At 40.8% G+C, this 57,671-nt stretch carries 43 protein-coding genes, 2 tRNA genes and 1 pseudogene (2 of these 46 running past the window's edge); 17 read left to right on the top strand and 29 right to left on the bottom strand.

Going from position 1 to position 57,671, the window contains the following annotated elements; all coding sequences use genetic code 11:
- The 3 genes from M1F26_RS07965 to M1F26_RS07955 form a co-directional block, all read left to right on the top strand.
- A protein-coding gene (locus M1F26_RS07965; RefSeq protein WP_036958092.1) for a DMSO/selenate family reductase complex B subunit crosses the window boundary here: on the top strand, nt 1–402 show its 3' portion. The gene continues 216 nt to the left of window position 1, outside the view; only the last 402 of its 618 coding nucleotides appear in the window; its start codon lies beyond the left edge, outside the window; its stop codon occupies nt 400–402.
- Nucleotide 403: 1 nt separating this feature from the next.
- On the top strand, nt 404–1,180 hold the full coding sequence (locus M1F26_RS07960; RefSeq protein WP_140172562.1) for a dimethyl sulfoxide reductase anchor subunit family protein: 777 nt from the start codon (nt 404–406) through the stop codon (nt 1,178–1,180).
- Between the two features lie 153 nt (nt 1,181–1,333).
- Complete coding sequence (locus M1F26_RS07955) at nt 1,334–1,927, top strand: molecular chaperone (protein ID WP_140172563.1); 594 nt, start codon at nt 1,334–1,336, stop codon at nt 1,925–1,927.
- A 57-nt stretch (nt 1,928–1,984) separates the two neighbouring features.
- On the opposite strand, the gene M1F26_RS07950 is transcribed toward M1F26_RS07955, so the two are convergent.
- Nucleotides 1,985–2,527 carry a DUF924 family protein gene (locus M1F26_RS07950; RefSeq protein ID WP_140172564.1) on the bottom strand — a complete coding sequence of 181 codons (543 nt, stop codon included), beginning with the start codon at nt 2,525–2,527 and terminating at the stop codon, nt 1,985–1,987.
- 403 nt (nt 2,528–2,930) lie between these two features.
- Here M1F26_RS07950 and M1F26_RS07945 point away from each other — a divergent pair, with 403 nt between their 5' ends.
- Nucleotides 2,931–3,200 (top strand): hypothetical protein, encoded by a 270-nt coding sequence (locus tag M1F26_RS07945; protein ID WP_004259979.1) that lies wholly within the window; start codon nt 2,931–2,933, stop codon nt 3,198–3,200.
- A gap of 41 nt (nt 3,201–3,241) precedes the next feature.
- On the opposite strand, the gene M1F26_RS07940 is transcribed toward M1F26_RS07945, so the two are convergent.
- The 5 genes from M1F26_RS07940 to M1F26_RS07920 are packed head-to-tail and all read right to left on the bottom strand — an operon-like array spanning nt 3,242 to nt 9,420.
- Nucleotides 3,242–4,981, bottom strand: a complete 1,740-nt coding sequence (locus tag M1F26_RS07940) for an acetyl/propionyl/methylcrotonyl-CoA carboxylase subunit alpha (RefSeq protein ID WP_180359539.1) — start codon at nt 4,979–4,981, stop codon at nt 3,242–3,244.
- Nucleotides 4,968–6,572, bottom strand: coding sequence for a 5-oxoprolinase/urea amidolyase family protein (locus M1F26_RS07935; RefSeq protein ID WP_140172565.1), 1,605 nt, complete (start codon nt 6,570–6,572; stop codon nt 4,968–4,970). The genes M1F26_RS07940 and M1F26_RS07935 overlap by 14 nt, the downstream gene beginning before the upstream one ends.
- A 9-nt stretch (nt 6,573–6,581) precedes the next feature.
- Nucleotides 6,582–7,388 (bottom strand): putative hydro-lyase, encoded by an 807-nt coding sequence (locus tag M1F26_RS07930; protein WP_140172566.1) that lies wholly within the window; start codon nt 7,386–7,388, stop codon nt 6,582–6,584.
- Entirely contained in the window at nt 7,385–8,164 is a 780-nt protein-coding gene (locus tag M1F26_RS07925) for a LamB/YcsF family protein (protein ID WP_140172567.1), read from the bottom strand. Before M1F26_RS07925 ends, M1F26_RS07930 begins: the two co-directional genes overlap by 4 nt.
- A 14-nt stretch (nt 8,165–8,178) precedes the next feature.
- Nucleotides 8,179–9,420 carry an NRAMP family divalent metal transporter gene (locus M1F26_RS07920; protein ID WP_140172568.1) on the bottom strand — a complete coding sequence of 414 codons (1,242 nt, stop codon included), beginning with the start codon at nt 9,418–9,420 and terminating at the stop codon, nt 8,179–8,181.
- A 404-nt stretch (nt 9,421–9,824) separates the two neighbouring features.
- On the opposite strand from M1F26_RS07920, the gene M1F26_RS07915 reads away from it, so the two are divergent.
- Both M1F26_RS07915 and gltP read left to right on the top strand, forming a co-directional pair.
- Entirely contained in the window at nt 9,825–10,487 is a 663-nt protein-coding gene (locus tag M1F26_RS07915) for a GntR family transcriptional regulator (RefSeq protein WP_004259949.1), read from the top strand.
- 562 nt (nt 10,488–11,049) lie between these two features.
- Nucleotides 11,050–12,357 carry a glutamate/aspartate:proton symporter GltP gene (gene gltP / locus M1F26_RS07910; protein WP_140172569.1) on the top strand — a complete coding sequence of 436 codons (1,308 nt, stop codon included), beginning with the start codon at nt 11,050–11,052 and terminating at the stop codon, nt 12,355–12,357.
- 482 nt (nt 12,358–12,839) lie between these two features.
- Here gltP and lpxL read toward each other — a convergent pair whose 3' ends face one another.
- The 3 genes from lpxL to M1F26_RS07895 all read right to left on the bottom strand — a co-directional run bounded on the left by lpxL (nt 12,840) and on the right by M1F26_RS07895 (nt 14,501).
- Nucleotides 12,840–13,763, bottom strand: a complete 924-nt coding sequence (gene lpxL, locus M1F26_RS07905; protein WP_004259939.1) for an LpxL/LpxP family Kdo(2)-lipid IV(A) lauroyl/palmitoleoyl acyltransferase — start codon at nt 13,761–13,763, stop codon at nt 12,840–12,842.
- Between the two features lie 569 nt (nt 13,764–14,332).
- Nucleotides 14,333–14,408: transfer RNA gene (locus M1F26_RS07900), tRNA-Thr, on the bottom strand.
- A 5-nt stretch (nt 14,409–14,413) separates the two neighbouring features.
- Nucleotides 14,414–14,501: transfer RNA gene (locus M1F26_RS07895), tRNA-Ser, on the bottom strand.
- A gap of 213 nt (nt 14,502–14,714) precedes the next feature.
- On the opposite strand from M1F26_RS07895, the gene rcsD reads away from it, so the two are divergent.
- Together rcsD and rcsB are read left to right on the top strand one after the other, a co-directional pair.
- Nucleotides 14,715–17,408 carry a phosphotransferase RcsD gene (gene rcsD, locus M1F26_RS07890; RefSeq protein WP_140172570.1) on the top strand — a complete coding sequence of 898 codons (2,694 nt, stop codon included), beginning with the start codon at nt 14,715–14,717 and terminating at the stop codon, nt 17,406–17,408.
- Nucleotide 17,409: 1 nt separating this feature from the next.
- A complete protein-coding gene (gene rcsB / locus M1F26_RS07885) occupies nt 17,410–18,060 on the top strand; it encodes a response regulator transcription factor RcsB (protein WP_004259923.1) in 651 nt (216 codons plus the stop codon).
- Between the two features lie 78 nt (nt 18,061–18,138).
- On the opposite strand, the gene rcsC is transcribed toward rcsB, so the two are convergent.
- Together rcsC and gyrA are read right to left on the bottom strand one after the other, a co-directional pair.
- A complete protein-coding gene (gene rcsC, locus M1F26_RS07880; protein WP_237451590.1) occupies nt 18,139–20,925 on the bottom strand; it encodes a two-component system sensor histidine kinase RcsC in 2,787 nt (928 codons plus the stop codon).
- Nucleotides 20,926–21,138: 213 nt separating this feature from the next.
- Nucleotides 21,139–23,754, bottom strand: coding sequence for a DNA topoisomerase (ATP-hydrolyzing) subunit A (gene gyrA, locus M1F26_RS07875; RefSeq protein WP_201276746.1), 2,616 nt, complete (start codon nt 23,752–23,754; stop codon nt 21,139–21,141).
- Between the two features lie 308 nt (nt 23,755–24,062).
- Here gyrA and ubiG point away from each other — a divergent pair, with 308 nt between their 5' ends.
- The 4 genes from ubiG to yfaE all read left to right on the top strand — a co-directional run bounded on the left by ubiG (nt 24,063) and on the right by yfaE (nt 28,849).
- Entirely contained in the window at nt 24,063–24,785 is a 723-nt protein-coding gene (gene ubiG / locus M1F26_RS07870; protein WP_140172572.1) for a bifunctional 2-polyprenyl-6-hydroxyphenol methylase/3-demethylubiquinol 3-O-methyltransferase UbiG, read from the top strand.
- Nucleotides 24,786–25,143: 358 nt separating this feature from the next.
- Nucleotides 25,144–27,435: a class 1a ribonucleoside-diphosphate reductase subunit alpha gene (gene nrdA / locus M1F26_RS07865; protein ID WP_004259904.1), complete on the top strand. Its 2,292-nt coding sequence runs from the start codon at nt 25,144–25,146 to the stop codon at nt 27,433–27,435.
- Between the two features lie 11 nt (nt 27,436–27,446).
- Nucleotides 27,447–28,583, top strand: coding sequence for a class Ia ribonucleoside-diphosphate reductase subunit beta (gene nrdB, locus M1F26_RS07860; RefSeq protein ID WP_004259897.1), 1,137 nt, complete (start codon nt 27,447–27,449; stop codon nt 28,581–28,583).
- A gap of 2 nt (nt 28,584–28,585) precedes the next feature.
- A complete protein-coding gene (yfaE, locus tag M1F26_RS07855; protein WP_004259896.1) occupies nt 28,586–28,849 on the top strand; it encodes a class I ribonucleotide reductase maintenance protein YfaE in 264 nt (87 codons plus the stop codon).
- Between the two features lie 72 nt (nt 28,850–28,921).
- On the opposite strand, the gene M1F26_RS07850 is transcribed toward yfaE, so the two are convergent.
- Complete coding sequence (locus M1F26_RS07850; protein WP_096864880.1) at nt 28,922–30,262, bottom strand: anaerobic C4-dicarboxylate transporter; 1,341 nt, start codon at nt 30,260–30,262, stop codon at nt 28,922–28,924.
- A gap of 479 nt (nt 30,263–30,741) precedes the next feature.
- On the opposite strand from M1F26_RS07850, the gene tyrP reads away from it, so the two are divergent.
- On the top strand, nt 30,742–31,890 hold the full coding sequence (tyrP, locus tag M1F26_RS07845; protein ID WP_231135994.1) for a tyrosine transporter TyrP: 1,149 nt from the start codon (nt 30,742–30,744) through the stop codon (nt 31,888–31,890).
- Between the two features lie 281 nt (nt 31,891–32,171).
- Nucleotides 32,172–33,123 (top strand): annotated as a pseudogene (locus M1F26_RS07840) (Rpn family recombination-promoting nuclease/putative transposase).
- A gap of 151 nt (nt 33,124–33,274) precedes the next feature.
- Here the strand turns inward: M1F26_RS07840 and M1F26_RS07835 are convergent.
- A complete protein-coding gene (locus M1F26_RS07835) occupies nt 33,275–33,817 on the bottom strand; it encodes a YfaZ family outer membrane protein (protein ID WP_096864878.1) in 543 nt (180 codons plus the stop codon).
- A gap of 335 nt (nt 33,818–34,152) precedes the next feature.
- On the opposite strand from M1F26_RS07835, the gene M1F26_RS07830 reads away from it, so the two are divergent.
- Nucleotides 34,153–35,592 (top strand): catalase, encoded by a 1,440-nt coding sequence (locus tag M1F26_RS07830; RefSeq protein ID WP_180359540.1) that lies wholly within the window; start codon nt 34,153–34,155, stop codon nt 35,590–35,592.
- A 44-nt stretch (nt 35,593–35,636) separates the two neighbouring features.
- Here the strand turns inward: M1F26_RS07830 and menE are convergent, their stop codons facing one another.
- From menE to M1F26_RS07800, 6 genes are all read right to left on the bottom strand, one after another.
- Complete coding sequence (gene menE, locus M1F26_RS07825; RefSeq protein WP_153673328.1) at nt 35,637–37,046, bottom strand: o-succinylbenzoate--CoA ligase; 1,410 nt, start codon at nt 37,044–37,046, stop codon at nt 35,637–35,639.
- Nucleotides 37,034–38,005, bottom strand: coding sequence for an o-succinylbenzoate synthase (menC, locus tag M1F26_RS07820; RefSeq protein ID WP_004259867.1), 972 nt, complete (start codon nt 38,003–38,005; stop codon nt 37,034–37,036). Before menC ends, menE begins: the two co-directional genes overlap by 13 nt.
- Entirely contained in the window at nt 38,005–38,862 is an 858-nt protein-coding gene (gene menB, locus M1F26_RS07815) for a 1,4-dihydroxy-2-naphthoyl-CoA synthase (protein WP_004259866.1), read from the bottom strand. Before menB ends, menC begins: the two co-directional genes overlap by 1 nt.
- A 12-nt stretch (nt 38,863–38,874) precedes the next feature.
- Nucleotides 38,875–39,639, bottom strand: a complete 765-nt coding sequence (gene menH, locus M1F26_RS07810; RefSeq protein WP_140172575.1) for a 2-succinyl-6-hydroxy-2,4-cyclohexadiene-1-carboxylate synthase — start codon at nt 39,637–39,639, stop codon at nt 38,875–38,877.
- A complete protein-coding gene (menD, locus tag M1F26_RS07805) occupies nt 39,639–41,312 on the bottom strand; it encodes a 2-succinyl-5-enolpyruvyl-6-hydroxy-3-cyclohexene-1-carboxylic-acid synthase (RefSeq protein WP_140172576.1) in 1,674 nt (557 codons plus the stop codon). Before menD ends, menH begins: the two co-directional genes overlap by 1 nt.
- A 119-nt stretch (nt 41,313–41,431) precedes the next feature.
- Nucleotides 41,432–42,766: an isochorismate synthase gene (locus tag M1F26_RS07800; protein WP_140172577.1), complete on the bottom strand. Its 1,335-nt coding sequence runs from the start codon at nt 42,764–42,766 to the stop codon at nt 41,432–41,434.
- Between the two features lie 745 nt (nt 42,767–43,511).
- Here M1F26_RS07800 and M1F26_RS07795 point away from each other — a divergent pair.
- Together M1F26_RS07795 and M1F26_RS07790 are read left to right on the top strand one after the other, a co-directional pair.
- On the top strand, nt 43,512–44,720 hold the full coding sequence (locus tag M1F26_RS07795; RefSeq protein WP_180359541.1) for an alpha-xenorhabdolysin family binary toxin subunit A: 1,209 nt from the start codon (nt 43,512–43,514) through the stop codon (nt 44,718–44,720).
- Nucleotides 44,721–44,731: 11 nt separating this feature from the next.
- Entirely contained in the window at nt 44,732–45,715 is a 984-nt protein-coding gene (locus tag M1F26_RS07790; RefSeq protein ID WP_004259854.1) for an alpha-xenorhabdolysin family binary toxin subunit B, read from the top strand.
- A 56-nt stretch (nt 45,716–45,771) separates the two neighbouring features.
- On the opposite strand, the gene nuoN is transcribed toward M1F26_RS07790, so the two are convergent.
- The 10 genes from nuoN to nuoE form a co-directional block, all read right to left on the bottom strand.
- Nucleotides 45,772–47,232, bottom strand: a complete 1,461-nt coding sequence (gene nuoN, locus M1F26_RS07785; RefSeq protein ID WP_094962296.1) for an NADH-quinone oxidoreductase subunit NuoN — start codon at nt 47,230–47,232, stop codon at nt 45,772–45,774.
- Nucleotides 47,233–47,238: 6 nt separating this feature from the next.
- Nucleotides 47,239–48,759: an NADH-quinone oxidoreductase subunit M gene (gene nuoM / locus M1F26_RS07780; protein WP_110591909.1), complete on the bottom strand. Its 1,521-nt coding sequence runs from the start codon at nt 48,757–48,759 to the stop codon at nt 47,239–47,241.
- A 19-nt stretch (nt 48,760–48,778) separates the two neighbouring features.
- Complete coding sequence (gene nuoL / locus M1F26_RS07775; RefSeq protein WP_140172579.1) at nt 48,779–50,620, bottom strand: NADH-quinone oxidoreductase subunit L; 1,842 nt, start codon at nt 50,618–50,620, stop codon at nt 48,779–48,781.
- Nucleotides 50,617–50,919 carry an NADH-quinone oxidoreductase subunit NuoK gene (nuoK, locus tag M1F26_RS07770; protein WP_004259841.1) on the bottom strand — a complete coding sequence of 101 codons (303 nt, stop codon included), beginning with the start codon at nt 50,917–50,919 and terminating at the stop codon, nt 50,617–50,619. The genes nuoL and nuoK overlap by 4 nt, the downstream gene beginning before the upstream one ends.
- Nucleotides 50,916–51,458 carry an NADH-quinone oxidoreductase subunit J gene (nuoJ, locus tag M1F26_RS07765; RefSeq protein WP_004912236.1) on the bottom strand — a complete coding sequence of 181 codons (543 nt, stop codon included), beginning with the start codon at nt 51,456–51,458 and terminating at the stop codon, nt 50,916–50,918. Before nuoJ ends, nuoK begins: the two co-directional genes overlap by 4 nt.
- 12 nt (nt 51,459–51,470) lie before the next feature.
- Entirely contained in the window at nt 51,471–52,013 is a 543-nt protein-coding gene (gene nuoI, locus M1F26_RS07760) for an NADH-quinone oxidoreductase subunit NuoI (protein WP_004259834.1), read from the bottom strand.
- 14 nt (nt 52,014–52,027) lie between these two features.
- Complete coding sequence (gene nuoH, locus M1F26_RS07755) at nt 52,028–53,005, bottom strand: NADH-quinone oxidoreductase subunit NuoH (RefSeq protein ID WP_004912244.1); 978 nt, start codon at nt 53,003–53,005, stop codon at nt 52,028–52,030.
- A complete protein-coding gene (nuoG, locus tag M1F26_RS07750; RefSeq protein ID WP_180359542.1) occupies nt 53,005–55,737 on the bottom strand; it encodes an NADH-quinone oxidoreductase subunit NuoG in 2,733 nt (910 codons plus the stop codon). Before nuoG ends, nuoH begins: the two co-directional genes overlap by 1 nt.
- An 89-nt stretch (nt 55,738–55,826) precedes the next feature.
- Nucleotides 55,827–57,185, bottom strand: a complete 1,359-nt coding sequence (gene nuoF, locus M1F26_RS07745; RefSeq protein WP_004259820.1) for an NADH-quinone oxidoreductase subunit NuoF — start codon at nt 57,183–57,185, stop codon at nt 55,827–55,829.
- A protein-coding gene (nuoE, locus tag M1F26_RS07740; RefSeq protein ID WP_036958085.1) for an NADH-quinone oxidoreductase subunit NuoE crosses the window boundary here: on the bottom strand, nt 57,182–57,671 show its 3' portion. 59 nt of this gene lie beyond the right edge of the window; the window shows 490 of its 549 coding nt (coding positions 60–549); its start codon lies off the right edge, out of view — the gene reads right to left on this strand; it ends in the stop codon at nt 57,182–57,184. The genes nuoF and nuoE overlap by 4 nt, the downstream gene beginning before the upstream one ends.

Raw genomic sequence — 57,671 nt, 5'->3', positions numbered from 1 at the left:
ACTTGTGTCGCGGGTTGCCCAACCGGTGCAATGCATAAACGAGAAGAAGATGGTTTAGTCGTGGTTGACCAATCTATTTGTGTCGGTTGCCGTTATTGTGAGTTGCGCTGCCCGTATGGCGCCCCACAATTTGATGAGAAGAAGAAACTAATGAGTAAATGCGACGGCTGCTATGAGCGCGTCGCAAAAGGGATGAAACCTGTTTGTGTTGAATCTTGCCCGCAGCGTGCTTTAGATTTTGATGATATTAATGTTCTTCGTGAGTTACACGGCACAGAGTGTGGCATTGCTCCAATGCCAGACCCAAGCCTGACGAACCCGAATATTGTCATCAAACCACATAAAGATGCGAAGCCATTTGGCGATAAAAGTGGCGAATTAAAAAACCCTGCGGAGGTGTAAGATGCATGAATTACCACTCGTTTTTTTCACCGTCTTAGGACAGTCCGCTGCTGGGCTTTACTTACTCGCTTATATTAGCCGTAGAATGGGTTCTATTGACGATAATCAGCTAAAAACTGCCAATATCGTGGCCTTTATCATTATGATAATAGGTTTAGGTATCGGTGGGTTACACGTTGGCCAGCCACTACGCTTCTTTAATATGCTACTGGGTGTAGGCCGTTCGCCAATGAGTAATGAAGCGTTCTTGAGTGGCGTATTTGTTGGATGCGCTGCTGCAACGTTATTTTTTACGCTGTTTTTCAAACATACGTTATTACGTGAACTGGCTAATATTGCCGCGGTAGTGTCAGGACTTGCATTTGTTTGGTCAATACCTCAAGTGTACAACATCGCCACTATTGCTAACTGGGACACCGGTTATACCACACTGCAAATGTGGATGACGATGTTAGTCGGTGGCGGTGCGCTCGCCATTGCAATCGGTGCTCGTGGCTTAGGTATTGCTTCGTTCTTAATTGGTACTTTTGCTATTTTTGCAAGCCGTGCGGGTTATCAAGCCTTTTTAGCAGAAACAGGTCCCGCTCTTAGCGGTGAACAAACAGGCTTCTGGGGCTTCCAAGTTGTTGTTTTAGCTATTGCTTTAGCTGCTTTCGTTGGTATGGCGTTAAAGCACCGCGCACCAAAAGCGACATTAGCAACTTGTGCCGCCGCAGTATTATTAGCTGAACTGGCTGGCCGCATTGCATTCTATAATTTGTGGCAAATAACCATGTAAGGCATTGTTATTACTATGTTATAGTGTTTCATAAAAGAACCCCCATTTGGGGTTCTTTGTTTAGATATCTTCAACACCACCTGCATTGATACAGTAGCAGGAAATTAAAAAATGATGTCATGCTTTAGCGCGAAATAAGACGGATAAAATAATATGATTGACACGACAATGATCCGCATCCTTGGTGCGTTTTTCTACTACCCTCCGCAATCGGACACTTTACGTAACGTTTACTCTGTCTTGGGTGAACTACCACAGTTATGTACATGGGATAACCCAGAGAAAATTCAGGCTATTTGTACTTCGTTGTCACAAACACAACCTGATGATATCTCTTATGATTATTCCATCTTATTCGAAGGACAAGGCAGTATGCCTGCTCCGCCTTGGGGCTCTGTGTACTTAGAGCATGATAATACTGTTATGGGTGAGTCAACTGCGGCTTATCGCGACTTTTTGCAAACGAAAGGTTTAGTCACTGATACTGGAGTCCGTGAACCTGAAGACCAATTTGGCTTAATGATGATGGCAGTTTCTGCGTTAGCAGAGCAAGAGGACGACAGCGCTGTTATTGCTCTATTTGAGCAACATTTGTTACCTTGGGCGTATCGTTATTTAGAGCTAGTGCAGCAAAGCAAAACAGAGTCCACTTTTTACCCTAGCCTTGCACAGATCACTGAAATTTATCTCAAGTCACTACAATTGAAATTAGAATTATCGCCAGTCAGGGCCGAATTATTTCGCTAAATAAAAACTAAACCAAATGAGCTAGTTAAACAAAATATGGGCTCATTTGGTTTTAGTCTAAAAAGAAGAGTTTGGCTCTTGTAAAAATGCAATTTCTTCTTGTGTTGATGGCCGACCTAAAATTTCATTACGGTGAGGATAACGGCCAAATTTATCAATGATCGCTTTATGTCTCATTTCAAAATCTAATGTACCGTCATCACCCAGCATGCGAAATAGCTCAACCGCCTGTAAATGTATAAAACTGGATTCAGAGTGCATAAATGGCATTAAAACAAACTTGCGCTGTGACGGCGTCAGAAGGTTATAATCATGTTGCTTAATCGCCTCTTGCGCTAATGCTAAAGCCATCCCATCTTGAGCAAAAGACCGTGGTGTATCACGCCATAAGTTACGTGAAAACTGGTCTAGAACAATAATTTCCGCTAAACGTCCACGAATAGATGCCCGCCAATAAGCTAATTCTCCCTTAGCTGCACGTTCACAGATATGAGCAAACCGTTGTGCTATCGTCAAATCAAACTTAGCGCTTTTTTCAAACCATTGTTTTGGTGTCGATTCCTCAAACCAAAATGAAAGCACTTCTTCCATGGCATTCATGATTTATTCCTATCTATTTTCTTATTAGAGGTTGTCATAATCCTAGTTAAAAATAGCCTTAATTGACAGGCTTGAGCTCTAATATCGGCTGTTTGTAGATAATTATTTTGTTTTTTTGCGATCTGACACCAAAAAAACATGCAATATTGATAGTGTAATTTTAACAATATACTACTTTATTTATTATCAAATCATTTATTTTCTACTTATGATAATTCCCAACTTTTTAATTTATAACGATTTGCTTTTTAGTGTGAATGAAACAATTCATCATGCCTAAATGCATACATTTGGTTAACTCAATGTTAGAATTTAACCTATAATGCGTATGTGAATTAGATAGTTACTTGCAGTCATCACTTTCAGCGGTTCATATTGGTTCTTATTAAGGAAGGCAATGTAAATGGCAGGACATATGGTACTCATTGGTTGGGCGTTATGGGTTAGCCCTTGTGGTACGGATTCATGCGATGCATTACCGGTGACTGAAACTATTTTTACACAAGAACAATGCATGAGCCGAAAAAAATACCTAGAATCAAAACGACCGAATCTCTACTTTCTCTGTGGTGAGGTTTACCGCGATAGCAATGAAATGACCGCTGAAGAAAAACATGCTATTCCTGCGCCTCATCTTCCTCTAAGAACGCTGCCAGAGCGAATTTCCCGTTAGTTTGAGCTAACTCCTTTAGCTCAAACTTAATTGGCATCAAACTAAATAATTTCAGCTATTGGGCTTTCTGCTTCAACAAAATCCCCTTTAGTAGCGCAATACTTCAACGTTCCTGCTCGGTGTGCAACAATTTGCACTTCCATTTTCATGGCTTCCATTACACCAATTACATCCCCTTCAGAAACGTTATTTCCTTGAGGGATCAGCCAGTTAAATAATATCCCGGAAATAGGTGCGTTGACCGCATCAGGATTATCAACTAATTGAGGGGCTGAATGGGATGCCGCTGAATTATTGACTGAGAAACCAGAAAAAAGTTGAGTGGGCAAACCTAGCTCACAACGCTTCCCATCAATTTCAATAAAAGTACGAGTCATCGCAGGATCCGATAATGGAATTTGCCGTTTTGCTGGTGGAATTTCCACATTAAATTCCGTCTCTATCCAACGCGTATGTACGCTAAAATTATCACAAAAATCAGCTTGTTCTATTACTGCACGATGGAATGGTAATACGGATGCAACACCTTCAATATTAAATTCTGCCAGTGCTCGACGTGCACGCAAAATAGCTTGTTCTCGTGTACTCCCCACGACAATTAATTTGGCCATTAATGAATCAAAGGTACCCGGTATTGTTGTCCCTGCCGTTACGCCACTATCAACACGGACTCCCGGCCCCGTTGGTGCATCAAAAACAGTAATAGTGCCGGGGGTCGGTAAAAAACCATTCCCAGCATCTTCGGCATTAATACGAAATTCAAACGCATGCCCTCGAGGAGTCGGCATCTCATTAATACTTAAAGGTAAACCTTCCGCAATACGTAGCTGCTCAATCACTAAGTCAATCCCTGCGGTTTCCTCTGTGACTGGGTGTTCAACCTGTAAGCGCGTATTCACTTCTAAAAATGACAGCGTTCCATCTTGGCTTAGCAAAAATTCAACGGTTCCTGCTCCCACATAGCCCGCTTTGCGGCAAATATCCGTTGAGGCTTGGACAATTTGCTGTTGTTGGTTCTCAGATAAAAAAGGGGCTGGTGACTCTTCAACCAGTTTTTGATTACGCCGTTGTAGTGAACAGTCACGTGTTCCCACCACCAGCACATTACCATGCGTATCTGCAATAACTTGGGCTTCAATGTGCCGAGGGTTATGCAAAAATTGTTCAATAAAACATTCACCTCGGCCAAATGCCGCAGTAGCTTCGCGCACAGCTGAATGATAAAGTTCTTCAACTTCATGGAGTTGCCAAGCTACTTTTAGCCCTCGGCCACCACCACCAAATGCCGCTTTAATGGCAATAGGTAAACCATGTTGATGAGCAAATTCCAGTACTTCTTGTGCACTATTCACAGGGTCTTTTGTACCAACCACTAGCGGTGCACCGACTTGCATTGCAATATGGCGAGCTTGAACCTTATCCCCTAGTATATCAATGCTGTTTGCGCTAGGCCCAATCCAGATTAACCCTACGGCTTCAACTGCACGCGCAAATTCAGCGCGTTCAGATAAAAAACCATACCCCGGATGCACCATAGTTGAACCAGACTGCTGAGCGATACTAATCAACTTTTCAATATTTAAATAACTTTCTGCTGGCGAGTTTCCCCCAAGCCCGTAGGCTTCATCAGCCATTTTGACGTGGAGAGCTTCAATGTCACTGTCCGCATAAACCGCAACAGACTGGAAACCATAATCACGACATGCACGGATAATACGAACTGCAATTTCGCCTCGATTAGCAATCAATACTTTATGTTTTTTGTTGTTATTCATTTTCATAAGCACAATGGCTCCCTTGTAATACTTTAAATTCACCAAGTGGATTAAAACGTATTTTGGCATTCACAGGGATTTGCCCTGCTAAATCCAAATGGTATTCACATACCGCGCCAATGACGGGATAACCGCCAGTTAAAGGGTGGTCATTGAGAAACAAAACGGGCTGGCCATTTGCTGGCACTTGAATAGCCCCAATGCAAGTTCCTTCACTCGGTAGCTCCTGTAGTTGTTCGCGCTCTAACGGTTTTTCACTAGATAAGCGCAGGCCTATTCGATTTGATGACGCAGTGACTTGCCATAATTGCTTTGTTAGTTGGCCAACGGTTTGTTTTGTAAACCAATCCGTTCGAGGTCCCAATATCACATCCAAAACCACAACATCATTTTCTGCTGGGTAATCAAAAGCAGGTGTCTCATTTAATGAAACGGCTAATGGAGACGAATTAGTACTAACCGTTAATGTTTGACCTACCTTGATTGGGGCTGGGCCAACTTGCGCCAGCGTATCAAACGAGCAACTCGATAAAATAGGTTCAATATTAAAACCACCCCGCACAGCGAAATAACTACGTACACCTTTGTTCGGACGGCTTAATTTAATGGTGTCGCCTTTTGCTAAATGAATCGGTTGATAAGTATTAACTTGATATTGTTGGTGTTCTTTCGTAATAACCTCAATAGAACAAGGCGCACCAGTCACTGCAACAATAAGGTCTTTGTGCACTTGTGCCTTGAACCCACCTTGCGTTATCTCTAAAACGGCGGAGTCTGATTTATTCCCCACAATACGGTTTGCACTACGCAATGCCGATTTATCCATACTGCCAGATTCTGAAATACCTAATGCTGATTGGCCAATACGCCCTAAATCTTGAAATAAAACCTGTAATCCTGTCGCTAAAACGGTTAAATCAGCACTGACATTCTCAGCATTTTTTTCAATACTTACTTTAGTTGGCAAGCTATAGCTAATCTGGCTTTTTGTTGCATCAACAAAGTTTACCCGCATGCCTGCCTGAACGAGTGCGGGTTCTGGCCGATTGATATCCCACATTAATAGCTCAGTCACACCGATTAACTGCCATCCCCCTGGGCTAGCTTGTGGATAAACACTGCTAAACTCCCCGGCTAAGGCAACAGATCCCGCAGGGATACGCACTCTTGGTGATTGACGCCTTGGAACATTCAGATTAGCGCCTTTCGACACCATGTAACCAAAACCCGGAGCAAAACCGCTAAATGCAACCTGAAATTCATTTTCTGTGTGACGACGTATCACTTCTGCAGTGGATATCCCTAAATGCGCTGCAACATCCGAAAGATCCTCTCCATTGTAATGAACAGGGATAGTGACCAATTTACTGGCCTTACCAACTCTTCTCGACACATCCCTAACCGATATTTTTTCAACCAACTCATTTACATCAATCCTGAACGGGTTGTAACGAATTAAAATAGTCCTTGCTGCTGGTGTTATTTCATCAATCCCATAAATGGGCATTTCTGTTAAAGAATCAGTCAATGCCATTGTTTGTTCAAGACTTTCCAACTCCACCATAAAAGCACTTAAATTGACGGGTAAAAATCTCAATTGGCACCTCTATATGTGATATGCGGCATCAGGTACATCCGTAATAAACATGTAACCGGGTGCATGGCTTAATGCGAATGGAACCCCAGATTTCATTACTGCCGCTTGAGGCGTTACACCGCAAGCCCAAAAAACGGGAATTTCGCCCTCTTCAATACGAACCGCATCACCGAAGTCAGGCTGCATAATGTCAGCAATACCTAATTGTTCTGGCGCACCAATATGAACAGGAGTGCCATGCACTGCGGGAAACCGACCAGTGATACTTACTGCATCAGCAACGCGGTGTGCGGGTATTGGTCGCATTGAAACCACTAATTCACCTTGTAAGCGCCCTGCTGGACGACATAAGCGATTGGTTTTATACATAGGAACATTGGATTTATCCGTGATATGCCGTACATCAATGCCCACTTCAATCATTGGCGTTTCGAATGTAAAGCTACAACCAATTAAAAAAGTTACTAAATCAGGATGTTGCTGATAAATTTCTGTCGCATCCGTAATTTCATCTACTAGCTGTCCTTTCTCCCACACACGGTAACGTGAAATATCAGTACGTAAATCAGCACATTCAGCTAAAACCGTTTGCCAGCTCCCTGCCTCACATACATCAAGAACAGGGCAGCTCTTTGGGTTACGCTGAGCGTATAATAAGAAGTCAAATGCCCAGTCACGTGGCAATGCAATCATATTGGCTTGGGTCATGCCCGGGGCAAGGCCTGCTGTTGGTTTGTCATATCCCTCACGGATGGCTTGGCGTGCATGGCGAGCGGCTTCAATGGCCTGCAGTGATGCCTTCATTAGCTGTGTCATTCGTGGTCTCCTTTGTGAGCAAAACCATAAATTTCAATACCTTGTTTTTCTAGTACGGCACGCACCTGTTTTGCCATTTCAAGAGCACCAGGGCTATCGCCATGAACACAAATTGACCCCGCATCAACAGGTGTAAATTTTCCATCAATTGACATCACACCGCCTTCCATGACCAGCTGCAACATGCGGTCTGCAACTATCTGTGGGTCATGTAATACTGAACCAGCTAATTTTCGAGATACTAATGTGCCATCACTGTTATAAGCTCTATCAGCAAAAGCTTCTGCGACCACATTTAAGCCACATTCTCTTGCCCACTCAATTAATGGTGACCCTGCTAATGCCACTAATATCAATTGCTTATCAATAGTTAATATCGCATCAATAACGGCCATTGCTTGGCGTTTATCATGAGCAATCGTGTTATACAGTGCACCATGAGGCTTAACATATAAAACTTGTGTCCCTGCTGCGGTTGCTAACCCTTGTAATGCACCAATTTGATAAATCACGTCTGCGGTTAATTCACTCGATGCAATATCCATATTACGTCGACCAAATCCCACTAAGTCGGGATAACCAACATGAGCACCAACAGCAACACCATTTTCCTTCGCCGCTTTAAGAGTTTTTAATATCCCTTCAGGTGAGCCTGCATGAAAACCGCAGGCAATGTTCGCGCTACTAACAACTGGAAGAATGGCGGTATCATTGCCCATTTCCCATTGTCCAAAACTCTCCCCAAGGTCGCTATTTAAATCAATTTGCTTTTTCATGGCTACTCCTTGAGTTATTTCAGATAATTAAAGATTGCACCGACAGACATCGCGCCCATATACCAAGTTAGCGCACATGTCACGACACCTGACCATAATAACCAACGTGGATAATGGTAACCCGACATTAAATCTGAGCGCTTCCAGCCGATATAAACAAATAAAGTTAAACCAATAGGTAAAATTAACCCATTGAAACCACCAGCAAAAACTAATAATGCAGCGGGGGCTGTTCCCATGGATAAATAAACAATCAGAGAAACTGCGATGAATATAATAGTTGCAACATTACGCTGCCTTTCTGTAATAGAGGACTTAAATGCCGTTAAGAAGCTCATTGAGGTATACGCTGCACCAATCACACTGGTGAGTGCAGCAGCCCATAGAATTAAACCAAAAATACGTAAACCAAAATTACCAGTGGCAGCCTGAAATGCTTGAGATGCAGGGTTTGCAGCATGCCCTGAAATATCAATAGTCACACCACTGGCTACCACACCTAAGATAGCCAAGAACAAAATGTAACGCATCAACCCAACAACTAAGATGCCTTTTGTGGCTGCGCTAGAAACAACTTTAATGTTTTCAATACCTACTGCGCCTTTATCCAATAAGCGATGAGCGCCTGCATAACAGATATATCCCCCAACAGTGCCCCCAACAATAGTGGTTATCATGGCAAAATCAACTGTGTCAGGTAATACGCTTTGACGTAATGCTTCTCCAACAGGTGGGTTTGATGCGATAGCGACAAATAAAGTTAAGCCAATCATTACTACACCTAACCCAATGATTAACCTATCGATAAAGGTGCTGGCCTTACGGGAGGAAAAAATATAAATTGCCAATAATGCACTAATCAAACCGCCCCATTTCGGGTCTAAGCCGACTAACGCATTAAGCCCTAAACCAGCACCAGCTATATTGCCAATATTAAATATTAGCCCGCCAAAAATAACTAATATCGCTAATAAATAACCACTCCCAGGAATTGTGGCATTCGCAATTTCGGATGAGTGCATTTTAGTCAGGGTAACAACCCGCCATATGTTTTGCTGCACAATGAAGTCAATCACAATAGACGCTAATATCCCGAAGGCAAAAGCGGCTCCTAATGTCACGGTAAAAGTCGCAGTTTGTGTGATAAATCCAGGCCCAATGGCTGAGGTTGCCATTAAAAAGATTGCGCTTATCAGTGATGAACGGCGGCTTTTCACATATTCAGCAGTACTTGGTGCACTTTCTTGAGCTGCCATATGAATACTCCTCTAATAGTTATTGTTCTAATTATTGATGTAGTTGTTGATGTCACAATCTCTAAGGCAATTATCGTGCCATTGTTCTACTTGTTAGCTATATTGTTAATTCATTTTTAATGGATTGTTGAACAATTAGTATTGAATGATGAATAAATAATCAATAAAAATCGTAATTGCTGGTTTAAAAATCAAGACGAGATCACTTTTTTAACAATTTTGGCTGACAAACCATAATGTTTATCGAGTAAATTGCACCAAATTGATGCAATAAATTTAAATTTCACTACTCTTGTGCAAATACAGGGAATGGAATAAGTAAAAGAGAAAGGAAACTTGCTGCTATAACTTGAATATGTGAATATAACGCCTTATCACCCCTGAGACTAAAATTAGCCTTTATTATGAAAAAACAACCTGTTGCACAAACTTTATCTGTCACTATTGCAGAAGTTATACGCCATAAGATAACAGTTGGGGAGATCACACCAGGTCAACGCTTATCTGAAGCAGCATTAAGTGAGGAGCTCGATATTTCTCGAAATACATTGCGAGAAGTTTTTCGCGTACTCACACAGGAAGGTTTATTAACTTATGCCCCAAATAAGGGTGTATTTGTCTCAGTGCCTGATATGGCTGCCATTATCGATATTTATCAAGTTCGCCGACTCATTGAATGTGATGCACTAACTCATGCATATGCCTTGCATCCATCAGTTCAAAAAATGAAAGATGCTGTTCAAGAAGCTCGTGAACATGAAAAGACAGAAAATTGGGTGGGTGTAGGAACTGCAAATATGAAATTTCATACTGCCATTGTTGAGCTATCTGACAGCGAACGCTTAATTAAATTATACCGTAATGTATCCGCTGAATTACGGCTGGCCTTTGGTCATCTTAATGACCCTAAAATTTTATATGCTCCCTATATTGATAAAAACCATTCTATTCTTAGATTATTAGACTCTGGCCAAAATTTAGATGCCTCTAATATGTTACGTGATTACTTAGACCTTTCTGAACGCACATTACTCGCTGCATTTAAACGGAAACAATCTGCACTTTGAGTTGCTTTAATATTAATAGTTTTCTTATTTAATTCGCTCATCCCTTACTAATTTCATTACATAAACTTTAGTAGGTGGTCATTTATAGTCATACCTTGATATTTTAATAATTCCTATTCTTCTAATAATGATTAGCTAAAATTAAATTCTTTTTTTATTAACTTATTAAATGGAATGAGTTATACAGAAAATTATATTCTGCTGACTTTTCAATAAAAAGATTATTTTTAGAGGTTGTTTTTCACTCTATCTAGTTTTATTCGCGAAAAAACAAGTAACAAAAAAGCAATATCATTAACAATTTAAAACAATTACTTACATTTAATTAAAATGACAACTTCACCTTAAAACCCACTGATCATTAACAAAAACCCATAACATCTAACATGTATCGCTATTTTACCACTTAAATTTAAACAATAAACATATTGATATAAATTACACATTGAAATTACTCAAATTTATCGAGTTAATAGTTGTAGTTTTCTCGAACATTCGATATAAAATTTATGATAATAACAACACATACATAAAAATTATTAATATAAAATGAGATTTCATTATGACATTAAACCAAGTGACTAAAAAGAAACTGTTTAAATTTGGCCTAGGATGGCAAATACTGGTTGCTCTTATTTTAGGTGTTATTGCTGGTGCACTTTTACATGATAATACAGAGTACAAAGATTGGTTGATTCTAAATATTCTTTCCCCGGCAGGTAAAATATTTATTCAGTTAATCAAAATGATTGTTGTTCCTATTGTTATATCGACTCTAATTGTTGGAATAGCCGGGGTTGGTAATACTAAGCAATTAGGTTCTCTCGGCTTTAAAACTATCCTTTATTTCGAAATTATCACTACAATTGCCATTATCGTCGGTATCTCTTTTGCCAATATATTCCAGCCTGGTGTTGGTATCGATATGTCGCAATTAACGCAAGTCGATATTTCTCAATATGAAAAAACCACTCAAGAAGTCGAAAGCCATCCTTCGGGGATCATTAATACGATCTTAACTTTAGTTCCGAGTAATATTTTCGCTGCGATGGCAAGTGGTGATATGCTACCAGTCATCTTTTTTGCTGTATTATTTGGCTTGGGGCTCTCTTCTTTACCATCAGAGAAGAAACAACCGTTACTCAATGTATTACAGACTTTCTCTGAAACAATGTTCCGTGTAACAAATATGATTATGATGTATGCCCCAATCGGGGTTTTCGCATTAATATCCGTTACCGTCGCTAACTTCGGCTTTTCATCATTAGTTCCTTTATTAAAACTTGTTATCCTCGTCCATTGTGCAATTATATTTTTTGCTGTAGTTGTACTAGGATTAGTCGCTCGTTATTGTCGAATAAATATTTTCACTTTAATGAAAATATTAAAAGATGAGTTATTGCTCGCTTACTCAACAGCCAGTTCTGAAACCGTACTTCCTCGTATTATGGATAAAATGGAAAAATATGGCGCTCCTAAATCTGTAACAAGCTTTGTTATTCCAATTGGCTATTCATTTAACTTAGATGGCTCTACATTATACCAAAGTATTGCTGCTATTTTTATTGCCCAACTCTATGGTATTGAACTCTCCATTGGGCAAGAACTAATCTTAGTATTTACCCTTATGATCACATCTAAAGGTATTGCGGGTGTCCCTGGAGTTTCATTTGTTGTTCTGCTTGCCACATTAGGAAGTGTCGGTATCCCACTAGAAGGATTGGCATTCATTGCGGGTGTTGACAGAATTCTTGATATGGCACGTACTGCACTTAACGTTGTAGGCAACGCCCTAGCCGCACTTGTTATTGCCAAATGGGAACATAACTATGACGATAAAAAAGCTCGTGAATATGAAGAAATTTTTTAGTTTATTCTAAAGTAACTCTATATTAGAATAGCCTTCGATTAACATCGTTATTGAAGGCTATTCGATTTTTACATATTTTACGTGATAAATGACCAGATATTTTATTATTTATTAATTACTCATTAACTTAGTTATTTTTACTTATTAAGTGTAATTTATTTCACATTTTTTAATTTTTTTAATGGAAATTGGTATTTTATTATTAGTGGAACTACACTAAAAAAGAGTTTTAATTAGCCGTTTATTATATTCGTCAAAACAGGAAACAATGAATCAAGTAAGAAGATTTCTTTTGTTTTTAAAGGTGCTCCAACACCTAATGGTAATTTTTATATTTTCATTATCATACTTTATGCTACACAGCTGGTTATAACGATAACCTTGTGCTAAACAAGGCTATAAATTATTAATAGACGAGATAAAACATGTGTTTATCTCGTTTTTTATTATAAACTTTAAAGTGCCATAAGATAAATATAAAACTAGCTATAAAGCGACACTTCCCCTTCAGGCCGGGTTTTAAACCGTCGATGAGCCCAAAGGTACTGCTCGGGCGCTTTCATTATTTCAACCTCTAAGATAGAGTTAATTATTGTTGCATCCTGTAATGCATCAGAGCTTGGGTATTCTAGTATTTCTTTTCCCAGTACCAAATCATAATTAGCACCGCTCTTATTTCTCAATAATGTTACCGTGAGTGTTGGAGATTTAGATAATTGAGCAAGTATTGAGGTTCCTTTTGACGTGGAACTATTTTTGACAGAAAAAAACGGCGCAAATATCGTGCCTTTTCTTCCAAAATCTTGGTCCGGTGCAAACCATATGGATTTACCACTTTTTAACTCTTGAACCATAAATTTTAAATTTTTACGATCAATCATTCCTTTACCAGAACGACACCGTCCTTTTGTCTGAATATATTCCATCGCTTTATTGTTATGAGGACGATACATTGCATTAACAGGAAAACAAAGCCCCATAATCCGGCCACCGAGTTCAAGTGACATAAAATGGACCCCAACAATAATCACACCTTTATTTTTAGCAATAGCATCTAAGTAATTGGACATTCCTTTTACTTGAAATAATTTTTTAACTTTTTTATCACTCCAAAACCAGGCTATCCCAGTTTCAAATAATGCGATACCTAAAGATTTTAAGTTATCATTCACCAAAGTATCTATTTCATTTTTGTTTTTATTTGGGAAACACAATTCTAAATTTCGCTTAATGATTGATACTCTTCTTTTAATAAAATACCGTGAATTACTGCCTAAAAAAGCACCAAGCCACATTTGCCATTTATACGGCAATTGAACTAATAAAAATAAGATAAAAACTCCCACCCAAGTTACTACATACTTCGGGTGGACCAATTTCAGTGAAAATGGGTTTTTGGCGTACATTATATCTCCCAATACTTCGCCTTTGCAGAATGCACGCTATTTTAGACAATATTTAGTCTTTTAAATTCAACATGATTACTACAACAAGATGGGTTTTCACCCATAACTATCTGAATACCTTGCAGTTCATCTCCCTTTCGAGTAGATAACAGCCGAATAATCTTTCCAAGCCATTAAGCAATATTTGATTTTTAATATGGCTAATTAATAAATAGCTCTGTGAAGTTCGTTTTCTATTCATCAAAACTATGCATCGGTTAGGCCAATAACATAATCACTTAAACTGCAAGGAACAGATAAAATTATCACATATATGGCTTAATTAATCTCACTATTAATATGCACTTTTGTCATTTTGCGAATTTTTTTGCTGATTTTTGTCAATTTAATCGTTACTTTTTATTAGTGCTTTCAAGAAGCCACCACAATCAGCGATGGAAAGAAAAATTGATGTTCTTTTGGTGATGGAGCCAGAAGTTTGTCACATCAGCGACTTAAGGTAGTTAAATAATATGGATTACAAGCAAGAAAAAACCCGTTACATCTATGAAATGTAACGGGTTCTTATTTGGTGCCGGCTACCGGAGTCGAACTGGTGACCTACTGATTACAAGTCAGTTGCTCTACCAACTGAGCTAAGCCGGCGAATATGGCGGAGAGATAGAGATTCGAACTCTAGGATGGTTTCCCATCGGCGGTTTTCAAGACCGCTGCCTTCGACCGCTCGGCCATCTCTCCATGGGGCGCGATTATGGAGGAATCCCAGCAACTTGTCTACCCCTGAAAGTAAAAAAATTGATTTTTTTACTTCGTTTGGCTAATCTTCACTCAATCGCTCTCTCTTTTCCAAGAAAAATGGTAATATCTGTGCAAAATCGGTGTCTATCCTTTCTCTAGGCGTATGATTTTTAACCTAATAATACTTTTGCCGATGGGACGACTTGCTACAGTATGTACAAACAATCATTATTAAAGCCAAACACTCTTTTTCGTATTTTCGCAGCATTTATTTTACTGCTGATAGTGATGCTTTGTTTATCACTATTTAACTACTATCAAGCATTGGTTCAAAGCCGTCAGGCTAGTTTGAACAGTATGGCTAGTCGGTTAGCGTATCAAATCGAAGATTATCGTTATCAAGCAAGCCATATCTACAAAATTGCCAATAATAAATCCTCTACCCCATCCGCTGATCAGCTTGCCGTGACAGGAATACGCCATGATATTTTTTGGCTAAGTAGTGCCAACCAATCCATCGATGCTATTGTATTTGGCAATAATAAGCAAAGTAGTAATGTTTTAGCATCTAAACTTGCAAATTATATGGAGATTGTCTGGGGAGCCCGTAATGAATATAACTCAATGTATTATCTCAATGGCTTAGACAATACCCTAGTCTTAGTGACCACTCATTCAATTCTTAAACCTGAGCTACGCTTTAAAGAAAGTTATCTCACATTAACTGCTGAAGAAAAACGTGCTGATATGTTGACTCAATCAACATTATTAGACCGACGGGAAATAATTTCAAATATTCAAAAGTACTCCCCCGATAACCTTTTTTACTATACTTACCGGCTAATGTTTAATTCTCCAGGGCAGCTAACGAGTGTCATATCCTTTGATATTTCTATCAATTCACTGATCCCTCCAAATTTAAATGGGGATTTTTTTACGATTAATACACGCCCTGCAAGCACAGGAAGCAATGAACCTCATACAACTTGGGTCGGAACTAACCTCATTTTCTCCCACCCTATTGATGGCACCAGCTATCAACTTTATTACCATGTCTCATTAAAAAGCATTATCTTTAATGTTATTGGCTATAACTTATGGCTAATGACAGGCATGCTTATTATGATCTTCTTCGCTTTACTGATCATGCTATTCATTCGTAAGCGCCTTATTTCGCCCAATACAAATATGTTGCAAGAGCTGAGTTTTAATGAATCATTGACAAGCGATATTATCAGCCATATTTCATACGGTATTTTGGTTTATGACTTTAATACTAACAAAAAGATTCTGAGTAATGATATTGCTAACCAGTTATTACCTTCTATGGATCTTATTCACATTAAAGAAATGGCGATAGAAAACCATGATGTTATCCAAGTTTCTATCGAGAATATTATCTATGAAGTTATTCTTGTCAATAGCATGACAAAACCCAATACCGTTCTCTTTATTATTATCGACAAAGACAAAGAAGCCTTGACCCAAAAACGTCAAGAATTAGCGAATCGTGAGTACAAAAAAAATATTCACATGCGTAAGATTGTATTTGAGAATATGTGTACTGAGATATTACCCTCACTAATTAAGGTGGATGAACAATTAACTAAATTATCCGGAATAGTCAGCGTAAATAACCGCGCATTTATTTTAGAAATTGAAAGTCAGCTTTTTTATATCAATCGCTGGTTTAAAAACATTAACTTATTAAATCAGCTTGAGTCTCAAGCTAGCTCAGTAAAAACTGAAAACGTTTCTATCAGTAATCTTGTTAGCGAGTTTTTGAAACAAAATTTATCCCAATGCAATAACAAGGGGTTAGCACTTTATTTTCATAATAATCTCAATCCAGATTCACTGATCATGGCAAACCCTGATTATTTAAAACAGTTAATACAACTAATTTGGGATTATTCTATTGCGACAACCTCTTTTGGAAAAATTTCATTCGCGTTATCTTATGATGCCAATAAAAATGTAATTTTATTGAGTATTAAAGACAGTGGAACTGGGGTCAGTAATCTTGAGCTTAGTAATTTACACAGTCCTTTTACTGGGCAAATTTTGAATGCTTCTAACTTTACGCGTTCAGGCATAACATTTTATTTATGTAAGTTACTGGTTAAAAAAATGAATGGTACTTTTTCTATTCGTTCTAGTGATGCAATAGGCACTCATTATGAAATTACGCTTCCTGCAGTTAAAAAAATGCTCGTCAAAGACTTCCCAGCTTTATTGGAAGATGTTTGTATACGCTTAAATATACATAATGCAGATATCTCACGGATTGTTAGGAACATATTAACAAATTATGGAGCAGAATATTTGGACTTAAGTGAAAGCTCCCCTCACACCGACTGGGATCTTTTGATAACTGATAATAATGAGGAATGTTTTGAAAATATTGTTAAAGTAAATGGTACTCTTTTAGGGATTAATCAATTACAACCTCATTATATCGAAACTAACTACAATTTTGCTGATGAATTAATTGATGCTATCTCATTATTGATCGAAAACGCAGAGCATGAACATGCTGATATTTTGCCTCCAGACCATGTTAGTACTCAAGCGCTTTCACAGAACTCGAATGAATCAATTGAAAATGCAATTACAAGTTATCAATTAGCACTGGCAAATAGCGGATATCGAGATTTGTTTATCACAACAGTACCGATAGATATTAATAAACTGTATAATAGTGAAAGTGTTGAGGATTTGACCGAATTGAAAAACACTGCACATCGTTTAAAAGGAGTTTTTGCTATGCTCGAATTTACTTATCTTCATGAACTTTGTGAAGATTTGGAGCGTTACATAGCAGATGAAAACGGATTGGAAATAAAAAATTGCATTAGCGTGCTGGATAATTCAGTCAAAAAACTAATGCCAGAAGGTAACCAATAATATGAATAACCTAAATGTCATTGTTGCCGATGATCACCCTATCGTTCTTTTCGGCATCAGAAAATCACTTGAACAAATTGAATGGGTGAATATCGTAGGGGAATTTGAGGACTCAACCTCTTTGATTAATAACTTAGCACGTTTAAACGCAGACGTACTAGTTACTGATTTATCTATGCCAGGTGACAAATATGGCGATGGTATTACTTTAATCAAATACATCAAGCGGCATTATCCTGACCTGTCAATTATTGTTCTCACTATGAACAATAACCCTGCCATTCTTAGCGCTATTTTAGAGCTGGATATTGAAGGAATTGTGTTAAAACAAGGTGCGCCAGCTGATTTACCTAAAGCTTTAGCGGCTTTACAGAAAGGCAAAAAATTCACACCAGAAAGCGTGAGCAAACTGTTAGAAAAAGTCAATGCAAGCGGCTATGGCGATAAACGTTTATCACCAAAAGAAAGTGAAGTGCTACGTTTGTTTGCTGAAGGTTTTTTGGTCACTGAAATTGCAAAGAAACTTAACCGCAGTATAAAAACAATCAGTAGCCAGAAAAAATCAGCTATGCTGAAATTAGGTGTTGAAAATGATATAGCGCTACTGAATTACCTTTCTTCTGTCAGTATTGATAACTCGCCTTCAGAGTAAATTTCATTTTAACTATAAGACTACGCCAATAAAAACCCAGTTATGGGTTTTTATTTTTGCGTCCTTTTTTACTCACATTCAACAATAGCGCGTCAAAGTCTCACGTAAAATTGCAATTGTTGTCGGTTTTGATAAACAATCATTCATTCCTGCGTTAATACAGCGTTGCTTTTCTTCTGCCATTGCATTCGCAGTTAATGCGATAACGGGTAAATTGAACTCTAAACGACGCAGTTCCTTTGCTAACTGGTAGCCATCCATATTTGGCATATTTACATCCGTTAAAACAATATCAACATGATGATTATCTAAATATTTTAATGCATCTAGCCCATCTATCGCTGTGCCTGTAGTAAAACCGATAGTCGCTAATTGTTCACTCAATAATGCTCTATTAATTGGATGGTCATCGACAATTAATACATGATGTTCACTTAACGAATGGTCAGCAACCAATGATGGATTTACTGTACTATTTTTCAGCGATTGTTCGGCCGTTTTCATGATGGCTTTATCAATTAAGATAGGTAATTTATCTAATTGATATGTATTATAAATCCACTGGTTTTGTTTTATTTGATGGAGTTCACCGGCATAAATACTTGATAATTGGATATGATGTTCACAAATGTCCCTTTCAGCCTGCTCATAATCAGTTATTAAGAGATCATAATGTTGTGTCTTATCCGTTGTATTATGGCGGACAACAGAAAATTGTTCTTGACCTAATAAACGCAAAAGAAAGTTCATTAAAAATTCATTTCGACACGAAACAGCAATCCGATAATGAGCCCGGTATTCTGGAATATTTTTCTTAAGATATTCTTGACCATATAAAGGAATTCGAATAGTAAATGAACTACCAAGTCCAATTTGGGAACTGACCTCAATGTCACCATCCATGAGGTTAACCAGTTTTTCGCAAATAGCTAGACCTAAACCAGTTCCTTTATGGCCCATATTATTTTGGTCATAAACTTGAAAGAATGGATCAAACAACTTCATGACCACCGCATGTGTCATTCCAATCCCTGAATCACGTATTTCAATCTTTAAATAATTCTCATCTTTCCATACATAAAGCAATACAAAACCTGATTCTGTAAACTTAATACTATTATTAACAATGTTAGAAATCACTTGTTGTAAACGAACAGGGTCATTCAAAATGAGATCAGGTATATTAGGCTCAATAAAGGAATATAAAGATATTTTTTTCTTCGTGACTAATGGCAGGTAGTTTGCTAATACAAACGCAAAAACCTCTCGACAATTAAACAATTTGCTTTCTATTTTCAATTGCTTAGATTCAATTTTCGAAAAGTCTAAAATATCACTAATAATCTGCAATAAAAGTGAAGATGAATTATCCATAGTTGAGACTAAGCGTGTTGCTTTCTCCGGTAATTCATAACGTTGTAGTAATTCTATATTACCAATAATTCCATATAACGGCGTTCTTAATTCATGACTAACTGTCGCTAAAAACATTGACTTAGCATGGTTTGCTTGTTCCGCCGCATCGGCTACATCTTGTAGCGATTTTTCCATTTGAACACGAATGCTAATGTCGACTAATACACAAATAGCGACATCTTCATTTTGGTATCGAGAGTTTACAAAGCTAATTTGTAAGTGTGTGCCGTTGGTTGTCACCACATCTATATAATTGCTCGATTTTTGGCGAATAATTGTCAATATTCGCTGTTTATCATCATCATTTAACAGCCGAAAATAGTCATGGGCTAATTCATTACTGAGAATATTACCACCATCTGTTAACCTTAAAATGATGATACCGACCGGTGCTGATGCTACAATTTTGTGGTTGAATTGTTCATGTTCCTCAAGCCGTATCGCAGTGTTCTCTGCGGGTTCTAGCATTTTCCTTTCAAGTAACCAAATTAAAAAGAAAATCAGCCCACCCGTAAAAATATTTAGGAGGATACCGTAAAAAATGGTGTTTTCTAAACTCGCTAATATTTCCGACGTCGCAATTGAGAAAATGACCGTAATTTGAGAAGGTGCTAACCTTTTTTTGAAGATTAATTTTGAGTAATCTGAGTTAAAACCGAAAAATGAAGGCTCAGAAATATTGAGCAATGCAGAGCTCTTAGGATTGATATCTTTAGGTGAATATAAAACAGGCTGGTTATAGTCGTTAATTATCAATATTTCGATAGCCTTATTTCGCCGTATATTAAACTGATTTAAATTAATTGAACGTTCTAACCCAATAAATGCGGGGAGCAGATTATCGTGCTTGATTGCTTGAATTAAGTAAACCTGCCCATAATCCGGCTGAGCACCATGCGTAATGGTAAATAGCTTACGCTCTTTACCTTGTAGCCTTAAACCTTGATAAGTTCGCACACTTTCGTAGCTAACTTTTTTTAGTATTTCTATATCCGATATTGTAGAACGAATAGGATAATCCACCAGACAATAACTTTTCGAACCCACTAAAAAGACATGGTTTAAAGCTTGAGGCGCTGCAATACTCTCTTTCCAAAAATAATTCAGTTGTTCAAAAGCCTGCAAATAGTTTTCAGCTTTATCCCTAAAATGATCACAATCCGTATTCGGAGTTAATTTATAGAACGAGTAATTAGAGGCATTTGGCAATTCCATAAATTTACTCGTAAAAGTATTTTCCTCTGTCGATTCTTGCAGCTTTATTTGGTACAGATCAGTCATCGACTGAATAGAATTCAGTGTCGCCGCCGTTTGCTGTATATAGACTTGTAGGTTTTCATACCCAGAATAGAACTGCTGGCGAAGATCAGATTTGTATTCATTAAATTGCGAATAAAGGAAAAATAAAGTGATAAAAGCACCCATGCCCCACAACATCAAGCCGAGGATACGAAATAAATCCCGAGAAAGTCTAAGTGATGTTTTAAACGAGGGTAAGTATCTCAAGCGTTTTCCTGTATATTCGATACGATGATCGCTAATTATACTCGATTACATAATAAAAAAGCGACAGACATGAAAAGTAATAAAACTAAGAAATTTAGACTAGAAACTAAAACGGGCAGCTAATATGCTACCCGTTCATTAAATTAAACGCGATAATTACTCTTGATCGTCGATATTTGCATCATCAACACCGTTTTCTTCAGTGTTTTCAATCGCATTCTCATCATCATTATTTTCATCATCATCTGTTTCAGCAACTCGTTGTAAACCAACCACTTTTTCATCTTCAGCTGTTCTAATCAAGGTCACACCTTGCGTATTACGGCCAACGACGCTCACTTCAGATACACGGGTACGAACTAATGTGCCGGCATCCGTAATCATCATGATTTGGTCAGTTTCATCAACTTGAATAGCTCCAACAACATTACCGTTACGCTCACTCACTTTGATAGAGATAACCCCTTGAGTTGCACGCGATTTAGTTGGGTATTCTGCTTCTTCAGTACGTTTACCATAACCATTTTCTGTGACAGTTAAGATATGGCCTTCACCACGTGGAATGATCAAGGATACGACTTTATCGTTATCCATTAATTTAATTCCACGAACACCCGTTGCAGTACGTCCCATTGGGCGAACAGCATCTTCAGCGAAGCGCACAACTTTACCTTGTGCAGAGAACAGCATGACTTCATTTGAACCATCGGTTAAATCAACCCCAATCAGTTCATCACCTTCATTCAAGTTCACTGCAATAATACCGGCACTTCTTGGGCGGCTAAACTCTTGTAAAGGTGTTTTCTTCACAGTACCACTCGCCGTTGCCATGAAGACGTTATAACCCTCTTCATATTCACGTACAGGTAAGATAGCAGTAATGCGTTCATCTTGCTCAAGTGGCAATAAGTTAACAATTGGACGACCACGAGCACCACGACTCGCTTCTGGCAACTGATAAACTTTCATCCAATACAAACGCCCACGACTTGAGAAACACAAGATGGTGTCGTGCGTATTGGCGACCAATAAGCGTTCAATGAAGTCTTCGTCTTTTGTTCGTGCAGCAGATTTACCTTTACCACCACGGCGCTGTGCTTCGTAATCAGACAGAGGCTGATATTTCACATAACCTTGGTGAGATAATGTCACTACCACATCTTCTTGATTGATCAAATCTTCAATATTGATGTCTGCGGTATTTTCTGTAATTTCTGTACGACGAGGATCATTATAAGTATCACGAATAATTTCTAACTCTTCGCGAATCACTTCCATCAAACGTTCAGGACTACGTAAAATAAACAGTAAAGCTTCAATTTGTACTAGAAGATCACGGTACTCTTCCAGTAGTTTTTCGTGCTCAAGACCGGTTAATTTTTGGAGACGTAAATCCAAAATAGCTTGGGCTTGTTGCTCAGTCAGGAAATATTGCCCCTCATGAACACCGAACTGTGGTTCTAACCACTCAGGACGAGCTGCGTCATCACCTGCACGCTCTAGCATTGCCGCTACATTACCCAGATCCCAAGAACGTGCAATCAACCCTGCTTTAGCTTCAGCCGGTGTTGGTGCTTTACGGATCAATTCAATAATTGGGTCAATATTAGCAAGTGCGATTGCCAGTGCTTCAAGGATATGAGCACGGTCACGCGCTTTACGCAATTCGAAAATCGTACGACGAGTGACAACTTCACGACGGTGACGCACAAAAGCAGCAATGATATCTTTTAAATTCAGTATTTTCGGTTGCCCTTGATGTAGAGCCACCATATTGATACCAAAAGAAACTTGCAATTGAGTCAAGGAATATAAGTTGTTCAGGACAACTTCACCCACAGCATCGCGTTTAACTTCAATAACAATGCGCATACCGTCTTTATCCGACTCGTCACGCAGTGCACTGATTCCTTCAACACGTTTGTCTTTAACTAACTCTGCAATTTTTTCAATCAAGCGAGCTTTATTCACTTGATAAGGGATTTCGCTGACAATAATGGTTTCGCGACCATTTTTCTCATCGACTTCCACTTCAGCGCTTGCACGGATATAGACCTTGCCACGTCCTGTACGATATGCATCAATAATCCCACGACGGCCGTTGATAATAGCCGCTGTTGGGAAATCAGGCCCTGGAATGTGTTCCATTAAACCTTCAATACTGATGTCTTCATCTTCTATATAAGCAAGACAACCATTAATCACTTCCCCTAAATTGTGAGGAGGAATATTGGTTGCCATCCCAACCGCAATACCAGACGACCCATTAACCAAAAGGTTTGGAATTTTCGTTGGCATGACTTCAGGAATTTGCTCTGTTCCGTCATAGTTTGGAACGAAATCAACGGTTTCTTTTTCAAGGTCAGCAAGTAGCTCATGGGCAATTTTCGCCATACGGATTTCCGTATAACGCATTGCCGCAGCGGAGTCTCCGTCAACTGAACCGAAGTTTCCCTGACCATCAACCAGCATGTAACGCATTGAGAAAGGCTGTGCAAGACGAACAATTGTCTCGTAAACAGCGATATCACCATGTGGATGGTATTTACCGATGACGTCCCCAACAATACGGGCAGATTTTTTATAGGGTTTATTCCAATCATTTCCCAATACATTCATCGCATACAGTACTCTGCGGTGTACTGGCTTCAGTCCATCTCGAACATCTGGAAGCGCACGGCCGACAATAACGGACATTGCATAATCCAAATACGAACTTTTAAGCTCTTCTTCGATATTAACTGGTGTGATTTCTCTGGCAATCTCGCTCATGGAACCACTGTCCCTCATAACTTCGGATTCAAAGAGTAGAACTATACCACAATTCGCCAATTTAATAAAAATAAGAGACGGGTATTTGTCTTCCAAGCTATGTATAATAGCGGAAAATTAAGTTTATGTGTCCGAAACTTGAAGGTTTATCAATTAATAACTGCAATAATTACATTGTTGTTTACATTTTAGCCATCAATGCTTGTCGGGCTACTATTCCCCCTATTAAACATAGTTTAAATACAGTTTAAATATAACTATCGTTAATAGGCTTTCGGGTAATAGGTTAAAAATAGGAGCTTCTTTGTATGAATGACACCCAAACCCCAATCTACCTTAACGTCGATAAGCAAGAAATCGAAAAATTCGAGTCCATTGCCTCACGTTGGTGGGACTTAGAAGGGGAATTCGCCCCACTACATCGCATCAACCCATTACGCTTAGGTTATATTATGCAGCGTGTAGACGGTATTTTCGGTAAAAAAATTCTTGATGTTGGCTGCGGCGGTGGCATTTTATCGGAAAGTATGGCGCGTGAAGGTGCAGAAGTCACCGGTCTTGATATGGGTGCCGAGCCTTTAATGGTTGCTCGTTTACATTCTCTTGAGTCCGGCATTCCAGTTGAATATGTACAAGAAACCGTTGAACAACATGCAGACAAGCACCCTCAAGCCTATGATGTTGTCACGTGTATGGAGATGCTTGAACATGTTCCGGACCCTCAGTCTGTCGTTAGGGCTTGCGCAAAATTAGTCAAACCGGGTGGACACGTAATTTTTTCAACCATCAACCGTAATAAAAAAGCATGGCTAATGGCTGTGGTTGCTGCTGAATATATAATGAAAATCGTCCCAAAAGGCACTCATGACGCAAACAAGTTTATTCGCCCTTCTGAGTTAATTAATTGGATTGACGGCACACAATTAAAAGATAAACATATCATAGGGTTGCATTATAATCCATTAACAGACAAGTTCTGGCTTGGGCCAAATGTTGATGTAAACTATATGCTGCATACGGTAAACGAATAGTCATTTAGTCGTGAAAAGAATAAATCACAAGCACTACGTTTAAGAAAGCAGCAAACGATCGCATTTTACAAAATTTATTTTAGTCCTCATGTCGGAAGCATTTTTTTTATTAATGCCTTTTACCATGCAGCTTACCGACATGATCACTTTTCTTATCCAACCAGTTATCCACAAGATCCCTCTAATTTGTTCACTTGATAAAATCACATATTAACATTATCTTGTTATGGTATTCTAAACAAACTACTACATATAGTGGTACAACAAAACATAATACAACTAGTCTCATGGCATTACACCATGAGCTTTTTTATGTTTATTTTAAACTATTTGTAGTTCAACCAAGGTGTACTTGCTCATGAACCAGAGTCTGTTAGTCACAAAGCGTGATGGACATAAAGAACGCATTGATCTTGATAAAATCCACAAGGTAATCACCTGGGCTGCTGAAGGCCTAAGTAACGTATCCGTTTCTCAAGTGGAGTTACGTTCACAGATTCAGTTTTATGATGGGATCAGAACTTCTGATATTCACGAAACGATGATCAAAGCAGCAGCAGATTTAATTACGGGTGATACCCCTGATTACCAATACCTAGCTGCCCGTCTTGCTATTTTTAACTTACGCAAGAAAGCCTATGGCCAGTTTGAACCGCCTGCATTATATAAGCATGTTAAACACCTCGTTGAAATGGGGAAATATGACAAGCATTTGCTGGAAGACTACTCTGAAGCAGAGTTCGAGCAAATGGATAGCTTTATTGATCATTGGCGTGATATGAATTTTTCCTATGCTGCGGTAAAACAGCTTGAAGGGAAATATTTAGTTCAAAACCGTGTAACGGGTGAAATCTATGAAAGCGCACAGTTTTTATATATTTTAGTTGCAGCTTGCCTATTTTCACATTATCCAAAAGAAACACGCCTCGATTATATCCGTCGTTTCTATGATGCCGTTTCAACATTCAAAATTTCATTACCTACGCCGATTATGGCGGGGGTACGTACGCCTACACGTCAATTCAGCTCTTGCGTACTGATTGAGTGTGGTGACAGCTTAGATTCTATCAATGCAACCTCAAGCGCAATTGTGAAATATGTCTCACAACGTGCAGGGATTGGGGTGAATGCAGGCCGTATCCGTGCATTAGGCAGCCCAATTCGTGGTGGAGAAGCTTTCCATACGGGTTGTATTCCATTCTATAAACACTTCCAAACTGCGGTTAAATCATGTTCGCAAGGTGGTGTTCGCGGTGGCGCTGCAACCTTGTTCTACCCTATTTGGCACCTTGAAGTAGAAAGCTTACTGGTTCTAAAGAATAACCGTGGGGTTGAAGGTAACCGTGTTCGCCATATGGATTACGGTGTGCAATTAAACAAGTTAATGTATGAGCGTCTGATTAAAAACCAAGACATTACATTATTCAGCCCATCGGACGTTCCGGGTCTTTATGACGCCTTTTTCGCAGATCAAGACGAATTTGAACGTCTATATGTGAAATATGAGCAAGATGAAAATATTCGTAAATCGAGCGTTAAAGCGGTTGAGCTATTTTCATTAATGATGCAAGAGCGTGCGTCTACTGGCCGTATTTATATTCAAAACGTTGACCACTGTAATACACATAGCCCATTTGACCCGCAGATTGCGCCTGTCCGTCAATCGAACTTATGTTTAGAAATTGCGCTGCCAACTAAGCCATTAAATAATATAAATGACGAAAATGGTGAAATTGCGCTGTGTACATTATCGGCATTTAACTTAGGGGCGATTGATAGTCTAGATGAATTAGAAGAGCTAGCAATATTAGCTGTTCGTGCACTCGATGCGCTACTTGATTACCAAGATTACCCAATCATTGCGGCTAAACAAGGCTCAATGGGCCGTCGTACATTAGGTATTGGCGTGATTAACTACGCTTATTATCTCGCGAAGCACGGTGTTCGTTATTCTGATGGCAGTGCAAACAACTTAACGCATAAAACATTCGAAGCCATTCAGTATTATCTATTAAAAGCCTCGAATGAGTTAGCAAAAGAGCAAGGTGCTTGCCCATGGTTCAACGAAACAACCTATGCACAAGGCGTTTTGCCTATCGATACCTATAAAAAAGAGCTCGATAAGTTAACTAATGAACCTTTACATTACGATTGGGAAGCGTTACGCCAAGAAATTAAACAACATGGTCTGCGTAACTCGACACTGTCTGCATTGATGCCTTCAGAGACATCATCACAGATTTCTAACGCAACTAATGGTATTGAACCACCGCGTGGTTATATCAGTATTAAAGCCTCTAAAGATGGTATCTTGCGCCAAGTGGTGCCTGATTACGAAAATCTGAAAGGTGCTTATGAGCTACTGTGGCAAATGCCTTCAAATAGTGGCTACTTACAACTCGTTGGTATCATGCAGAAATTTATCGACCAGTCGATTTCTGCTAACACAAACTATGACCCAACTCGTTTTGAGAGCGGTAAAGTGCCAATGAACCAATTGCTAAAAGATTTATTGCTCGCCTATAAGTTTGGTGTGAAAACACTTTACTACCATAACACTCGCGATGGGGCGGAAGATGTTCAGGGCGATCTGGAAGAAGTTGTTGAGTCAGCGGATTCCGATTGCGAAGGCGGCGCGTGTAAAATTTAATAGGAATTGTTATGTCACACACATATACAACGTTTTCACAGAAAAAAAATGACCAAATGCTGGAGCCGATGTTTTTCGGCCAACCCGTTAACGTGGCGCGTTATGATCAGCAAAAGTACCCTATTTTTGAAAAGCTGATTGAAAAACAACTGTCGTTTTTCTGGCGCCCTGAAGAGGTTGATGTCTCTCGCGACCGTATTGACTATAATGCGCTGCCAGATCACGAAAAGCATATCTTTATCAGTAATCTGAAATACCAAACGCTGCTGGACTCTATTCAGGGCCGCAGCCCTAATGTGGCATTATTGCCACTGATTTCGATTCCTGAACTGGAAACTTGGGTTGAAACGTGGGCGTTTTCTGAAACTATCCACTCACGTTCGTATACACATATTATTCGTAATATTGTGAATGACCCTGCCATTATTTTTGACGATATCGTTGAAAATGAAGAAATTTTAAAACGTGCTAAAGATATTTCTGGTTTTTACGATGACCTGATCGAAATGACCAATTACTATCATATGTTTGGTGAAGGCACGCATACTTGCAACGGTAAGCAAGTTACTGTTTCTCTGCGTCAGTTGAAGAAGCAGCTGTACCTGTGCCTAATGAGCGTTAATGCGCTCGAAGCAATTCGTTTCTATGTTAGCTTCGCCTGTTCATTTGCGTTTGCTGAACGCGAGCTAATGGAAGGAAATGCTAAAATCATCAAACTGATCGCACGTGATGAAGCACTGCACTTAACTGGTACACAACACATGTTGAACCTGTTACGTTCGGGGCAAGATGACCCAGAAATGGCAGAAATCGCGGCAGAGTGCGAGCAAGAATGTTATGACTTATTCGTTCAAGCGGCAGAGCAAGAGAAAGAGTGGGCTGACTACCTATTCAGCGAAGGCTCTATGATTGGTTTAAATAAAGATATTTTATGCCAATATGTTGAATATATTACTAATATTCGCATGCAAGCTGTCGGTCTGAAATTGCCATTTGAAACGCGTTCAAACCCAATTCCATGGATCAACGCATGGTTGGTGTCTGACAACGTACAAGTTGCGCCTCAAGAGGTTGAAGTCAGTTCTTATTTAGTCGGCCAAATTGACTCTCAAGTCGATACCGACGATTTGAGCGACTTCGAACTATAAGCATGGCAAGCCATAAAATCACCCTGCGGTTAACGCAGGGTGTTCAAGTCCCCTTCCATACTGAAGTCCATTCGTGTTTGTTGGAAGCCTTAGAAGACAGCCGTATTCCTGTAGAATATCAATGTCGTGAAGGCTACTGCGGTTCATGCCGAGTGACGTTATTACATGGGAAAGTGGGCTATAAGCAAAAACCTATTGCATTTGTGCAAGATGGAGAAATTCTGCCTTGTTGCTGTCATCCACTTTCAGATATTGAAATTGGTTAATCTAAAATAGGTGATTGCACAGCTGTCTATCAGTTACCTGTGCAATCACTTTTTATTCACTTGCTTTATTGATTATAAATAACCATATAATCCCGCAAATATCCAACCAAATACACAAGAAACACCCACCCCAATTAACCCCGGTAGAATGAAGCTGTGGTTGATAACAAATTTACCAATACGCGTTGTTCCAGAACGGTCAAATTGAATTGCCGCAAGGTCACTAGGGTAAGTTGGTAAAATGTAATACCCATAACACGCAGGTGCAGAAGCGATAATATAAGCCGGGTCAACACCAATCCCTAGTGCAATTGGTACTACAGCGGCCAGAGCAGCTGCTTGTGAGTTAACAAACTTAGAGACTAATAATAAGATAACTGCATAAGCCCAAGGGAAATCTTTCACTAAAGAACCTAAAGTTCCTTTAATTTCATCCATATGAGCACCGAACATGGTTTCTGCCATCCATGCGATACCATATACTGCAACAATCGCAATCATCCCTGAACGGAATACTTCATTCTTTGAAATTTGTCCTGGATTAGTCTTACAAATAATGATAATTAGCGCACCTGCTAATAACATAAACATCTGGATGACTAAAACCATGGATAGTGGCTTACCGTTAACTAGCGGTCTAAGTTCAGAAAATGCGCCAAGTAATGCCACAACTGCGATGGAAGCTAAAAAAATCCACATCGCGACCCAATTAATTTTCGGTAATTTGGTATTTAGCAGTGTCACACTGTCACCATAGACATAATCATGGTTTTCAGGGACTGAGATAAACTCTTGGAATACAGGGTCTTTATCGAGATCTTTACCTCTAAACCAACTGAAAATACCAATAGCTAAAATACCAATTAATGTTGATGGAATAGTAATTGCTAATAAATCCAAAAATTCGAGTGACTTACCATTGATTGTCACACCATTTAGCATTGCGACTAATGAAACAACGGCAACTGAAACTGGGCTAGCGATAATCCCCATTTGCGCGCCAATACTACTCGCAGCCATTGGCCTTTCAGGGCGAATATTATTTTTAATCGCCGCATCGTAAATGATAGGTAAAATTGTATACACCACATGCCCTGTACCACACAAAATGGTTAAGATACATGTCACAAAAGGTGCCACAATAGAAATGTACTTAGGGTTTTTCCGCAGTAGTCGTTCTGCAATTTGCAGCATGACATCCAAACCGCCTGATGCTTGTAACGTTGCTGATGCGGCAACAACAGCAATGATAACAAGCATTACATCAACAGGCGGTTTTCCAGGCGGTAAACCAAAGCCAAAAACTAAGATAACTAGACCAACACCACCTAATAGCCCGAGTGCCATTCCCCCTTTTTTTGCTCCATAGAATAAGCAAACAAGGATAATGGCGAGTTGAATCATAAAGTCCATAGTTCCATCCTTTATATATATGTTTACATATATTATCGGGATGATTTTCAAGCATTAATTTGATTTATGATAACTTCAAAATCAATTTAGTTTTATTTTTTATGCTTTTATTTTGACCTCATCACATAATTTTAATTAAGTAACTGACATACTATTCCGTTACCTACCATTTTGATAAAAATCAATCAACTACTACACCAATTTTAACAACTCACTCCATTTAAATTTACCTTTAGTCACTTTAAATCATCATTTTTTCTTTACTTTATTAACTCTGCTCATTGTCTTGAGTCTCTCTATCTACTTGATTATCAGTGTAAACTTAATATTACACTCACTGTAATTTACATTTGACAGAGAACTTGCAATCGCATAATCTGCATCACTTATTAATTATTCAAATTCAATTAGAGGAACTTGTGAAGAATCGTACGCTTGGCAGTGTGTTAATCGTTGCAGGGACAACAATAGGTGCAGGGATGTTGGCAATGCCACTTGCCGCTGCAGGAGTCGGTTTCACAGGCATCGTTTGTTTGCTTGTTGGATTATGGATGTTAATGAGTTATACCTCATTACTGTTAGTTGAAGTGTATCAGCATAACCCTGCAAATATGGGCTTAGGCTCCGTTGCTAAAAAATATCTTGGCCCAATTGGCCAGATAGTGACTGGGCTAAGTATGCTGCTATTAATGTACGCATTAACAACCGCTTATATCGGTGGAGCTGGCGTATTAATTTCAGATAGTCTGTCTTCATGGTGGGGCTTTAAAATTTCAACTGACACTGCCATTATTGCATTTACTATTATTGGTGGTGCAGTTGTCTGTATTGGTACGCATTCCGTCGATTTTATTAACCGAATTTTATTCACAGCAAAAACGATTTTTTTAGTCATCATGTTAGTTGTAATGATGCCACACGCGGAAGCCGTAAACTTAAGCACCATGCCAATTGAAAAAGGCCTTATCCTTGCCGCAGTACCCGTTATTTTTACCTCTTTTGGTTTCCATGGCAGCGTCCCAAGTTTAGTTAACTATATGAATGGGGATGTACGTAAATTACGTATGATTTTCATTACCGGAAGCGCAATTCCTTTAGTTGCTTATATTCTATGGCAGATTGCGACGTTAGGGTCTATTCCATCACATACTTTTCTCGGAATACTAGCGCAGGAATCAGGTCTAAATGGGTTACTCACCGCGATCCGCGATGTTGTCGCTACACCTCGCGTTAATATCGCCGTCAGCTTGTTTATGGATTTAGCGTTGGCCACATCTTTCTTAGGTGTCGCATTAGGCTTATTTGATTACCTCGCCGACTTATTCAAACGGAGTAATCATTTTATCGGTCGAGTGCAAACAGGCTTACTCACCTTTGTTCCGCCATTATTGGCTGCCCTATTCTTTAGTAGTTTCGTACAAGCATTAACTTATGCAGCTGTTGCACTCTCGGTCTTAGCGCTGATTATTCCTGCATTGCTAACATTACGTGTACGTAAATTAGAATCTCAAGGTGGGTATCAAGTTAAAGGTGGTACACCTATTTTAGCCTTAGTGTTGGCATGTGGTGTGGCAGTAATCGCTATCCAATTTTCGATTGTTGCCGGCTTCTTACCGAACGTCGGTTAACAAATTGATAAATTAAGCCGTAATTCGGATAACTTCAAATTACGGCTTTTGTTTATCTGAAATTAACTATCCTCACTCCCAATCAAGGTGGCCATCGTTTGATATCCGCAATCAATCAATAATCCCCTAGCATTCCTACTCTATCTCCACATATATATTATTTGCATATAATTTAATATATATTTCTTTAATTACGTCATTTGGCAGAAAATAATTCCGAAAAGACAACCCTACCCCTCTTGCTTTACAGTTATTGAGAGGTAAATAAGGAATTAGGTTGAATGAAAAGGAAAAATATTTCTGCTGTCCACGATGCAGCATTTAAGAGGTTTATGTCAAACATAGACAGCGCACGTGACTTTTTTGAAATTCACTTACCAAAACACATAAAAATCATTATGTGATTTCACTACGCTAAAGCTGACTAACTCATCATTTATTGATAAACAGCTTCGCTCTCGGCTATCTGATGTTCTGTATTCAGTACAGACCTCACATGGAACAGGCTATATTTATTTATTAGTCGAGCACCAGTCAACCCCAGATAAACTGATGGCGTGGCGCTTAATGCATTATGCGTTTTTAGCAATGAATCAGCATATGCAGCAAGGAAGCACTGTATTACCTCTAGTTGTTCCTATTCTTTTCTACCACGGTACTCGTTCACCTTACCCTTACACTCAGTTATGGACAGATTGTTTTCCTCAGCCCAAGCTAGCAAATACGTTATATACACAATCATTCCCGTTGGTTGATATCACTGTAATAGACGATAATGAATTAGTAAATCATCGCAAAATTGCTGTTATGGAATTAGCGATGAAACATAAACGGTTGCGAGATGAGTTTCACCATGTGCTTCCTTTATTGGCGCAAGCACTCAATCAACACTATAATAGCGACAATGATGTGGTCACTATCATCAATTACCTATTTTCTGCTTTAGACTCAACTGATTTTGAAAAATTTATCTACACATTAGAAGCGCAAACAGAAAAGCACAAGGAGACGATTATGAATATCGCACAACGCTTACATAATAAGGGTCATCAAGAGGGCCTTCTCGAGGGGCTGCAAAAAGGCAAACAGGAAGGGCTTCAAAAAGGGCTTCAAGAAGGCGTTCAAAAAACTAAAACCACCTTAGCTCGCAACTTATTGATAAACGGTGTTAGCCCTGAAATTATTATGAAAAGCACCGGATTGAGCCGTGATGAGCTGACGTCATTAAAGTAATGCAATAAAAACTGAAGTAAATAGCTATGGATAAGCAGCTAAAAGTTTAACCAATTATTTTAAAAAATACTCAACTAAGTTTACATCATCAAATTCGCCCTAGGCGTACACATAATGTACGCCTAGGGGCATTATGAACAAGATGACCCTGTTAGAATGAAAGGCCAGCCCCTACATACCAGCCATCAGCAACTTTATCGCTACTATGACCATGTGTCCCTTTCATTTCAATTAAGCGATATCCCGCATCAATAGATAAAGGCTTAAATACCGTATAACGTGCACCGGCTTTAGCTTCGACGTACGATTTGCTGCCTGAAGTCAGTTGCTCTGGAGCACCATAAGCTTCACCGTAAATATTGAGTGAAGGCAAAGCCTGCCAATTTAACCCACCACCAACAGCTAATGCAGCACCATTACTATTGTGATCAGGTGATAGATATAGCCCTTTACCCCCTACAAATGCAGAAAAAGGCCCAATAGGTAAGCCAAATGTGGCACCAATACTACCCATTTGCCCATCATGGTCACTACGAGCCCAAGAGCCGTTAAATGCCAACCCTGCATTTTGGTTACCTAACCCTGCAGACAGCTCAGTAAAATGTTCACCTGCTTGTGCACTAACTGAAACTGCATGTGCAGTACCTACGAATAATGGTGACATCGCTGCTGCCAATAATAATAATTTGCGCATTATTTTATCCTCTTGATATTATTACCTATGGATATTACGCGAATCTCACCCTATTTTCAGCCATTCTTACCTAGATTTACGCTATAGCCTCGATAAAAGCCCTCGTTATTCATTACAAAATTTCACACATCAAAAATTTTAGTGCAAAAAAGTGCGATAAATACGTATTTTCTTACTTGTAATCACAGTAATTGGTTATATTAATTAGATAATCAATTCCATAATAACTATACTGAATTACAAGTTTGTTGTAGTCGTGTTTTTTATTTTTTACAAAATATTAACTTATTAGTTAGGTTTGTGTAGTCATTTAATCCAAACAAAGGAGCATTGTGATGAAAAAGAAAGGCCTTACTACCGCCTCAGGCGCCCCAGTCGCCAATAATAATAATGTCATGACAGCGGGTAAACGTGGCCCAATGTTATTACAGGATGTTTGGTTTTTAGAAAAACTTGCCCATTTTGACCGTGAAGTAATCCCTGAAAGACGTATGCACGCAAAAGGTTCTGGTGCTTTCGGTACCTTTACCGTAACCCATGATATTAGCCGCTATACTCGTGCAAAAATTTTCTCTGAAGTAGGGAAAAAAACAGAAATGTTCGCTCGGTTCTCTACCGTTGCAGGCGAACGTGGAGCTGCCGACGCAGAACGTGATATTCGTGGCTTCGCATTAAAGTTTTATACTGAAGAAGGTAACTGGGATATGGTGGGTAACAACACCCCTGTATTCTATTTCCGTGACCCATTAAAATTCCCTGATTTAAACCACGTAGTTAAACGTGACCCTCGCTCTAACCTGCGTACAATGGAACATAAATGGGCCTTTTTCTCCCAATTACCTGAATCTTTACACCAGTTAACCATTGATGCTAGTGACCGTGGTATCCCACAAAGTTACCGTCATATGCATGGTTTTGGTAGCCATACATATAGTTTCATCAACAGTAACAATGAACGTTTCTGGGTCAAATTCCATTTCCGTTGCCAACAAGGTATTCAAAATCTGTCTGATGAACAGGCTGAGCAGTTAGTGGGTAAAGATAGAGAAAGTTCACAGCGAGATCTGTTTGAATCCATCGAGAAAGGGGATTTCCCACGCTGGAATTTGCAAGTGCAAATTATGCCAGAAAAAGAAGCTTCTCAAGTTCCTTATAACCCATTTGACTTAACCAAAGTATGGCCACACAAAGATTATCCATTAATTGATGTCGGTTATTTTGAACTTAATCGTAATCCAGACAACTATTTTGCTGACGTAGAACAAGCCGCTTTTAGCCCTGCTAACGTGGTTCCGGGTATTGGTTTCTCGCCAGATAGAATGTTACAAGGCCGCCTGTTCTCTTATGGCGATGCTCATCGTTATCGTCTTGGTGTCAACCATCACCAAATCCCAGTAAACACCCCACGTTGCCCGTTCCATAATTACCACCGTGATGGGGCAATGCGTGTTGACGGTAATAGCGGCAACCATGTGACCTATGAGCCAAATGAAGCCGGATTATTCCAAGAACAACCAGACTTTAGCGAACCACCATTATCTATTGAAGGTGCTGCTGACCATTGGGATCACCGCGAAGACCAAGATTATTTCAGCCAGCCACGTGCATTATATGAGTTGTTAGATGATGCCGAGCACCAACGTATGTTTAAACGTATTGCCGGTGAACTGATTGACGCTACTGAAGCCACACAAGTGCGCCAAATCGAGTTATTTAAACAAGTTCACCCTGAATACGGTGCGGGTGTCGAAAAAGCGCTAAAAGCACTAAAATAGTGTAAGTCATTAAGTGGTGGGGATAACCCCGCCACTATTTCGCCCTATTCTTTTATTCTCGCTAACAACCACTTCTTCACTTGTTGCCTAGACACTTTTATTCCCCCTGCTTTCAATTCAGGGTCTAAATAATAAAATGCCATAGGATATTGGTATGGAGCGAGTTTATCTTTTAACCAATCCGCCAGCTGATTTAAATCCACTGACTCATTTGCTTCAATAACCGCGACAGGACGTTGCCCAAATTGCACATCATCAATAGGTATAATAAAACTTTGGCTGACATCAGGATGTGAATTTATGACTGATTCGATATCTTCGGGTTGAACACATTCCCCGCCACTAATAAATAAATTATCTAGACGACCAACAACCTGATATTCCCCATCAATAAAAGTCCCTTTATCGTTGGTTTTAAACCAGTTATCTAGGCAATTTAATGGGTGAAGTTGCCCATCAAACCAATAACCCAGAGCCTGACTATCTGATTGAATTTGGATTTCATCATCCACAAGACGAACTTGCTTGCCTTTTAAGGGTAAACCGACACCTTTTTTACCGTCTGCCCGTTTCGCACAAACCGTAGATGCCATTTCTGTCATCCCATAGCCGCTCCAACAAGCAATACCATGCTGTTGAGCCAGATCCGTCAAGGTTGAAGGAATACTCGCTCCTCCCAATAAAACGGCTTTCAATGCGATATTAGTCACTGATTTATCATTTAATAAACGCCATAACTGGGTCGGAACTAAAGAGGCATGAGTGACCTCATGCAATGCTTGAGCCAAAGGAAGATTTTTGACCGCAAGTGAGCCACCTTTAAGAAGCCAGCGCCAAACAATCCCCTGACCAGATACATGGAATAACGGCAGCGATAGTAACCAACAATCTCCTTGCTGGTAATTCATCAGATTAACAACACCTGCTGCACTATTTAAGTGCGCAGCGACACTGTGAACAGCGGCTTTAGGTAGGCCTGTCGATCCCGATGTTAAAATCAACGTAGCGGGCTGCTGAATAACCTCTTGAAAAATAACCGGAGCAACCTCTTCATCACTAATAAAATGGTAATAAAGTTGATAATCTAAATTACGATAATTTGCTAACAGATTTGATTCATCAGTAAAATCAATAACTGAGCTAACATTAAGATGAGGTAATAATTCTGCTAACAACCGTTCTGGGAGGCGGGGATTTAATGGTAAAACACGAGCCCCACAAGCAATAAGTGCCAGCTGACTCAGTAATAATTCAACTGAATTTTTTCCATGTAAAACAATACACTGCCCCTGCTCTACGCCTTGCATTAAAAAGTAAGTTCTAAGGTCAGTAATTTGTTGGCTTACACTTTCCCAAGTCATACTTTGGGACTCTGTGACTAGAGCGATTGAGTTCGGACGAAGATTGGCCCAGTGTTGCCAAGGCCAATCTTTAAATTGTGCTAACTCTGCCATACAAGCGTTAAATCATCTAACTGCTGAAGCGGAATATCACATTGTGGCCAAGGCCGTACCAATTGAGATTGAATAAGTGATACCGTGTCTAAGCCTGGAATGGTATTTGGCGTTAGCCAATGCGCTACACGAGCAAGTTGTGTTAAACCAAAACTACTTTCAATGGATGAGCTAATCACAGCTTGTAACCCTAAGCGATGTGATTCTTCCACTAAATAGCGGCAATATGACAAGCTGCCTGTCAGGGTCGGTTTAATGACTATCGCAGAAACCCCTTCCTGCGCTTCTACCATAAAGCCTTCCTCACGTACACTTTCATCCCAAGCAATACTAATGCCAGTATCTGCTGCAAATTGCAGTGACTCTTCACGGGTCTTACACGGCTCCTCTAAAAACGCAATACGACTACGGTAGTCTGGATTAACATATTTAGCAAAACCGTCGGCTTTTGTTCGGGTCCAACTGCGATTCGCATCCAAACGCAGTTTCAGTTCTGGAACTGCCTCTAGTAACAGGTTAACCACCATACCATCACGTACCGCTTCATATAGACCGACTTTAACCTTAGCGACTTTCTCACCTTCCATTGCATCAAGGCTTAAGATTAAATCGTCAGGATCACCACTACATAAAGGCGCTTTGCGGTAATCCGCTTGTTCAGGAAGCTCCCCTGCCAGCTCCGCTAGAGCGCAGCTGCAACCAAAAGCCACAGAGGGTAATAAACTATTAGAAATTTTGCCTTCTTTCACCCATTCATTCAGTCGCTTAATAGTTTCTGCGGTTGCTTCTTCTAATGTTTCACGACTGAATTCAGGTAGAGGCGAAATTTCTCCCCAACCTTCATTATCCCCATCTTGTAAACAGACTAAAAGCCCATCACGCGTTTTTAGTCGCTGATAGCGAAGGATAACGCCTGCCTCCATCGGCAGGCTGAACGAATAAATACGGGCTTTACGCATTATGGATTACGCTTATATTTAGAGAAGTCTGGAGCACGTTTTTCATTAAAGGCGTTACGGCCTTCTTGCCCTTCATCTGTCATATAGAACAACATAGTGGCATTACCTGCGAGCTCTTGCAGGCCAGCCTGACCATCACAATCTGCATTCAAGGCGGCTTTCAAGCAACGTAATGCCATTGGGCTGTTCTCTAGCATTTCACGACACCAACGCACAGTCTCTTTTTCTAAGTCAGCATAAGGAACGACAGTATTAACCAGCCCCATATCCAACGCTTCTTGTGCATTATACTGGCGGCACAGGAACCAGATTTCACGTGCCTTTTTCTGCCCAACAATACGTGCCATATAAGACGCACCCCAGCCACCATCAAATGAGCCAACTTTTGGACCAGTTTGGCCAAAGATTGCGTTATCTGCAGCAATAGTCAGGTCACACATCATATGTAACACATGACCACCACCGATAGAGAAACCGGCGACCATTGCCACCACAGGTTTTGGACAAGTACGAATTTGACGTTGAAAATCTAATACATTTAAGTGATGAGTACCACTTTCGTCACGATACCCGCCGTAGTCGCCACGAATTTTTTGGTCACCACCGGCACAAAATGCTTTTTCACCTTCACCCGTTAAAATGATAGTTCCAACTTGGTCATCATAGCGTGCATCAGATAGAGCTTGGATCATTTCTTTCACGGTTTGTGGACGAAAAGCATTACGCACTTCTGGACGATTAATCGTAATTTTTGCAATCCCTTCAGGAGATTTATGATAGCGAATATCTTCAAACCCTGTAGAGCAATCTTGCCATTCAATTGGTGCGTATAATTTTTCTTCGCTTGGATAAATCATTATCAGATTCCTTTAACCACAGTGTGATAAAAAATGGTGTAGTGCAGCTACAAAGCCCATTGGGTTTTCCCGATGCGCATTATGCCCTGCATTTTCAATTAGCGTTAACGGTAATTCATATTGTTGCGAAACGCTTCGAAACTTTTTATCCTTTTCGCCACAAAAATAACGATAAGGACAGGTCAATTGATGCAATTTGTCCGCCAAGAAAGGTTGCTTTGCTAATGATGTATTTTCTAGCATAGCAGCAATACTGTGCGGGTTATTTTGCCGACGTAACTGAATTAAATGTTGGCGCTGAGTGGTCGACAAATCAGCAAATACAGCTTGTTGATACCAATCATCTAACACTTCTTCGATGGGTTCTGAACGAAAACGTTGTGCCCATGCCTTATCATTAGCCGCCCGAGCAACTCGTTCTTGTTCATTGACTAATCCCACATTGCCCCCCTCAATCACTAAACCTAATAATCCGTTAGGCTGATAGTGACAGGCAAAATGCATCGCTAACCGAGCACCGAGTGAATAGCCAACCAAGTAGTATTCATTAATTTGATGATAATGTAAAAGAGCGCTGAGTTGTTGATCAAAATGTGAAAAACCTTGGCATGGCTCTGAGTGAGAACCGCCATGCCCTGGTAAATCCACCGCTAACGATGGAAAAGCACGTGTTTGTTCAATCACAGGTAGCCAGTCATCGGCACTACCTAACAAGCCATGCAGCCAGATGACCCAAGGAGCAGATGAGACTGAATTATGTCTATGGGCAGATAACATTACAGTTCCACAACTTCATTCAATAGTTGTTTTAACGTACGGGCGCCTTCATCACTTGCCACCTGCAATTCCACCAGCAATGTGCCCTGTTGACGGCGCCAAAATTGTTGAACGGTATTTTTTAGTGTTGTCCAGTCTGTCGGCGCACAGTATTGTAAGCCAAACATTTTCGCCGCGGGCTCGAAACTGACATTTTGCGGCATACAGTAATAGTTTTGTCTTGCTTCGTCTGGTGTAGGTAACATAGAAAAAATTTGCCCACCATTGTTATTCACCACGATCAGAACGGTGGGTGCTGAAGGCTCACGCAACAAAGCCAAACTATTCAAGTCATATAGTGCAGAAATATCCCCAACAATAGCCAATGTTGGCCATGCTGTTGCCCGTTGAACACCTGCCATGGTAGAAATCAAACCATCAATACCACTCGCGCCCCGGTTACTATAAACAGGATAGCCCAATGGAAGTTGTGCTAGTGCATCTACCAAACGGACAATTAAGCTGTTGCCAACAAATAGTTGGCCTCGTGGAGGCAGCAGTTCAGGTAATTGGTGTGCAACTGCGGCTTCTGAAAACTGCGCTTGTAAGCGTTGGCGCACATGGTGTTGAGTTTTTTGCACTAAAGTGGGCAGCGACTCACACCACAAGCTTCTCGGCTGTGCAGGATGGTTATCTAGCCAACCCTTGATTGAACAGGTTAATTTTCTTCCCTTATGATTGGCTGGGTCTAACCGCTGAGGTATTGAGTCGATAATCCAATACTCTTGCGGCTCACAATTGGCTTGCCATTGTAAGAGCCGTTTTCCCGTTAAGCTTGAACCAAACTGAATGACTAATTCCGCATCTTTTAAAATAGACTGAGTTTCTGGATGTTGTAGCCATAAGTCGGCACATGGAAAAGGTTGTCCGGTTTGAGACAGCACATCACCGAGTACTGGCCATCCAAGTTCCTGTGCCCATTTTGCAACTAACTCCCCTTCACTCGCTGTCATTCGCCCTGCAATCACAACGCCTTTTTTCTGACGCCAAAAATACCAATCCGCAACCAATGCGACGGAATGGGTTAATGGCTCAGTTAACCACGGGTGAGAAGAATTCCACCATTCTCCAAGTGTTTGCTGCCACTCATATTCCCCATCCATTTCACCATATAGTGGCTCTGCAAATGGACAATTAATATGAAAGCCACCATGGTGTAACTGGTTCATGCCATTATCAATCGCGGTGACCAACCATTTCGCTGAAATATCTTGCGTCGGCCGTGGCAACATTAATGATTGAGAGGGGTGAGACGCAAAAATATGTGTTTGCCGAATAGCTTGATTAGCACCGCAATCAATCAATTCTGGCGGTCTGTCAGCGGTAAGAAAAATCACCTTTTCCCCTGTTAAACCGGCTTCAATTAATGAAGGGTAAAGGTTTGCAACAGCTGTACCAGAGGTAACGATAACCCCTACAGGCTCATGACTGGCTTTTGCTAAACCTAGAGCTAGGTGCCCTAAACCACGCTCATCGAAATGCGTATGGCAATGCAATTTACCATGGTTAATCGCCGCAAGGGTCAAGGGTGTTGAGCGCGAACCAGGCGCAATACAGATGTGTTTCATTCCGTGGCGAGACAGTGCTTCGATAATCACTTCAGCCCAACGGAGGTTAAAAGCAGAATTCGACATAATATGCTCAGCAAATTATTAGTTATCAATTAGTTTAGACTGGCTGAAATAAATTTCTTGATCTCAGGACAATTTTTGATGAACTAATTGAAATAAAAAAGAAAATAACCATTTTTATTTTATGGTTTTTCGTTATTTTCAAATAAAGACTTTAGCCCAGCCGCTTTATTTTCAATTTCTATCCACTCTTGCTCTGGGTCTGAGCCACTGACAATACCAGCGCCTGAATATAATGAGACCTGTGCACCCTCTATTTGCGCACAACGTAGAGATACCGCGAATTCACTTTTATTTAAGCTCATAAAACCACCCGTTCCTGCATACCAGCCGCGAGAAAAAGGTTCATTTTTGGCTAAAAATTGCCGAGCGACTTTTCGTGGCAAACCACACACGGCAGCGGTAGGTTGGAGGCGTTGTAAACAATCACTATCAGAAGGGGTGATTAGCGTTGCAACAATTGAACGATAAAGGTGTTGAATTTTTCTTAAACGAATAACTTTTGCTGAAGACACATCTACCCCAGTCACTGCCCCTTGCAATTGTTGACAAATATCATCAACAACCACTAAGTTTTCATGTTGGTTTTTTTTATCTTCCATCAACCATTTAGCGTACTCTGCTGCGACTGCATCATCAGGGTCATTAGCGACGGTTCCCGCTAAGGCCTCAGAATTTAATTGGCCATCTTGACGTAAATATAAACGCTCGGGGGTTGAAGAAATAAAACCAGAATGCGCGTTGAAGGCCATCATAAAATGGTAGCAATGATGATTCACTTGCTGGCTTTGTGCTAAAAACTGAGCAACCGCAATGGGTCTAGACAGGGTGAGTTTTGTTTCCCTTGCCATAACCACTTTTTCCATTTTCCCTGACTTCATATCATCAATAGCGCAATTTAATAAACGGCACCATTCATCATGAGTAGGAATATGTTCTTGCGCAGTAATATCCGCATTCAGTGCCAATGTCACTTGAGAAGCGGATTTTAATTGCTGTAAAAGATGAATGGCATTTAAGCGATCTTCTTCACCTTCTATATTGATGCTAACGTTAATCATTGAACGTAGTCGATGAATTTCAATACGAGGTAAAAAACAAAATGTTGCTTGACGTTTTATCTCGTCAGGGATCCCATCCCCGACGGCATTCCACCCATTAAGCCCCCATAGGCGCATTTCTGGTATATCAGGGTATTGCGATAAAAAAGCTTGAGCCTTATCTATCGAATCAAAAGATTTCACCATGCCAAGAGCACTACATTCTTCAGCTCCCGTCCGTTGATACCAGTAAAATTGAGGGTAGCTTTCTTGCACTGATAGCCATGAAAGACCAGGGAAAGCGGTCTGCGCATCCAATTGCCAAACAAAACGAATAAACTCTTGGTTTTTTAGTGTCAATGTAGACAAATGATCCAAAATTTCAGTTATCAGTTGATCAATTTTTTTATAGTTCACTTTAGATTCCCACTGCTACATCACACAAATTCACTACGCGTTATTATATAGCGCAAAACCATTTTTTAATACATTGATGACTAACAGTAAATGCTATGTCACCGGTTAAGCACTAAAAACAGATTATCTGCAATAAACAAATTGTTTTTAGTACATCACTATAATTATCGCTTATGCCCCAAATGACGATAGTCAAGAGAAATCACATCAAAACCAACCTTGTTACACGAATAGAGGTTCAGGTTGTTGATAGTATAGCTTATTATATATATTACACGTCATTCCATTCATTTAATTAATGGAAAATGTGATTTTATCCCCTTTCTTCTTTCCTTCCTCTCGAAATTGCTTCATTTTCATCCAATAAGAATTCCATTTTGAAACATAGTTATATTTAAGCTGCAAACCTATATTCCATTACAATTCTATTTAGCCCTAAAAAGTAAAACCACCGTAAATTTTAATTATCATCATATTTTTATGCGTTATTTAATTTAGTATCACTATAGATGATTTCTAAATATATATAATACAAAATAATATTTTAAACATGTATTGACTTGTTCAAAGTGCTATTTTTTAGCTCTGTTTTTCATTTTTTAGTATAAAACTTTCAGCCAATTTCTAGTAGGTTAACAAATATGAAATTTATATTTTTATTTACAATAAATAGGTAACTCAACCATACAATAGTGCTAATACAAATTAGTGTTCAATCCTTAACTTAATCAACATGGATTTTAAAATGAATACAAAAGAAAATTACGACAGAATTATTGAAAAAGAGCATATAGGCCATACAACCTTAGCTTTATTAACGAATCAAGATGCTCTTTCAACCCGCGAAGTCGGTATTTTTACATTAGACGATTTAATTAGCATACATCGCCATGTTTACTTCTCTCTTTCTTTGCCTTGGAAAAAAAATGATATTCTAAAATGGTTTGGTATTACCTCATCAACCACTTTACCAATAGATACAGACGAATTAATTAATACCATTATCAATATTCGAGATCATGCCAATACCTGGGATAATGTCGAGCAACATGTTAAAGAGCAATCTGTCAACCTATCTCTAGTTAGCCGAAACATTATACATACAGGAGGGCAGATTATTGAATATATAAACCATATGCCTATATTGAAAAGAGTATCAGACAGTTTGAATGATATTAATGAAAGTGAGTTAGATGAAATATTTTATCAAAGCGATGACCAACAAATAGCGACTGAACTAACTAATATCTTACAATTAATTAAAGATGATATTAAGGAGCAATCCATTAAGACAAGTAATATTAAAAATATCATTTCAGATTTTAGAGTACATATTACAGGTGGGTATCTATCTAATTATCAACACGTTGAATCATTATTGTTTAATATTAAAGGGCTATATAATCAACTTGAAACTACTGATAATGAAATTACAGATACCTACTTACAAGAATTACTTAAAACGAAAAAACAGGAACTACAGCAATTAGAACAAGAGTATTCACATTTTGTAAAACTCAGCTTCACCGGCTTAGCAGGTGGTGTCATCGGTCTCATTATTACTGGTAGTATTTTTGGCTCGAAAGCTGAAAAAATTCGAGCAATAAAAAATGAAACATTAGCAGAAATAAAATCAATTAACGATCAAATTAACAAAGAAGAACTCATCAAAAAAGTTATCTTTGATATTCAAATTAACCTCCATAAAATCGATGGTTTCTTTAAAGATGCACGGTTAGCCGTTGACCATTTAGATTATATGTGGCTTGTCCTCCTAACTGAAATAACCCAATCAATCGAGGTTTTCAAAAAAATCAATAACGCTGATAAACTTATTAAATTCATTACTCACTTCAAACGAATTGTTACATCCTGGTATACCATTCAAGAATACTCTACACATTTAATAACGTTATTTGAACAAATTCAACCAAATAGCACCCCCCCTCAATAAAAGGTACTCATATGCAAGATAAGCTTGATTTACCGATATTGCCCTCCATTGATATTTATCAGTTAAGGCATATGTCAAATGAAATTTCCGCATTTAATAAAAATATAATACATTATGACTTTATCATACACGGAAAGATACAAAAAATTGCAAGTAAGACTTTCAATATAAATGAAACAATCAGAAACTCGATACCGAAGCTAAAAATAAAATTAAATTATATTTTAAAAAGTGAATTAAATAGTGAAAATACAAATATACCTGACGGAATTTTAGTCACAAGCTTTATTGAAGATTTAATTGATTTTAAATTAGAGCTAGAAAGAATAATTACCAAATTCAGTTACACCACCGACTCTCTATCACTCATTCATGTGGAAGAAAGCAACCAACATAAACTACAGCAATACGCAGAACAAAAAGAACTCCTAGTCACATCCAAAAATAGTAAAATGCTAAAAATAAACGAAATCAATCAGCAACACTCCGTTATTACCGCAGCAGAAGATATCATCTTAAAATCTAAAATCACTGATTTCTTAAAAAAACATTTGTTAAATGATGAGTTAATTGACTCAATTGATATGCCAACAAATAAAAAGCAAATATTAAAGTCAGCCATTGCTTTTATTAAAAATTTATTATCAGTCATTGATGATGGTTTAGAATTTGCGCAACTTGTAGAGGTCAGGCTAGATTTAGGAAACCAAATTTTAGAATTAAAGGAAGAAGTTAATCACATTGATAAAACAATATTTAAGCTTTCTCAACTCATGCTCTTATCAGAACAAATCACCGCTATAGATTCACATAAATTATCAATTATTACTCAGATAGGCCTCATTAAGAATTATTGGTGGGAATGGTGCCATTTTATTAATGAAAAATCGTCTGAAAAAACAGTGAATATTCAAAAGATCAATACCGCAAGCCAAGTACTAATGTCTTTTTTAGATGATATGGAATACCAATATCAGCGTCAGTTACCTGATTAAAAAAAACCGGCTACTCAAAAGTAGCCGGTTTATCAACTATAGGAAATTTTGGCCTATTAGTTAATCACAGCAAGTGCTGTTGATGTCATATCAATAAGAGGTTGTGGCCATACACCAAAGACAATAACCGCAATGGCGCAAATAACAGCAACAACGGTCCCTAACGTTGCTTTTTCAGGGCCTGTATAACGTTCTGCATGTTCTGCATCACGGCTATATAGGCTAGCCATAAAGCTTAGGTAGTAATATAAACCAATTGCACTACCAACCACTACAGTTCCTGTTAACCACCATAACTCTGCATTCACCGCAGATGCAATCACATAGAATTTACCAATAAATCCTAATGTAATTGGAATACCCGCCAGCGACAGCATCATCACAGTCATTACCGTTGCTAGAACGGGTTTATGCCAGAACAGCCCACGGAATGCACTGAAATCATCCTGGTCATCACCACGATAAGGACTGGAAACGATACTCACAACACCAAATGCGCCTAAGCTTGCAAACAAGTAACCCACTAAGTAGATTGCGATAGTCACTTGTGACGCTACTGGGTCGATACGTAACGCAACAAGGGCAACGAGTAAATAACCCATATGCGAGATAGATGAGTAACCCAGCAAGCGTTTTGCGCTTTTTTGTGTGATAGCCAGTAAATTACCAAACAAGATAGATGCTATGGCAATCACTGAAATCACAATCGCTAACGTATTGCTGTTGGCAATTGGTGCTTCCAAAAAGATACGCACTAATACGGCAAAGATAGCGATTTTACTACCCGTTGCTAAGAAAGCTGATACAGGTGCAGGCGCACCTTGATAAACGTCTGGTGTCCACAGTTGGAATGGAAACAGTGACAGTTTAAAGCCAAAACCAACAATGAGCATACCGAAACCAATCATCACTAATGGGGCGTGAATTTGGTTATCAGAAAGACTTTGACCAACAGCTGCGAAGCTTAAGCTACCCGATTCCGCATACAGTAACGCAATTCCGAATAACAGGAATGAAGACGCTGCTGCAGATAACAGCATGTACTTGATCCCAGCTTCTAATGTGCGACTGCGCTCAAAGGTATAGGCAACTAAGCCAAACAGTGGCAATGAAATCAGTTCAATACCGATAAACATCGACGCCATATGGTTTGACATAGATAACAGCACACCACCTGCCACCGCGATAGCAACTAACAAGTGGAATTCATCTCTATTGTCGCCAAAACCTTCCAGCCAGTGGTAGGCAAAGATGCTGGTACCGATACCTGCAATCAGGACTAATGCACTATAGAACAGCGCAAAGCCATCAACACGGATAAGCGAAGTCACATCCATTAGGTAGCCGTCGGCTACCCAAATCAGTGAAAGCAACGCAATAACAAAGCCAGATACTGTCAGCGCGGCACTGGTAAGGTGATCGCGTCGCCACGCAATGGACAGCATCACAACCACCGCCGTCAACCCGACGATCATCAGTGGTAGTATTGCGATCAGTTCTTGAGGAGTTATTGTCATGGCGAATTACAGCCCTAATGTTGTAAGTGAAGCAGAATACAGGTTATGCAATGTTTCCATCGAACCAATTGATGTATCTAAAATTGGTTGCGGGTAGAAACCGATGATAACCAGTAATACAGCCAGAGCCAGCAGCACACCAAACTCACGCGCCGTTAACCCTTTCATTTCTTTTTCAGACTTAGGTGTACCGTAGTAGGTCTGTTGCATCATCCACAGTGAGTAGATAGACGCAAACACCACACCAAAGACCATAATACAAGTCACTAACGTGAATTGGCTGAAGCTGCCAAACAGGATCATAAATTCACCAATGAAGTTACCTGTACCTGGCATTCCTAGCGTTGCCGCAGCAAAGAACAGGGACATTCCTGGTAACCATTTAATGCGTTTCCACAATCCACCCATCATGCGCATATCACGCGTTTGCGTACGTTCATACAGTTGGCCACTAATGATAATCAGTGCCGCACCAGACAAACCGTTGGTAATCATTTGAACTACAGCACCTTGGTAGGCCAAGGTTGAACCCGCGTAAATAGCGACTGTCACAAAGCCCATATGGGATAAGCTACTGTACGCTGCAAGACGTTTGATATCCGTTTGTTTGAATGCCAACCATGCGCCGTAGAAGATACTGATCACACCCAGCGTCATCGCCACTGGCGTGAACTGGATAGAGGCTTCAGGGAACAGAGGCAAAGTAAAGCGTAACAGGCCGTATGCTGCGGTTTTTAGCATGATACCGGAGATATCCACGGAACCCGCTGTTGGCGATTGTTCTTGGGTATCTGCCATCCAACCATGGAAAGGAACCAGTGGCATTTTAACGGCAAAGGCGATAAAGAAACCTAACATCAACATAAACGCAACGTTACTAGACAGTTCTGCGCCTAACAGTTGGTTATAATCGAATGTTAATACGCCTGAAGTATTGTAATTCGCTAGTGCCAATCCAATGATGGAAACCAACATGATCAAGCCACTTGCTTGCGTATAGATAAAGAACTTAGTCGCGGCTTTGATATGTTGTCTGTTTTCTGACCCTTTGTGCCCCCAATTGGCAATCAGGAAGTACATTGGGATCAGCATCATCTCCCAGAAGAAGAAGAATAAGAACAAGTCAACCGCGGTGAAAATCCCCATCACACCTGTGATAATCCACAGCAGGTTAAAGTGATACGCACCTTGGTTCTTCTGGTTTTCACTCCAAGAGCTCAGAATCGAGAAAGCCCCCATGATAGCCGTTAATACGACCATCAGCAGTGATAAACCGTCAATAGCTAAATGAAAGTCAATTCCCAGTGACGGGATCCACGGCATAAAGAAAACAGATTGCCATTGTGGAATCCCTTGTGGATTAACAAGAGAGTAATTCCCTTCTAACCACAATTGCACGGAGAGTATTAATGTTATTCCCATCGTCGCCAGTGCAATCCAGCGCGGTGCGCGATGACTGAACCGGTCAGCCTGCCAGCTTAGCAGGCCTCCGATGAAGGGAATGAGTATTAGCCAGGGTAATAGCATGGCGCAATGTGTCCCTTAATTAAACCAAAAGCAGCAGAGCAAGAATCAGCACTGCACCCAGCCCCAACGAGGCAACATACCAACGGATTTGGCCGTTTTCACTCACTGCAAGCCCTTTATTTGCCCAACGTGAAAGATGTGCAGGGATATTCATCAGAGAGTTAATCGGATCGCTTTCCAGTAGCCATGCAATACCTTTAAACGGTTTTACAAAGACTACGTCATACAGCCAGTCGAAGCCCCACGCTTGGTACCACCATGCGCTGAAGAAACGACCCACCGCAGTTTTCGCGATAGCATCGACTATTGAACGTCTAAACAGGTAGAGGAATACCGCAATTAATAGACCAGCGATAGCAAACCCGCCAGAAATCGCTTCGAGTAAGACTTTACCGTCTTCACTGCCCGCCGCTTCTGCAGGGAATACCCCTTCGAGTGGTTGGTGGATTAATGCACCAACAAACGTTGCAAGGATAGCCAAAATGCCCAGTGGTAATGTGTGAGTGATGCCTTTAACCTTATGCGCTTTGATTTTTGCTTCACCGTGGAACACGATGAAAATCATACGGAAGGTATAAATTGCGGTCATTAATGCACCGAGGATACCTGCCCACAACAACACAGTTTGTCCATCAAGCTGTGCACCCCACAAAATTGCATCTTTACTGTAGAAACCTGCGGTAAACAGTGGCAATGCTGCCAGCGCGCTTCCGCCGATTAACATCACAGCGTAGATAAATGGAATTTGCTTACGCAGCCCACCCATCTTGAAGATATTTTGTTCGTGGTGGCATGCCAAAATGACTGAACCTGCTGACAGGAACAACAGTGCTTTAAAGAAAGCGTGCGTCATCAGGTGGAAAATCGCAGCATCCCAAGCTTGCACACCGAGAGCCAAAAACATATAACCGATTTGGCTCATCGTGGAATAAGCAAGCACACGCTTGATATCGGTTTGAACCAGTGCAGCAAACCCTGCCAGTACTAATGTCACTGCGCCCACAACGCCAACTAGATGTAAAACTTCTGGCGCTAATAAGAACAGAACGTGGGTACGAGCCACTAAGTACACACCGGCCGTTACCATGGTTGCGGCGTGGATCAATGCTGAAACTGGCGTAGGACCCGCCATCGCATCTGCCAACCACGTTTGCAATGGTAACTGTGCTGATTTACCGACTGCGCCACCTAATAACATTAAGGTTGCCCAATTGATCGCACTCGAACCTTCAGCAAATTTCTGAGGTGCTAACACCGCCATTTCGCTGAAATTCAATGTGCCGAGCTCATTCCACAGGATAAACATACCAATTGCGAGGAATACATCACCGATACGCGTGACAAAGAACGCTTTCATTGCGGCTTTACCGTTTTCTGGATTGGTATAATAGAAACCAATCAACAGGTAACTGCACAGCCCTACCCCTTCCCAACCGAGATACATCAGCATCATGTTATCAGCGAGGACTAAGACCACCATACTCGCGATAAACAGGTTAGTGTAAGCGAAGAAACGTGAGTAACCTTCCTCGCCACGCATATACCAAGATGCATATACGTGGATAAGGAAGCCCACACCCGTTACCACACCTAACATGGTCAGTGACAGGCCATCTAACATTAGAGTGAATGGGATATTAAAGGTACCGACAGACATCCAAGTCCAAAGTGGCTGGATGAATACGCTACCTGCGTCTTGAGCTAAAAATTCATTGCCAGCATAGAATGCGACGACGGCCGCTAAGCCAACCGACCCCGCACCAATAATGGCCGAAACGTTTTCTGACCAGCGTCCACGAGAGAAGGCTAACAGCACCGACCCCAGTAAAGGCAACAGAATAGTTAAATAGAGTAGGTTCATCCGCGCATCTCACTGACTTTATCAATATTCAGGTTCTGACGATGACGATGGAGTTGCAGTAACAACGCCAATCCAATACTCGCCTCCGCTGCAGCCAATGTAATTGCCAATATATACATAATTTGGCCGTCTGGCTGCCCCCAAAAACTCCCTGCAACCACAAATGCCAGTGCAGTTGAGTTAATCATGATTTCCAGTCCGATCAGCATGAAAAGCAGATTACGGCGAATAACAAGGCAACTGAGCCCCATCACAAATAAAATCGCCGCTAAAATCAGACCGTGTTCTAGAGGTATCATTTTTGTTCCTCCGCCTTCTCGATGCTGACAAGGTCAGCGCCGTTTTCTTTACGGTCACGTCCAACGTGGAATGCTACCACTAAACCTGCGAGTAATAACAAAGATGCCAATTCGACAGCCAGAACATACGGCCCAAATAGGCTAATTCCCACTTCTTTCGCCCCAATGATGGTGCCCTCAATGCCTTCTTGATAAGACAACGAGGTAATGCCGTAAACTAAGATAGCCAATAAAACCGCGGATAACACCGCAGGGCCAATCCAGTTTTTCGGCGTCAACCAAGCGCGCTCTTGTTCTTGAACAGAACGCCCTAAGTTGAGCATCATCACGACGAACACGAACAGGACCATAATGGCACCTGCATATACGATGATTTCCAACGCCCCAGCAAAATACGCGCCGAGGGAGAAAAACACCATTGACAGAGCCAGCAGAGAAACAACCAGATACAACAGTGCATGCACCGGATTTGTATTCGTTATCACCCTTAAAGTTGCTAAAATGGCAACTAGACCGGCGATATAAAATGTAAATTCCATGAATATCGCTCCTTATGGCAACAGGTCTTTGACGTTGATAGGTTTCGCTTCGTTATCCGCTTCACCTTTGTCTTTACCTGCAATCGCCATACCTGATTTACGGTAAAAGTTATAATCAGGATATTTACCCGGACCTGAAATCAACAGGTCATTTTTCTCGTAAACCAGATCCTGACGTCTCCAATCGGCCATTTCAAAATCAGGTGTTAATTGGATTGCCGTGGTAGGGCAAGCCTCTTCACACAGACCACAGAAAATACAGCGCGAAAAGTTAACGCGGAAAAATTCAGGGTACCAGCGGCCATCTTCGTGTTCAGCTTTTTGCAGTGAGATACAACCCACAGGGCAAGCTACCGCACACAAGTTACATGCAACACAACGCTCTTCACCGTCTGGATCGCGCGTCAACACGATACGACCACGGTAACGGGGTGGCAGATAAACCGGCTCTTCTGGATACATTTGCGTTTCGCGTTTATCGAACGCATGTAGGCCGACCATCCAAATACTACGTACTTGGGTGGCGAAACCGACCAATAACTCTTTCAATGTCATGGTTCAATCACCCCTTACTGAGCGTTGTATAAAATCACTGCTGCAGTACCCAGCAGATTAAGCAGTGTCAGCGGCAGGCAAATTTTCCAACCGAAAGACATCACTTGGTCATAACGTGGACGCGGTAAAGAGGCACGGATCAAGATAAACATCATCATGAAGAAGCCAGTTTTGATAGCAAACCACAAGAATGACGGCAGGAATGGACCATGCCAGCCACCAAAGAACAGCGTCACAATCAGTGCAGAAACCGTTACGATACCGATATACTCACCGACGAAGAACAAACCAAACTTCATACCTGAGTATTCAACGTGGTAACCATCCGCAATCTCTTGTTCTGCTTCCGGTTGGTCAAACGGATGACGGTGACATACCGCAACGCCCGCTATCGCAAAAGTCACAAAACCAAAGAACTGCGGAATAATATTCCACATGCCTTCTTGGGAGTTCACAATATCAATCAGGTTGAATGAACCTGCTTGTGCAACCACACCCATTAAAGAAAGGCCTAAGAACACTTCGTAACTCACGGTTTGTGCTGACGCACGCATCGCACCTAATAATGAGTATTTGTTGTTACTTGACCAACCTGCGAATAACACCGCATAGACAGCGAGACCCGCCATCATCAGGAAGAATAAAATCCCGATATTGAGGTCTGCAACATGCCAAGTCGGGCTAACAGGGACGATGGCAAATGCTAAGAACAGTGAACAAAACGCAATCACTGGTGCAAGCGTAAAGATTTTCTTGTCAGCAAACTGCGGGATCCAGTCTTCTTTAAACAGCATTTTGAACATATCCGCGATTAACTGGCCCATCCCAAACGGACCCACGCGGTTAGGGCCATAACGGTTCTGGAACAGACCGAGAATACGGCGCTCTCCCAGACTCATGTATGCCCCACAAGTCACAACAACCAATAAAATGACGACAGATTTAAGGATGGAAATTAATACTTCCATCACTTCAGGAGAAATCCAATCCATCATGCTCCCCTCCGCAGATTATTGACTGACACGCCAGCCATTGAAGGTGCGATACCTGGCATTCCTAACGGTAAGCCAATTTGACCTGTAGACAGGTGATTACTTAGGCGGACAGTCAAGTTAAACACTTGACCTGCATGGCTAAACTCCGCTTTAGTTCCTGCTGACAGGCCGAGTGACGCAGCATCTTGCGTGTTCAGCATGATATAAGGCTCAGGCATACGCTCTTGAATTACTTCTGACCGCTGTGACATTTCATCACTGCCGAACAGGTGGTAATAAGGTGCGACAACCCACTGAGCTTCATTGGCTTGATAAGCCGCTGGAATTTCAGTGAAGTAAGCCAATTTACCTTCTGTTGAATTGAACAAACGGATACCCGGGTCACCAAATAACAGGTGCCCCCCCACTTCGGCTTGGAATTTGTTCCAGGCTTGTGGTGAGTTCCAACCCGGCGCCCATGCAAATGGAATTTGCTGGCGTGGCGCGGTTGGGCTGTTGTTCCCTTCCATTGAGAAAGCAAATGGAGAGTCAATATCTTGCGGTTGACGAGGTTCATGAACAGATTGATTTGCTAGCATCGCTGTACGACCACTGTAACGATGTGGTTCACGCGCCAGTTTTTGACCACGAATACGGAAAGACGCTTTTGGTGCAGCATCTACCATACCCAAGAATTGTGGCATTGCGGCAACACAATCTGCGATAACGTGATCAAGTTGCGACCAATCCGCATCACGCTCTTGCGCTTCAGTTTGCAGTGAATGCATCCAGCGCCAGCTTTCGTTCATCACGATAGCTTTATCGTAATACGTTGGGTCGAAGACTTGGAAGAAACGCTGTGCACGACCTTCTTGGTTAATCAACGTACCGTCTGCTTCAGCAAAACTTGCTGCTGGCAGAACTAATGTTGCTTTATCCATGATGTCGGTTTGCTGATGATCCGCTACAATCAAGTGGCTCAATTTCGCTAATGCGCTATTGACTGCATCCACGCTGCTGTGACGGTACAGGTCGTTTTCGATAACAATAGCCACATCCGCTTCGTTCGCTTCTATGCGAGCTAAAGCGCTGTCTAATGGCTGTGCATTCATCATTGCCAGACCGAAACTATTTGCATGAGACGCTAAGTAAGATAACCCAACGTTCGCACCTTTCGCTTTCAATGCGAATGCCACGTTAGCGGCCGCTTGGATCATTGCCTCGCTTGCACTATGGCTACCACTGATAATTAATGGTTTTTTCGCACTAGCTAATGCTTGAGCAATGGTTTCAACTTTGGCTTTTAAGTCTGCGGGTAAATCATTCACCGCAGGGGCTTCGCCATTAATCATATTGGCGATAGCAAAACCGAAGCGCGCTTGGTCAGCCACTGGAGCACGGTAATTGAAGGCAGCCACATCGTCTAAACGCGTATCATCAACATTGGTAATAAACAGTGGGTATTTTGCGTGTTGACCAATATTCATGATTGCCGCGATTTGCCAGTCAGCCACTTTTTGCGCTGCCGCCATCTCACGTGCTTTACCTTTCACCGCTTGGCGTACAGATAACGCCATACGTGCACCTGTCTGAGTTAAATCTTCACCCAGTACCAGTACCGCATCATAGCCTTCTACTTCACGCAATGTTGGCGTATAGATACCGCCGTTTTGCAGGATGTTTTGCATCAGCGCTAAGCGGCGTTGCTCTCCCGCAGAAATACCTGAATAGAAGTTTTCTGCTCCAACTAATGCGCGTAATGCATAGTTGCTTTCAACGCTAGCGCGTGGAGAACCGATACCAATCACTTTTTTCGCTTGATTGATAATTTGCGCACCACTTTGCATCGCTTCGATAGCCGAAATGACCTGCTTAACGCCATTTTTATTGAGTACGGCTTGGCGAGGGCGGTCTTTACGGTTGACGTAACCATAACCAAAGCGACCACGGTCGCACAGGAAATAGTGGTTTACCGAGCCGTTATAACGGTTTTCGATGCGACGGATTTCACCATAACGCTCACCAGGGCTAGTGTTACAACCGATACTGCACTGTTGGCAGATACCGGGTGCAAACTGCATATCCCATTTACGGTTATAGCGCTCTGAATGTGTTTTATCAGTGAATACCCCAGTAGGACAAACTTCAACTAAGTTACCGGAGAACTCACTTTCCAGTGTACCGTCTTCAGTACGACCGAAATACACATAGTTATGCGCACCATACACACCCAAGTCTGTGCCATCTGCGTAATCTTTGTAGTAACGAACACAACGATAACACGCGATACAACGGTTCATTTCATGACTAATAAATGGACCGAGGTCTTGGTTAATGTGAGTACGTTTCGTAAAACGATATTTACGCATGTTATGACCGGTCATCACCGTCATATCTTGTAGGTGACAGTTTCCCCCTTCCTCACAGACTGGACAGTCATGAGGATGGTTGGTCATCAGCCATTCCACAACACTTTCACGGAATTGTTTGGCTTCTTCATCATCAATAGAGATGTAAGTCCCTTCCGTTGCGGGTGTCATACAAGACATTACTAGGCGACCGCGTGTGTCATCTGCGTTCTGATACTGCTTAACCGCACACTGGCGGCAAGCGCCAACGCTTCCCAGCGCCGGATGCCAGCAAAAATAAGGAATATCTAGCCCTAGAGAAAGACAGGCTTGTAACAGGTTTTCAGACCCGTTTACGTCATATTCTTTGCCGTCTACATATATTGTAGCCATAGTCAGCATGCTTCCCAAAGGCCCGCATAAAGCAGGCGTTAATCAAAAATACGTTCTTCGTGAAAAATCTATTTAGCGGTTGCTCAATCGCTAAACAATTACCAGCGCTGCTTCAGCAGGTTGGGTTGGATACCCGCAATCTGCACAATGTTACGCAGATCTTTTTGCGAGATACCCGCTTCGAATTCATCACGGAAATATTTGATGGCACTTTGTAGCGGTTCGACCGCACCCGGTGCGTGAGCGCAGAAAGTTTTACCCGGCCCTAAGAAACGGCACAGCTGCTCTAGGGTTTCAATATCCCCCGGTTGCCCTTCGCCTTTTTCCAGCGCTTGTAAAATTTTCACACTCCATGGCAGACCATCGCGGCACGGCGTACACCAACCACAGGATTCACGGGCAAAGAAGGTTTCTAAGTTACGCACTAAAGAAACCATGTTGATTTCATGATCAACCGCCATCGCCAATGCAGTACCAAGACGGCTTCCTGCTTTGGCAATATTTTCGAAATCCATTGGTAAGTCGAGGTGGTCGTTGGTTAGGAAGTCTGTCCCTGCCCCACCCGGCTGCCATGCTTTTAATTTCAGTCCATCACGCATACCACCTGCGTAATCTTCCAACACTTCACGTGCCGTTGTACCAAATGGCAATTCCCACAGACCCGGATTTTTCACGCGGCCAGAGAAGCCCATTAATTTAGTACCCGCGTCTTTACTCTTACCTGCGCTTAAATCGATATACCATTGGTCGCCGTGCTCTAAAATTGCTGGCACGTTACAAATAGTTTCGACGTTATTGACACAAGTTGGTTTACCCCAAGCACCTGATGTTGCAGGGAATGGTGGCTTAGAACGTGGGTTAGCGCGACGGCCTTCTAAGGAGTTAATCAGTGCAGTTTCTTCACCGCAGATATAACGCCCAGCGCCGGTGTGAACAAATAGTTCGAAATCAAAACCTGAACCGAGGATATTTTTGCCTAACAGACCCGCCGCTTTGGCTTCTTCGATGGCACGGCGCAGATTTTGCGCTGCTTCAACATACTCGCCCCGTAAGAAGATATAACCACGATAGGCTTTAAGTGCATAAGCGCCTGTGATCATCCCTTCAACTAACAAGTGAGGGAGTTGCTCCATCAATAAACGGTCTTTATAGGTGCCCGGTTCCATTTCATCCGCATTACATAAGAAGTAACGCAGTTTCATGTTTTCGTCTTTTGGCATCAGGCTCCATTTCAGACCCGTTGAGAAACCCGCACCGCCGCGCCCTTTCAGGCCAGCGTCTTTTACGAGATTCACAACTTCATCCGGTGCCATGCCTTTGAGCGCACGCTCAAGACCTTTGTATCCGTTTTTACTGCGATACTCATCTAACCAAACAGGCTGATTGTCATCACGCAAACGCCATGTTAGAGGATGAGTTTCAGCAGTACGGATCACTGGATTAACAGAATTTGTCATGGATACTGCTCCAGTAATTTTTGAATATTTTCAGGCTGCACGTAGCTGTGAGTGTCATCATCGATCATCATCGTTGGACCCTTGTCACAGTTACCTAGGCAACAGGTCGGCAGCAATGTAAAACGGCCATCAGCTGTTGTTTGACCAGGGCGAATATTAAGCTGTTTAATGATTTCAGCTTCTAAGCCCTGATAACCTGTAATATGGCAAACAACACTGTCGCAATAGCGAATAATGTGGCGACCCACTGGCTGGCGGAAGATTTGGCTATAGAATGTCGCCACACCTTCAACATCACTGGCTGGGATGCCTAAGACGTCAGCGATAGCATGGATCGCACCATCTTCAACCCAACCGCGGTTTTTTTGCACAATTTTCAGTGCTTCAATTGAGGCAGCACGTGCGTCTTCGTAATGGTGTTTCTCACCTTCAATCTCTTCACGCTCTTTCTCTGTTAAGACAAAGCCATGATTGACTTGCGGTTCA

The sequence above is a fragment of the Providencia sp. PROV048 genome, from assembly GCF_033688165.1.
GTDB lineage: Bacteria > Pseudomonadota > Gammaproteobacteria > Enterobacterales > Enterobacteriaceae > Providencia > Providencia hangzhouensis.
This window is presented reverse-complemented; position numbering and strand designations above follow the sequence as displayed.

Coding starts and splice junctions, on each gene's coding strand:
- M1F26_RS07790 (WP_004259854.1), top strand. CDS start 44,732: ATGCAAGATAAGCTTGATTTACCGATATTGCCCTCCATTGATATTTAT.
- lpxL (WP_004259939.1), bottom strand. CDS start 13,763: ATGTACGCCAAAAACCCATTTTCACTGAAATTGGTCCACCCGAAGTAT.
- nrdB (WP_004259897.1), top strand. CDS start 27,447: ATGTCACACACATATACAACGTTTTCACAGAAAAAAAATGACCAAATG.
- nuoI (WP_004259834.1), bottom strand. CDS start 52,013: ATGACATTGAAAGAGTTATTGGTCGGTTTCGCCACCCAAGTACGTAGT.
- M1F26_RS07930 (WP_140172566.1), bottom strand. CDS start 7,388: ATGACACAGCTAATGAAGGCATCACTGCAGGCCATTGAAGCCGCTCGC.
- rcsB (WP_004259923.1), top strand. CDS start 17,410: ATGAATAACCTAAATGTCATTGTTGCCGATGATCACCCTATCGTTCTT.
- M1F26_RS07915 (WP_004259949.1), top strand. CDS start 9,825: ATGAAAAAACAACCTGTTGCACAAACTTTATCTGTCACTATTGCAGAA.
- nuoL (WP_140172579.1), bottom strand. CDS start 50,620: ATGAACCTACTCTATTTAACTATTCTGTTGCCTTTACTGGGGTCGGTG.
- M1F26_RS07955 (WP_140172563.1), top strand. CDS start 1,334: ATGATTGACACGACAATGATCCGCATCCTTGGTGCGTTTTTCTACTAC.
- M1F26_RS07795 (WP_180359541.1), top strand. CDS start 43,512: ATGAATACAAAAGAAAATTACGACAGAATTATTGAAAAAGAGCATATA.
- menD (WP_140172576.1), bottom strand. CDS start 41,312: ATGTCGAATTCTGCTTTTAACCTCCGTTGGGCTGAAGTGATTATCGAA.
- M1F26_RS07940 (WP_180359539.1), bottom strand. CDS start 4,981: ATGAAAATGAATAACAACAAAAAACATAAAGTATTGATTGCTAATCGA.
- rcsD (WP_140172570.1), top strand. CDS start 14,715: ATGTACAAACAATCATTATTAAAGCCAAACACTCTTTTTCGTATTTTC.
- nuoK (WP_004259841.1), bottom strand. CDS start 50,919: ATGATACCTCTAGAACACGGTCTGATTTTAGCGGCGATTTTATTTGTG.
- menE (WP_153673328.1), bottom strand. CDS start 37,046: ATGGCAGAGTTAGCACAATTTAAAGATTGGCCTTGGCAACACTGGGCC.
- menH (WP_140172575.1), bottom strand. CDS start 39,639: ATGTTATCTGCCCATAGACATAATTCAGTCTCATCTGCTCCTTGGGTC.
- nuoF (WP_004259820.1), bottom strand. CDS start 57,185: ATGACAAATTCTGTTAATCCAGTGATCCGTACTGCTGAAACTCATCCT.
- tyrP (WP_231135994.1), top strand. CDS start 30,742: ATGTTGGCAATGCCACTTGCCGCTGCAGGAGTCGGTTTCACAGGCATC.
- M1F26_RS07850 (WP_096864880.1), bottom strand. CDS start 30,262: ATGGACTTTATGATTCAACTCGCCATTATCCTTGTTTGCTTATTCTAT.
- M1F26_RS07830 (WP_180359540.1), top strand. CDS start 34,153: ATGAAAAAGAAAGGCCTTACTACCGCCTCAGGCGCCCCAGTCGCCAAT.
- M1F26_RS07950 (WP_140172564.1), bottom strand. CDS start 2,527: ATGAATGCCATGGAAGAAGTGCTTTCATTTTGGTTTGAGGAATCGACA.
- M1F26_RS07945 (WP_004259979.1), top strand. CDS start 2,931: ATGGCAGGACATATGGTACTCATTGGTTGGGCGTTATGGGTTAGCCCT.
- M1F26_RS07960 (WP_140172562.1), top strand. CDS start 404: ATGCATGAATTACCACTCGTTTTTTTCACCGTCTTAGGACAGTCCGCT.
- gltP (WP_140172569.1), top strand. CDS start 11,050: ATGACATTAAACCAAGTGACTAAAAAGAAACTGTTTAAATTTGGCCTA.
- nuoG (WP_180359542.1), bottom strand. CDS start 55,737: ATGCTGACTATGGCTACAATATATGTAGACGGCAAAGAATATGACGTA.
- menC (WP_004259867.1), bottom strand. CDS start 38,005: ATGCGTAAAGCCCGTATTTATTCGTTCAGCCTGCCGATGGAGGCAGGC.
- gyrA (WP_201276746.1), bottom strand. CDS start 23,754: ATGAGCGAGATTGCCAGAGAAATCACACCAGTTAATATCGAAGAAGAG.
- nuoH (WP_004912244.1), bottom strand. CDS start 53,005: ATGGATTGGATTTCTCCTGAAGTGATGGAAGTATTAATTTCCATCCTT.
- ubiG (WP_140172572.1), top strand. CDS start 24,063: ATGAATGACACCCAAACCCCAATCTACCTTAACGTCGATAAGCAAGAA.
- yfaE (WP_004259896.1), top strand. CDS start 28,586: ATGGCAAGCCATAAAATCACCCTGCGGTTAACGCAGGGTGTTCAAGTC.
- M1F26_RS07925 (WP_140172567.1), bottom strand. CDS start 8,164: ATGAAAAAGCAAATTGATTTAAATAGCGACCTTGGGGAGAGTTTTGGA.
- M1F26_RS07835 (WP_096864878.1), bottom strand. CDS start 33,817: ATGCGCAAATTATTATTATTGGCAGCAGCGATGTCACCATTATTCGTA.
- menB (WP_004259866.1), bottom strand. CDS start 38,862: ATGATTTATCCAAGCGAAGAAAAATTATACGCACCAATTGAATGGCAA.
- M1F26_RS07920 (WP_140172568.1), bottom strand. CDS start 9,420: ATGGCAGCTCAAGAAAGTGCACCAAGTACTGCTGAATATGTGAAAAGC.
- nuoJ (WP_004912236.1), bottom strand. CDS start 51,458: ATGGAATTTACATTTTATATCGCCGGTCTAGTTGCCATTTTAGCAACT.
- nrdA (WP_004259904.1), top strand. CDS start 25,144: ATGAACCAGAGTCTGTTAGTCACAAAGCGTGATGGACATAAAGAACGC.
- nuoM (WP_110591909.1), bottom strand. CDS start 48,759: ATGCTATTACCCTGGCTAATACTCATTCCCTTCATCGGAGGCCTGCTA.
- nuoN (WP_094962296.1), bottom strand. CDS start 47,232: ATGACAATAACTCCTCAAGAACTGATCGCAATACTACCACTGATGATC.